Annotated in this window: 53 protein-coding genes (2 of these 53 running past the window's edge); 26 read left to right on the top strand and 27 right to left on the bottom strand. The window is 55.6% G+C overall.

What is annotated here, in order from left to right:
• From murC to mutT, 9 genes are all read left to right on the top strand, one after another.
• Window positions 1-691 carry the 3' portion of a UDP-N-acetylmuramate--L-alanine ligase gene (murC, locus tag SPG90_RS15990; RefSeq protein WP_126303571.1) on the top strand. It extends 785 nt beyond the left edge of the window, so the window shows 691 of its 1,476 coding nt (coding positions 786-1,476); its start codon lies beyond the left edge, outside the window; the stop codon is at window positions 689-691.
• Window positions 684-1,604, top strand: coding sequence for a D-alanine--D-alanine ligase (locus SPG90_RS15985; protein ID WP_047173319.1), 921 nt, complete (start codon window positions 684-686; stop codon window positions 1,602-1,604). Before murC ends, SPG90_RS15985 begins: the two co-directional genes overlap by 8 nt.
• 1 nt (window position 1,605) lies before the next feature.
• The gene (ftsQ, locus tag SPG90_RS15980) at window positions 1,606-2,448 is read left to right on the top strand and encodes a cell division protein FtsQ (protein ID WP_023310399.1); all 843 of its coding nucleotides are present in this window, start codon (window positions 1,606-1,608) and stop codon (window positions 2,446-2,448) included.
• Window positions 2,445-3,701, top strand: coding sequence for a cell division protein FtsA (ftsA, locus tag SPG90_RS15975; protein ID WP_023334508.1), 1,257 nt, complete (start codon window positions 2,445-2,447; stop codon window positions 3,699-3,701). Before ftsQ ends, ftsA begins: the two co-directional genes overlap by 4 nt.
• A 63-nt stretch (window positions 3,702-3,764) precedes the next feature.
• A complete protein-coding gene (gene ftsZ, locus SPG90_RS15970; RefSeq protein ID WP_008501978.1) occupies window positions 3,765-4,916 on the top strand; it encodes a cell division protein FtsZ in 1,152 nt (383 codons plus the stop codon).
• A 101-nt stretch (window positions 4,917-5,017) separates the two neighbouring features.
• Window positions 5,018-5,935: a UDP-3-O-acyl-N-acetylglucosamine deacetylase gene (lpxC, locus tag SPG90_RS15965; RefSeq protein ID WP_010426966.1), complete on the top strand. Its 918-nt coding sequence runs from the start codon at window positions 5,018-5,020 to the stop codon at window positions 5,933-5,935.
• 278 nt (window positions 5,936-6,213) lie between these two features.
• On the top strand, window positions 6,214-6,717 hold the full coding sequence (secM, locus tag SPG90_RS15960) for a secA translation cis-regulator SecM (protein WP_072254514.1): 504 nt from the start codon (window positions 6,214-6,216) through the stop codon (window positions 6,715-6,717).
• A 58-nt stretch (window positions 6,718-6,775) separates the two neighbouring features.
• Window positions 6,776-9,481 (top strand): preprotein translocase subunit SecA, encoded by a 2,706-nt coding sequence (gene secA, locus SPG90_RS15955; protein ID WP_045401028.1) that lies wholly within the window; start codon window positions 6,776-6,778, stop codon window positions 9,479-9,481.
• A 58-nt stretch (window positions 9,482-9,539) separates the two neighbouring features.
• Window positions 9,540-9,932: an 8-oxo-dGTP diphosphatase MutT gene (mutT, locus tag SPG90_RS15950; protein ID WP_023310403.1), complete on the top strand. Its 393-nt coding sequence runs from the start codon at window positions 9,540-9,542 to the stop codon at window positions 9,930-9,932.
• Window positions 9,933-9,966: 34 nt separating this feature from the next.
• Here mutT and yacG read toward each other — a convergent pair whose 3' ends face one another.
• From yacG to coaE, 3 genes are read right to left on the bottom strand one after another with little or no spacing between them, the layout of a single operon-like run.
• Window positions 9,967-10,161 carry a DNA gyrase inhibitor YacG gene (gene yacG, locus SPG90_RS15945; RefSeq protein WP_163354404.1) on the bottom strand — a complete coding sequence of 65 codons (195 nt, stop codon included), beginning with the start codon at window positions 10,159-10,161 and terminating at the stop codon, window positions 9,967-9,969.
• Window positions 10,162-10,170: 9 nt separating this feature from the next.
• On the bottom strand, window positions 10,171-10,914 hold the full coding sequence (gene zapD, locus SPG90_RS15940; RefSeq protein WP_045401037.1) for a cell division protein ZapD: 744 nt from the start codon (window positions 10,912-10,914) through the stop codon (window positions 10,171-10,173).
• Window positions 10,914-11,534 (bottom strand): dephospho-CoA kinase, encoded by a 621-nt coding sequence (gene coaE, locus SPG90_RS15935; RefSeq protein ID WP_163354408.1) that lies wholly within the window; start codon window positions 11,532-11,534, stop codon window positions 10,914-10,916. Before coaE ends, zapD begins: the two co-directional genes overlap by 1 nt.
• A gap of 228 nt (window positions 11,535-11,762) precedes the next feature.
• On the opposite strand from coaE, the gene SPG90_RS15930 reads away from it, so the two are divergent.
• A complete protein-coding gene (locus SPG90_RS15930; RefSeq protein ID WP_023310407.1) occupies window positions 11,763-12,806 on the top strand; it encodes a GMP reductase in 1,044 nt (347 codons plus the stop codon).
• A 43-nt stretch (window positions 12,807-12,849) separates the two neighbouring features.
• Here the strand turns inward: SPG90_RS15930 and hofC are convergent, their stop codons facing one another.
• The 4 genes from hofC to nadC form a co-directional block, all read right to left on the bottom strand.
• Window positions 12,850-14,034, bottom strand: a complete 1,185-nt coding sequence (gene hofC / locus SPG90_RS15925) for a protein transport protein HofC (RefSeq protein ID WP_163354410.1) — start codon at window positions 14,032-14,034, stop codon at window positions 12,850-12,852.
• The gene (gene gspE, locus SPG90_RS15920; protein WP_322408231.1) at window positions 14,024-15,406 is read right to left on the bottom strand and encodes a type II secretion system protein GspE; all 1,383 of its coding nucleotides are present in this window, start codon (window positions 15,404-15,406) and stop codon (window positions 14,024-14,026) included. The genes hofC and gspE overlap by 11 nt, the downstream gene beginning before the upstream one ends.
• Before the next feature lie 10 nt (window positions 15,407-15,416).
• Window positions 15,417-15,854, bottom strand: coding sequence for a prepilin peptidase-dependent pilin (gene ppdD, locus SPG90_RS15915; protein WP_023310410.1), 438 nt, complete (start codon window positions 15,852-15,854; stop codon window positions 15,417-15,419).
• Window positions 15,855-16,028: 174 nt separating this feature from the next.
• The gene (gene nadC, locus SPG90_RS15910) at window positions 16,029-16,922 is read right to left on the bottom strand and encodes a carboxylating nicotinate-nucleotide diphosphorylase (RefSeq protein WP_023310411.1); all 894 of its coding nucleotides are present in this window, start codon (window positions 16,920-16,922) and stop codon (window positions 16,029-16,031) included.
• A gap of 87 nt (window positions 16,923-17,009) precedes the next feature.
• Here nadC and ampD point away from each other — a divergent pair, with 87 nt between their 5' ends.
• A complete protein-coding gene (gene ampD, locus SPG90_RS15905; RefSeq protein WP_047063877.1) occupies window positions 17,010-17,561 on the top strand; it encodes a 1,6-anhydro-N-acetylmuramyl-L-alanine amidase AmpD in 552 nt (183 codons plus the stop codon).
• 9 nt (window positions 17,562-17,570) lie between these two features.
• Window positions 17,571-18,425 carry a beta-lactamase regulator AmpE gene (ampE, locus tag SPG90_RS15900; RefSeq protein WP_023310413.1) on the top strand — a complete coding sequence of 285 codons (855 nt, stop codon included), beginning with the start codon at window positions 17,571-17,573 and terminating at the stop codon, window positions 18,423-18,425.
• 18 nt (window positions 18,426-18,443) lie between these two features.
• Here ampE and SPG90_RS15895 read toward each other — a convergent pair whose 3' ends face one another.
• The 4 genes from SPG90_RS15895 to SPG90_RS15880 all read right to left on the bottom strand — a co-directional run bounded on the left by SPG90_RS15895 (window position 18,444) and on the right by SPG90_RS15880 (window position 22,611).
• A complete protein-coding gene (locus tag SPG90_RS15895) occupies window positions 18,444-19,394 on the bottom strand; it encodes a family 43 glycosylhydrolase (RefSeq protein ID WP_163354413.1) in 951 nt (316 codons plus the stop codon).
• A gap of 10 nt (window positions 19,395-19,404) precedes the next feature.
• On the bottom strand, window positions 19,405-20,802 hold the full coding sequence (locus tag SPG90_RS15890) for an MFS transporter (RefSeq protein WP_322408230.1): 1,398 nt from the start codon (window positions 20,800-20,802) through the stop codon (window positions 19,405-19,407).
• A 164-nt stretch (window positions 20,803-20,966) separates the two neighbouring features.
• Window positions 20,967-22,337 carry an aromatic amino acid transporter AroP gene (aroP, locus tag SPG90_RS15885; protein WP_045355157.1) on the bottom strand — a complete coding sequence of 457 codons (1,371 nt, stop codon included), beginning with the start codon at window positions 22,335-22,337 and terminating at the stop codon, window positions 20,967-20,969.
• Window positions 22,338-22,383: 46 nt separating this feature from the next.
• Window positions 22,384-22,611 carry a hypothetical protein gene (locus SPG90_RS15880; protein ID WP_080298637.1) on the bottom strand — a complete coding sequence of 76 codons (228 nt, stop codon included), beginning with the start codon at window positions 22,609-22,611 and terminating at the stop codon, window positions 22,384-22,386.
• A 263-nt stretch (window positions 22,612-22,874) separates the two neighbouring features.
• On the opposite strand from SPG90_RS15880, the gene pdhR reads away from it, so the two are divergent.
• The 4 genes from pdhR (at window position 22,875) to lpdA (ending at window position 29,936) form a co-directional block, all read left to right on the top strand.
• Window positions 22,875-23,639 carry a pyruvate dehydrogenase complex transcriptional repressor PdhR gene (pdhR, locus tag SPG90_RS15875; RefSeq protein ID WP_008501960.1) on the top strand — a complete coding sequence of 255 codons (765 nt, stop codon included), beginning with the start codon at window positions 22,875-22,877 and terminating at the stop codon, window positions 23,637-23,639.
• Between the two features lie 123 nt (window positions 23,640-23,762).
• Window positions 23,763-26,426 (top strand): pyruvate dehydrogenase (acetyl-transferring), homodimeric type, encoded by a 2,664-nt coding sequence (aceE, locus tag SPG90_RS15870; protein ID WP_322408229.1) that lies wholly within the window; start codon window positions 23,763-23,765, stop codon window positions 26,424-26,426.
• Between the two features lie 14 nt (window positions 26,427-26,440).
• A complete protein-coding gene (aceF, locus tag SPG90_RS15865) occupies window positions 26,441-28,336 on the top strand; it encodes a pyruvate dehydrogenase complex dihydrolipoyllysine-residue acetyltransferase (RefSeq protein ID WP_023310419.1) in 1,896 nt (631 codons plus the stop codon).
• Between the two features lie 175 nt (window positions 28,337-28,511).
• Window positions 28,512-29,936: a dihydrolipoyl dehydrogenase gene (lpdA, locus tag SPG90_RS15860; protein ID WP_003856313.1), complete on the top strand. Its 1,425-nt coding sequence runs from the start codon at window positions 28,512-28,514 to the stop codon at window positions 29,934-29,936.
• Window positions 29,937-29,988: 52 nt separating this feature from the next.
• Here lpdA and SPG90_RS15855 read toward each other — a convergent pair whose 3' ends face one another.
• Window positions 29,989-30,780 carry a DUF2950 family protein gene (locus tag SPG90_RS15855; RefSeq protein ID WP_252041089.1) on the bottom strand — a complete coding sequence of 264 codons (792 nt, stop codon included), beginning with the start codon at window positions 30,778-30,780 and terminating at the stop codon, window positions 29,989-29,991.
• A 10-nt stretch (window positions 30,781-30,790) separates the two neighbouring features.
• Window positions 30,791-32,344, bottom strand: coding sequence for a DUF3300 domain-containing protein (locus tag SPG90_RS15850; RefSeq protein WP_248201655.1), 1,554 nt, complete (start codon window positions 32,342-32,344; stop codon window positions 30,791-30,793).
• 399 nt (window positions 32,345-32,743) lie between these two features.
• Between SPG90_RS15850 and acnB the strand changes: the two genes are divergently transcribed.
• Entirely contained in the window at window positions 32,744-35,341 is a 2,598-nt protein-coding gene (gene acnB, locus SPG90_RS15845; RefSeq protein ID WP_045355163.1) for a bifunctional aconitate hydratase 2/2-methylisocitrate dehydratase, read from the top strand.
• 190 nt (window positions 35,342-35,531) lie between these two features.
• Window positions 35,532-35,894: a protein YacL gene (gene yacL / locus SPG90_RS15840; protein WP_023310423.1), complete on the top strand. Its 363-nt coding sequence runs from the start codon at window positions 35,532-35,534 to the stop codon at window positions 35,892-35,894.
• Between the two features lie 31 nt (window positions 35,895-35,925).
• On the opposite strand, the gene speD is transcribed toward yacL, so the two are convergent.
• The 3 genes from speD to SPG90_RS15825 all read right to left on the bottom strand — a co-directional run bounded on the left by speD (window position 35,926) and on the right by SPG90_RS15825 (window position 38,053).
• Complete coding sequence (gene speD, locus SPG90_RS15835) at window positions 35,926-36,720, bottom strand: adenosylmethionine decarboxylase (protein ID WP_008501953.1); 795 nt, start codon at window positions 36,718-36,720, stop codon at window positions 35,926-35,928.
• A complete protein-coding gene (speE, locus tag SPG90_RS15830; RefSeq protein WP_023310424.1) occupies window positions 36,721-37,590 on the bottom strand; it encodes a polyamine aminopropyltransferase in 870 nt (289 codons plus the stop codon).
• A gap of 115 nt (window positions 37,591-37,705) precedes the next feature.
• Window positions 37,706-38,053 carry a YacC family pilotin-like protein gene (locus tag SPG90_RS15825; protein WP_014882582.1) on the bottom strand — a complete coding sequence of 116 codons (348 nt, stop codon included), beginning with the start codon at window positions 38,051-38,053 and terminating at the stop codon, window positions 37,706-37,708.
• Between the two features lie 145 nt (window positions 38,054-38,198).
• Between SPG90_RS15825 and cueO the strand changes: the two genes are divergently transcribed.
• Window positions 38,199-39,767 carry a multicopper oxidase CueO gene (gene cueO / locus SPG90_RS15820; RefSeq protein ID WP_322408228.1) on the top strand — a complete coding sequence of 523 codons (1,569 nt, stop codon included), beginning with the start codon at window positions 38,199-38,201 and terminating at the stop codon, window positions 39,765-39,767.
• Window positions 39,768-39,899: 132 nt separating this feature from the next.
• Here the strand turns inward: cueO and SPG90_RS15815 are convergent, their stop codons facing one another.
• Window positions 39,900-42,290: a glucose/quinate/shikimate family membrane-bound PQQ-dependent dehydrogenase gene (locus SPG90_RS15815; RefSeq protein WP_023310427.1), complete on the bottom strand. Its 2,391-nt coding sequence runs from the start codon at window positions 42,288-42,290 to the stop codon at window positions 39,900-39,902.
• A 208-nt stretch (window positions 42,291-42,498) separates the two neighbouring features.
• Between SPG90_RS15815 and hpt the strand changes: the two genes are divergently transcribed.
• Window positions 42,499-43,035 carry a hypoxanthine phosphoribosyltransferase gene (gene hpt, locus SPG90_RS15810; protein WP_008501948.1) on the top strand — a complete coding sequence of 179 codons (537 nt, stop codon included), beginning with the start codon at window positions 42,499-42,501 and terminating at the stop codon, window positions 43,033-43,035.
• Between the two features lie 61 nt (window positions 43,036-43,096).
• Here hpt and can read toward each other — a convergent pair whose 3' ends face one another.
• Entirely contained in the window at window positions 43,097-43,759 is a 663-nt protein-coding gene (can, locus tag SPG90_RS15805; protein WP_008501947.1) for a carbonate dehydratase, read from the bottom strand.
• Between the two features lie 107 nt (window positions 43,760-43,866).
• Between can and SPG90_RS15800 the strand changes: the two genes are divergently transcribed.
• The 4 genes from SPG90_RS15800 (at window position 43,867) to SPG90_RS15785 (ending at window position 47,415) form a co-directional block, all read left to right on the top strand.
• Entirely contained in the window at window positions 43,867-44,793 is a 927-nt protein-coding gene (locus tag SPG90_RS15800; protein ID WP_003856300.1) for an ABC transporter ATP-binding protein, read from the top strand.
• Entirely contained in the window at window positions 44,790-45,560 is a 771-nt protein-coding gene (locus tag SPG90_RS15795; RefSeq protein ID WP_023310428.1) for an ABC transporter permease, read from the top strand. The genes SPG90_RS15800 and SPG90_RS15795 overlap by 4 nt, the downstream gene beginning before the upstream one ends.
• A 104-nt stretch (window positions 45,561-45,664) precedes the next feature.
• Window positions 45,665-46,105: a PTS sugar transporter subunit IIA gene (locus tag SPG90_RS15790; protein ID WP_033144654.1), complete on the top strand. Its 441-nt coding sequence runs from the start codon at window positions 45,665-45,667 to the stop codon at window positions 46,103-46,105.
• 62 nt (window positions 46,106-46,167) lie between these two features.
• Entirely contained in the window at window positions 46,168-47,415 is a 1,248-nt protein-coding gene (locus SPG90_RS15785) for a polysaccharide deacetylase family protein (protein WP_045355167.1), read from the top strand.
• Window positions 47,416-47,418: 3 nt separating this feature from the next.
• Here the strand turns inward: SPG90_RS15785 and panD are convergent, their stop codons facing one another.
• The 9 genes from panD to thpR all read right to left on the bottom strand — a co-directional run bounded on the left by panD (window position 47,419) and on the right by thpR (window position 54,357).
• A complete protein-coding gene (panD, locus tag SPG90_RS15780; RefSeq protein ID WP_006810068.1) occupies window positions 47,419-47,799 on the bottom strand; it encodes an aspartate 1-decarboxylase in 381 nt (126 codons plus the stop codon).
• Window positions 47,800-47,832: 33 nt separating this feature from the next.
• On the bottom strand, window positions 47,833-48,684 hold the full coding sequence (gene panC, locus SPG90_RS15775; protein ID WP_126303559.1) for a pantoate--beta-alanine ligase: 852 nt from the start codon (window positions 48,682-48,684) through the stop codon (window positions 47,833-47,835).
• Window positions 48,685-48,695: 11 nt separating this feature from the next.
• Window positions 48,696-49,487 (bottom strand): 3-methyl-2-oxobutanoate hydroxymethyltransferase, encoded by a 792-nt coding sequence (panB, locus tag SPG90_RS15770; RefSeq protein ID WP_023310432.1) that lies wholly within the window; start codon window positions 49,485-49,487, stop codon window positions 48,696-48,698.
• 123 nt (window positions 49,488-49,610) lie between these two features.
• Complete coding sequence (gene folK, locus SPG90_RS15765; RefSeq protein ID WP_126303557.1) at window positions 49,611-50,090, bottom strand: 2-amino-4-hydroxy-6-hydroxymethyldihydropteridine diphosphokinase; 480 nt, start codon at window positions 50,088-50,090, stop codon at window positions 49,611-49,613.
• Window positions 50,087-51,484 carry a polynucleotide adenylyltransferase PcnB gene (gene pcnB, locus SPG90_RS15760; RefSeq protein ID WP_206514973.1) on the bottom strand — a complete coding sequence of 466 codons (1,398 nt, stop codon included), beginning with the start codon at window positions 51,482-51,484 and terminating at the stop codon, window positions 50,087-50,089. Before pcnB ends, folK begins: the two co-directional genes overlap by 4 nt.
• A gap of 42 nt (window positions 51,485-51,526) precedes the next feature.
• Window positions 51,527-52,417 (bottom strand): tRNA glutamyl-Q(34) synthetase GluQRS, encoded by an 891-nt coding sequence (gene gluQRS / locus SPG90_RS15755; RefSeq protein WP_023310435.1) that lies wholly within the window; start codon window positions 52,415-52,417, stop codon window positions 51,527-51,529.
• 59 nt (window positions 52,418-52,476) lie between these two features.
• Entirely contained in the window at window positions 52,477-52,932 is a 456-nt protein-coding gene (gene dksA, locus SPG90_RS15750) for an RNA polymerase-binding protein DksA (RefSeq protein WP_001155232.1), read from the bottom strand.
• A 176-nt stretch (window positions 52,933-53,108) separates the two neighbouring features.
• Window positions 53,109-53,813: a DNA/RNA nuclease SfsA gene (gene sfsA / locus SPG90_RS15745; protein WP_045401080.1), complete on the bottom strand. Its 705-nt coding sequence runs from the start codon at window positions 53,811-53,813 to the stop codon at window positions 53,109-53,111.
• The gene (gene thpR, locus SPG90_RS15740) at window positions 53,803-54,357 is read right to left on the bottom strand and encodes an RNA 2',3'-cyclic phosphodiesterase (RefSeq protein ID WP_126303555.1); all 555 of its coding nucleotides are present in this window, start codon (window positions 54,355-54,357) and stop codon (window positions 53,803-53,805) included. Before thpR ends, sfsA begins: the two co-directional genes overlap by 11 nt.
• Window positions 54,358-54,430: 73 nt before the next feature.
• Here thpR and hrpB point away from each other — a divergent pair, with 73 nt between their 5' ends.
• Window positions 54,431-56,860, top strand: a complete 2,430-nt coding sequence (gene hrpB, locus SPG90_RS15735; protein ID WP_248162660.1) for an ATP-dependent helicase HrpB — start codon at window positions 54,431-54,433, stop codon at window positions 56,858-56,860.
• Window positions 56,861-57,004: 144 nt separating this feature from the next.
• Window positions 57,005-57,303 carry the 5' portion of a bifunctional glycosyl transferase/transpeptidase gene (mrcB, locus tag SPG90_RS15730; RefSeq protein ID WP_023310439.1) on the top strand. It continues 2,227 nt past the right edge of the window, so only the first 299 of its 2,526 coding nucleotides appear in the window; its start codon is at window positions 57,005-57,007; its stop codon lies beyond the right edge, outside the window.

Below are 57,303 nucleotides of genomic sequence, written 5' to 3'. Positions count from 1 at the left end.
GTACAAACAGATTGGTGCGCAGGGGCATTTCACTCTGGCGCGTCAGGACAAAGAGCTGCTGCACGTCACGCTGAATGCGCCAGGGCGCCATAATGCCCTCAATGCCGCAGCGGCAGTGGCCGTCGCGACGGAAGAAGGCATTGATGATGATGCGATTCTGCGCGCGCTGGAAAGCTTCCAGGGCACCGGCCGTCGTTTCGACTTTCTCGGTGAATTCCCGCTGAACGCCGTTAACGGTAAAGCCGGCACAGCGATGCTGGTGGACGACTACGGCCACCATCCGACCGAAGTGGACGCCACCATTAAAGCCGCGCGTGCAGGTTGGCCTGACAAAAATCTGGTGATGATCTTCCAGCCGCACCGCTTCACGCGTACGCGCGATCTGTACGACGATTTCGCCAGCGTCCTGTCACAGGTAGACACCCTGTTAATGCTGGACGTGTACGCCGCAGGCGAGACTCCGATTCCGGGTGCTGACAGCCGTTCCCTGTGTCGTACCATCCGTGGACGCGGTAAAGTTGACCCTATTCTGGTTTCTGACCCTGCACAGGTGGCGGAAATTCTGGCACCGGTCCTGACGGGTAACGATTTGATTCTGATTCAGGGCGCGGGAAATATCGGCAAAATCGCCCGTACCTTAGCTGAAATCAAACTGAAGCCGCAAACCCAGGAGGATGAGCATCATGGCTGATAAGATTGCTGTCCTGTCTGGCGGCATCTCCGCCGAGCGCGAGGTTTCCCTGAATTCCGGCGCGGCTGTGCTGGCGGGCCTGCGCGAAGGTGGCGTCAATGCGCACCTGGTTGACCCAAAAGAGGTCGACGTGACGCAATTAAAAGCCATGGGCTTCGATAAAGTCTTTATCGCTTTGCATGGTCGCGGCGGTGAAGACGGCACCCTGCAGGGACTTCTGGATCTGATCGGCCTGCCGTACACCGGCAGCGGCGTGATGGCTTCCGCTATCTCTATGGATAAACTGCGCAGCAAGCTGCTGTGGCAGGGGGCAGGGTTACCCGTTGCGCCATGGGTAGCGCTGACGCGTCGCGAATTTGAATTGGGCCTGTCGGATAGCGTTAATGCACGCATTGCTGAGCTAGGCTTACCGGTTATTGTAAAGCCCAGCCGGGAAGGCTCCAGCGTGGGAATGTCCAAAGTCGATAAAGCTGAAGATCTTTCGTCCGCTTTAGCGCTGGCATTTCAACATGATGAAGAAGTTCTGATTGAAAAATGGCTCAGCGGGCCGGAATTTACCGTCGCGATGCTTGGCGAAGAAATTTTACCGTCAATCCGTATCCAACCGGCCGGAACCTTCTATGATTATGAGGCGAAGTATCTCTCTGATGAGACGCAATATTTCTGCCCTTGTGGTCTTGAAGCTGAGCGTGAAGCCGATTTACAGTCCCTGGTGCTTAAAGCCTGGCATGTTCTGGGTTGCCGTGGCTGGGGACGCATCGACGTGATGCAGGACAGCGATGGACAATTTTATCTGCTGGAAGCGAATACCTCTCCGGGAATGACCAGCCACAGCCTTGTGCCGATGGCCGCGCGTCAGGCGGGGATGAGCTTCTCGCAGTTAGTCGTACGCATTCTGGACCAGGCGGGCTGATATGTCTCAGGCTGCATTGAACACGCGCAACCGCGATGACGAGGACGAATACGCCTCTTCACGCCGCAGTAATGGAACGCGTCTTGCAGGCATCATTTTCCTGCTCGGGGTGCTGTGCACCGTGTTTATCAGCGGCTGGATGGTCCTGGGCTGGATGGAAGATGCACAGCGGTTGCCGCTTTCTAAGCTGGTGGTCACCGGTGAGCGTCACTACACGCGTAACGACGATATTCGCCAGTCAATACTGGCACTGGGCTCACCTGGCACCTTTATGACGCAGGACGTCAATATTATCCAGAGCCAGATAGAACGTCTGCCATGGATAAAACAGGCGAGCGTAAGAAAGCAATGGCCTGATGAATTGAAGATTCATCTGGTTGAATATGTGCCCATTGCGCGTTGGAATGATCAGCACATGGTTGACGCAGACGGAAATTCCTTCAGCGTCCCGGCCGATCGTGTCAACAAGCAAAATTTACCGATGTTGTATGGCCCGGAAGGTAGCGAAAACGAAGTATTACAGGGTTTTCGCGAAATGGGTCAGGTGCTGGCGAAGGACAGGTTTACGTTAAAAGATGCAGCCATGACGGCGCGCCGTTCCTGGCAGCTGACGTTAACAAACGGCATTAAGCTCAACCTGGGACGCGGCGACACAATGAAGCGTCTGGCGCGTTTTGTCGAACTTTACCCGGTTTTACAGCAGCAGGCACAGACTGACGGCAAACGGATAAGCTACGTTGATTTGCGCTATGACTCAGGCGCAGCAGTCGGTTGGGTACCGGCTCCGGTCGAGGAACCTAATCAGCAACAGAATCAGGCACAGGTACAGGCAGAACAACAATGATCAAGGCGACGGACAGAAAACTGGTAGTTGGACTGGAGATTGGCACCGCGAAGGTTGCCGCTTTAGTAGGGGAAGTTCTGCCCGACGGTATGGTCAATATCATTGGCGTAGGCAGTTGCCCGTCCCGTGGTATGGATAAAGGTGGGGTAAACGATCTTGAATCGGTGGTGAAATGCGTTCAGCGCGCCATCGATCAGGCTGAACTGATGGCAGATTGCCAGATTTCTTCTGTCTATCTGGCCCTTTCTGGCAAGCACATTAGCTGCCAGAACGAAATCGGTATGGTGCCGATTTCCGAAGAAGAAGTGACGCAGGAAGACGTTGAAAACGTTGTGCACACGGCGAAATCCGTGCGTGTCCGCGACGAACATCGCGTGCTGCATGTCATTCCGCAGGAATATGCGATTGACTACCAGGAAGGGATCAAGAACCCGGTCGGTCTTTCTGGCGTACGTATGCAGGCAAAAGTGCACCTGATCACATGTCACAACGATATGGCGAAGAACATTGTAAAAGCCGTTGAACGTTGTGGCCTGAAAGTTGACCAACTTATTTTCGCCGGTCTGGCGGCCAGTTATTCCGTGCTGACCGAAGATGAACGTGAACTGGGTGTCTGTGTGGTCGATATTGGTGGTGGTACAATGGATATCGCCGTGTATACCGGCGGTGCGTTGCGCCACACGAAAGTGATCCCTTATGCCGGGAACGTTGTAACCAGCGATATTGCTTACGCTTTTGGTACGCCGCCGAGCGATGCAGAAGCGATTAAAGTGCGCCACGGCTGTGCGCTGGGGTCTATCGTTGGCAAAGATGAGAGCGTTGAAGTGCCGAGCGTCGGTGGTCGTCCACCGCGTAGCCTGCAGCGCCAGACGTTGGCAGAGGTCATTGAGCCGCGCTATACCGAGCTGCTCAACCTGGTCAACGAAGAGATTTTACAGTTACAGGAACAGCTTCGTCAGCAGGGCGTTAAACATCATCTTGCGGCGGGGATTGTATTAACCGGCGGTGCAGCGCAAATTGAAGGTCTTGCGGCCTGTGCTCAGCGGGTGTTCCATACGCAGGTTCGTATTGGTGCGCCGCTGAATATCACTGGTTTAACGGATTATGCTCAGGAGCCGTATTATTCAACGGCTGTGGGCCTGCTCCACTACGGGAAGGAATCTCATCTCAGTGGTGAAGCAGAAGTGGAAAAACGCGTCTCAGTGGGGTCGTGGGTCAAACGACTGAACAACTGGTTGCGAAAAGAATTTTAATTTTTTTAAGAGACCGGAGAGAATTAGCGGTCTCGGGCGACAGGCACAACGGAGAGAGAAATTATGTTTGAACCTATGGAACTGACCAACGACGCGGTGATTAAAGTCATCGGCGTCGGTGGCGGCGGCGGTAACGCCGTAGAGCATATGGTGCGTGAACGCATTGAAGGTGTTGAATTCTTCGCAGTTAACACCGATGCGCAGGCACTGCGTAAGACGGCTGTAGGCCAGACTATCCAGATCGGCGGTGGTATCACCAAAGGGCTGGGAGCAGGGGCTAACCCGGAAGTCGGTCGCAATGCGGCTGAAGAAGATCGTGAAGCGCTGCGCGCTGCACTGGAAGGTGCGGACATGGTCTTCATCGCAGCAGGCATGGGTGGCGGTACCGGTACCGGCGCAGCACCTGTTGTGGCTGAAGTGGCAAAAGATTTAGGTATCCTGACCGTTGCTGTCGTGACCAAGCCTTTCAACTTTGAAGGCAAGAAGCGTATGGCCTTCGCGGAGCAGGGTATCACCGAGCTGTCCAAGCATGTGGACTCGCTGATCACCATCCCTAACGACAAACTGTTGAAAGTTCTGGGTCGCGGTATCTCCCTGCTGGACGCATTCGGTGCAGCAAACGACGTGCTGAAAGGCGCGGTTCAGGGTATCGCTGAACTGATTACCCGTCCTGGCCTGATGAACGTTGACTTTGCAGACGTTCGCACCGTGATGTCCGAAATGGGCTACGCGATGATGGGCTCTGGCGTGGCCAGCGGTGAAGACCGTGCAGAAGAAGCGGCTGAAATGGCTATCTCTTCTCCACTGCTGGAAGATATCGATCTGTCTGGTGCGCGCGGCGTGCTGGTCAACATTACCGCTGGCTTTGACCTGCGCCTGGATGAGTTCGAAACCGTGGGTAACACCATCCGTGCGTTCGCCTCTGACAACGCTACCGTGGTAATCGGTACTTCCCTTGACCCTGAAATGAACGACGAGCTGCGTGTTACCGTTGTTGCGACCGGTATCGGTATGGACAAACGTCCTGAGATCACCCTGGTGACCAACAAGCAGACTCAGCAACCGGTAATGGATCGTTACCAGCAGCACGGTATGTCTCCTCTGACTCAGGAGCAGAAACCGGCCGCAAAAGTGGTGAACGACCCAACGCCGCAAACGGCGAAAGAGCCAGATTATCTGGATATCCCGGCGTTCCTGCGTAAGCAAGCTGACTAAGAATTGGCTGGAATTAGGGGATTTGCGCTCTTTGTGCTAAACTGGCCCACCGTTAGTGATATACACTCTCGGTTGGATAGTTAATTTGGCGAGATTATACGATGATCAAACAAAGGACACTTAAACGTATCGTTCAGGCGACGGGTGTCGGTTTACATACCGGCAAGAAAGTCACGCTGACGTTACGCCCTGCGCCGGCCAATACCGGGGTCATCTATCGTCGCACCGACTTGAATCCACCGGTAGATTTTCCGGCCGATGCCAAATCTGTGCGTGATACTATGCTCTGTACTTGTCTGGTGAACGAGCATGACGTGCGGATTTCTACCGTAGAGCACCTGAACGCCGCCCTGGCGGGTCTGGGTATCGACAACATTATTGTTGAAGTCGATGCGCCAGAAATCCCGATTATGGATGGCAGTGCTGCACCGTTCGTCTATCTGTTGCTGGATGCCGGCATCGAAGAACTGAACTGCGCGAAGAAATTTGTACGCATCAAAGAGACCGTTCGCGTCGAAGATGGCGACAAGTGGGCTGAATTCAAACCGTACAATGGTTTCTCGTTGGACTTTACCATCGACTTTAACCATCCGGCGATTGATTCCAGCACTCAACGCTATGCGATGAACTTCTCTGCTGATGCGTTTATGCGCCAGATCAGCCGAGCCCGTACATTTGGCTTCATGCGTGATATCGAATATCTGCAGTCCCGCGGCCTGTGCCTGGGCGGCAGCTTCGATTGTGCCATCGTTGTTGACGATTATCGCGTACTGAACGAAGACGGCCTGCGTTTCGAAGATGAATTCGTTCGTCACAAAATGCTGGATGCTATCGGCGACCTGTTCATGTGTGGTCACAACATCATTGGTGCATTTACCGCGTTCAAATCCGGTCATGCGCTGAACAACAAACTGTTGCAGGCCGTCCTGGCAAAACAGGAAGCCTGGGAATATGTGACCTTCGAAGACGAAGCAGAACTGCCGCTGGCTTTCAAAGCGCCAAACATGGTTCTGGCGTAACGGTTCACGCCGTTTCGTAAAAAATCGACTGGTTAACCTGGTACTCTCTCCGACCAGGGAGACCAGTCGTTTTTATTTTTACCCTTCTTAGTTTGCCCCAGCGTTATCTCTCGTTTGTCTTACGCAGAAAATGTGTGTGTTAGCTGCATTCTTGACCGTTTTTCCCCGCGGCGGCACCTCATTCCTGCTGATGTATATTGGCTTTAGTGGTACTATCTGGGCGCTAAAAAGAATAACTGAACTCAGCCTCTGCAAGGCTGGCTTATTGGGTGGAGCAGGTGAGCGGAATACTGACGCGCTGGCGACAATTTGGCAGACGTTACTTCTGGCCGCATCTCTTATTAGGGATGGTCGCGGCGAGTTTCGGCTTGCCTGCGCTCAGCAACAGTGCTGAAGCGGCGACGCCCGCAAAAACCTCCACCACCAAACACGATCTCAACTCGCGGGTTAACTTCACTAACCTCGCGTGGCTTGAAGCCAACCGCCGCCCAAACTTCTCCGTCGATTACTGGCACCAGCACGCTATCCGCACGGTTATCCGCCATCTGTCCTTCGCGATGGCACCGCAGGCCATGCCTGTTGCGGAAGAGGCGCTGCCGGTGCAGGCTCAGCATCTTGCCCTGCTGGACACGCTCAACGCGCTGCTTACGCAGGACAGCCAGCCGCCGGTCATGGTTCGTCAGACAACGCAGCGTGCGTTTGTTTCACCTGTTTCATTCTCTGTTTCAACCTGGATTAGCCAGGTCCACGGCATTCGCGCCGGGCCGCAGCGCCTCAGCTAAATTAACTTTTTCAATACCTTAATTTATCTGCCCATACTGGGGCGTTTGAGAATTTATTATGCTAATCAAATTGTTAACTAAAGTTTTTGGTAGTCGTAACGATCGTACCCTGCGCCGTATGCGCAAAGCTGTTGCCGTCATCAACGGTATGGAACCGGCGATGGAGAAGCTCTCTGATGACGAGCTGAAAGCGAAAACGGCGGAATTCCGTGCGCGTCTGGAAAAAGGCGAAACCTTAGAAAGCCTGATCCCGGAAGCGTTTGCTGTCGTGCGCGAAGCGAGTAAGCGCGTATTCGGCATGCGTCACTTCGACGTTCAGCTGCTGGGTGGTATGGTGCTCAACGAGCGCTGCATCGCGGAAATGCGTACCGGTGAAGGTAAAACCCTGACCGCAACGCTGCCGGCTTACCTGAACGCGCTGACCGGTAAAGGCGTTCACGTCGTTACCGTCAACGACTATCTGGCGCAGCGTGACGCCGAAAACAACCGCCCACTGTTCGAATTCCTCGGTATGACCGTCGGTATCAACATGTCCGGCCTGCCTGCGCCAGCCAAGCGCGAAGCGTATAACGCGGACATCACTTACGGCACCAACAACGAATACGGCTTCGACTACCTGCGTGACAACATGGCGTTCAGCCCGGAAGAGCGCGTACAGCGTAAGCTGCACTATGCGCTGGTGGATGAGGTTGACTCCATCCTGATCGATGAAGCGCGTACTCCGCTGATCATCTCCGGCCCGGCTGAAGACAGCTCCGAGATGTACCGTAAAGTCGACAAAATCATTCCACACCTGCTGCGTCAGGAGAAAGAGGACTCGGATACCTTCCAGGGTGAAGGCCACTTCTCCGTAGATGAAAAAGCGCGCCAGGTGAACCTGACCGAGCGTGGTCTGGTGCAAATTGAAGAGCTGCTGGTCGCTGAAGGCATCATGGAAGAGGGCGAGTCCCTGTACTCTCCGAGCAATATCATGCTGATGCACCACGTGACCGCTGCACTGCGCGCCCACGCGCTGTTCACCCGCGACGTCGATTACATCGTTAAAGACGGCGAAGTGATCATCGTCGATGAACACACCGGCCGTACCATGCAGGGACGTCGCTGGTCTGACGGTCTGCACCAGGCTGTGGAAGCCAAAGAAGGTGTGGATATTCAGAATGAAAACCAGACGCTGGCGTCTATCACCTTCCAGAACTACTTCCGTCTGTATGAGAAGCTGGCGGGGATGACCGGTACTGCTGATACCGAAGCGTTTGAATTCAGCTCCATCTACAAGCTGGATACCGTGGTCGTTCCAACCAACCGTCCAATGATCCGTAAGGATATGCCGGACCTGGTGTACATGACCGAAGCGGAAAAAATTCAGGCGATCATCGAAGATATTCGCGACCGTACTGCGAATGGTCAGCCGGTTCTGGTGGGGACCATCTCCATCGAGAAATCCGAAGTGGTTTCTCACGAGCTGACTAAAGCGGGTATCAAACACAACGTTCTGAACGCCAAATTCCACGCCAAAGAAGCGGACATTGTTGCGCAGGCGGGTTATCCGGCTGCCGTAACCATCGCCACCAACATGGCGGGTCGTGGTACCGATATTATGCTGGGTGGTAGCTGGCAGGCTGAAGTGGCGGAGCTGGAAAACCCAACGCCAGAACAGATTGCGCAGATCAAAGCCGACTGGCAGGTTCGTCATGACGCCGTTCTGGCTTCCGGCGGTCTGCACATCATCGGTACAGAGCGTCACGAGTCTCGTCGTATCGATAACCAGCTGCGTGGCCGTGCGGGTCGTCAGGGTGATGCCGGTTCATCCCGCTTCTACCTGTCTATGGAAGATGCGCTGATGCGTATTTTCGCCTCTGACCGCGTGTCCGGCATGATGCGTAAGCTGGGGATGAAACCAGGCGAAGCCATTGAGCACCCGTGGGTGACCAAAGCGATCGCTAACGCACAGCGTAAAGTGGAAAGCCGCAACTTTGATATTCGTAAGCAGCTGCTGGAATATGATGATGTGGCTAACGATCAGCGTCGTGCGATCTACACCCAGCGTAACGAACTGTTGGACGTGTCCGACGTGAGCGAAACCATCAACAGCATTCGTGAAGATGTGTTTAAAGCCACCATCGACGCGCATATTCCACCGCAGTCTCTGGAAGAGATGTGGGATATCGAAGGCCTGCAGGAACGTCTGAAAAATGACTTTGACCTCGATCTGCCAATCAAAGAGTGGCTGGATAAAGAGCCTGAGCTGCACGAAGAGACCCTTCGTGAACGTATCTTTGAAACCGCGCTGGACGTCTACAAGCGTAAGGAAGAGGTTGTTGGCGCTGAAATGATGCGTCACTTCGAAAAAGGCGTGATGCTGCAGACCCTGGACTCCCTGTGGAAAGAGCACCTGGCGGCGATGGACTATCTGCGTCAGGGTATTCACCTGCGTGGCTATGCGCAGAAAGATCCGAAGCAGGAATACAAGCGTGAATCCTTCTCCATGTTCGCGTCTATGCTGGAATCACTGAAGTACGAAGTGATCAGCACCCTGAGCAAGGTTCAGGTGCGCATGCCGGAAGAGGTGGAAGCGATGGAGCAGCAGCGTCGTGAAGAAGCCGAGCGTCTGGCACAAATGCAGCAGCTGAGTCATCAGACCGACGACAGCGAAGCCGCAGCGGCGATCGCCGCGCAGACCGGCGATCGTAAAGTGGGTCGTAACGATCCGTGCCCGTGTGGTTCCGGTAAAAAGTACAAGGCGTGCCACGGCCGTCTGAGCTAAATTCATAAAAAAAACAAAAAGGCGCAGATATCTGCGCCTTTTTTATGGAAGTGACAATATGAAAATACTGCAAATTGCCGTCGGGATTATTCGCAACCCGCAAAACCAAATCTTTATCACCCAGCGCGCTGCCGACGCCCATATGGCGAACAAGTGGGAGTTTCCGGGCGGTAAAATCGAGTCAGGTGAAACGCCGGAAGAGGCGCTGGTTCGGGAGCTTCAGGAAGAGGTGGGGATCACGCCGCTTGGCGCAACGCTGTTTGATAAGCTTGAGTACCAGTTTCCTGACAGGCACATCACGCTGTGGTTCTGGCTAGTGGAAAACTGGGAAGGTGAACCCTGGGGAAAAGAGGGACAGCCGGGTAACTGGGTGGAACTTCAGGCAAGTGATGCAGAAAAATTCCCGCCAGCTAATGAGCCCGTGATCCTGCGGTTAGTCGCACAACCGTAGGCCTGCCAGGCGAAGCGCCAGCAGGCTTTACAGATTACTGCTGGGTTTCGCTCCAGTCATCGCTGTCCGAGAGATCGCCTTTGCTTGGAATGCGTTTCTCTTCCGCCGCCCATTCGCCCAGATCAATGAGCTGGCAGCGCTTGCTGCAGAATGGGCGGAACGGACTCACTTCGCCCCATACAACGGTCTTGCCGCAGGTCGGGCAGCTTACGGTGGTGACATCAGACATTGGCACTCCTTAACAACAGGCCAGTTCAAAATCGAGACGTTCCGGCACGGTGCCATTTTCACTGTCCAGCGGCATAAAGCGAATCGCAAAACGGCTCTTATGCCCGGAAATCTGCGGGTAAAGCTGTTCGCCAAGCGATAAATTCAGGCGCAGAAGATCGGCATCATCACCGTTATCCTGGTAGAAACCATTCAGGCTGGTTTGCTTGCGGAACGGCGCAGAGTTACGTATCAGGTCGAGGATCAGCGACAGCGTCTGGTGCATAGGCTCCAGGCTTGCCAGCCAGCTGTTCACCTGCGCGTCACGCTGAGCCTGTGGCATATGTAGCCACATATGCAGCGTCGGCAGGTCGAAGCTACAGCAGCCGCCAGGGATGCTCAGGCGCTGGCGCACCAGACCAATCAGGCGGTCTTCGCGCAAAAACTGTCCGACGCGCGGCGCGGCCATCAGGATGGCGCTACTGCTTTTCAACTGCTGGCGGAGCGCGTCGATACGGCTCTTATCTACGCCGGGGACTTCTGTCCATGCCTGCAATTTACGCTGCTGGCGCTCCAGCTCTTTGAGTAATTCTGTGCGGACATCACCGCGTTCAATCACATCCAGCAGATCGCCTACGTTGCGGAAGAAGTGCAATGCGGTGGCATGATCGTTAACCGGCAGATGTTGTGAAAGTTGTTGAATAAGAAATTCAATACGCAGCCAGGTGCGCATTTTTTCGTTGAGCGGATGCTCAAAAAGAATGTGTGTCGACATTATGGTTTTTCCTGTGCAACGGCCTGCGCGGCGAACGTCAGATACTGCGCGTGCAGACGGGCAACATCCGATGCAATGGCATCTGGTGCGCCGTTATTATCAATAACATCATCCGCCACGGCAAGACGCTGAGCGCGCGTAGCCTGAGCGGCAAGAATTTGTTCAGCATGCTCCCGCGAGACGCGATCGCGCGCCATGGTTCTCTGGATTTGCGTTTCGGGTGCGACATCAATCACCAGCACACGATCGGCTTTCTTATGCAGCTGATTTTCAACCAGTAGCGGAACCACCCACAGGACATAGGGCGAGCGGGCTGCGGCTATCTGACGCTGAGTTTCCTGGTGGATGATGGGGTGGAGCAGGGCATTAAGCCAGGCTTTTTCCGCAGAATCAGAAAAAATGCATTCGCGAAGCTGACGGCGATTCAGTGTGCCATCGGCATTGATGACTGTCTGACCAAAATGTTCTGCGATGAACTTTAGCGCGGGTGTATTGGGTTCTACCACCTGGCGGGCAATGATATCGGCATCAATAATCGTGATACCCAAACGAGAGAACGCGTCCGCAACGGTACTTTTGCCACTACCGATGCCGCCGGTTAATGCGACGATATACCCCATTAATTCAAATCCTGGGAATTATTCATTATTAAAATCAGTTGATTAAAACTCTTAGGTGCGCCAGAAACTGTTTGGTCCTGTTTACCGGCTTTTTACCAGGTAAATTTATAGGATTGTAGCGTAAAAAAAGAGAATTTCGCAGTCTTGCGGAGCAGGTATTAGTGCGTATGATAACGTCACTGGAGTTGTGCTTTTAACATATTTGCCTCTAACCCCAGGAATCCGCACATGCGTATCGAAGAAGATCTGAAGTTAGGTTTCAAAGACGTTCTTATCCGCCCTAAACGCTCTACACTGAAAAGTCGCTCAGACGTTGAACTCGAACGTCAGTTCACCTTTAAGCATTCCGGTCAGACCTGGTCTGGCGTGCCGATCATCGCCGCCAACATGGATACTGTGGGAACCTTTGAGATGGCAACCGCCCTGGCACAGTTCGACATTCTTACCGCCGTGCACAAACATTACAGCCCTGAAGAGTGGAATGCGTTTGTTGCGTCCGCGTCTGCTGACGTGGTGAAGCATGTGATGGTTTCTACCGGCACTTCCGATGCCGATTTCGAGAAGACCAAACAGATCCTGAACGCTAACCCGGCGCTCAACTTCGTTTGTATTGACGTGGCGAACGGTTACTCCGAACACTTCGTGCAGTTCGTCAGCAAGGCGCGTGAAGCCTGGCCGACGAAAACCATCATCGCAGGCAACGTGGTGACCGGTGAAATGTGTGAAGAGCTGATCCTTTCCGGTGCAGATATCGTGAAAGTGGGTATTGGCCCGGGCTCCGTGTGCACGACCCGCGTCAAAACCGGCGTCGGTTATCCGCAGCTTTCCGCCGTCATTGAATGCGCCGATGCGGCGCACGGTCTGGGCGGTCAGATCATCAGCGATGGCGGCTGTACCATGCCGGGCGACGTTGCGAAAGCCTTCGGCGGCGGCGCCGACTTCGTGATGCTCGGCGGTATGCTGGCAGGCCACGAAGAGAGCGGTGGTACCGTTGTTGAAGAGAACGGCGAGAAATTTATGCTGTTCTACGGCATGAGCTCTGAATCCGCGATGACCCGTCACGTCGGTGGCGTGGCAAAATACCGTGCGGCGGAAGGTAAAACCGTGAAGCTGCCTCTGCGTGGCCCGGTTGAATACACCGCGCGCGATATCCTCGGCGGCCTGCGCTCGGCCTGCACCTACGTTGGGGCATCCCGCCTGAAAGAGCTGACTAAACGTACGACGTTTATTCGCGTTCAGGAACAGGAAAACCGCGTATTCAACAGCCTGTAATGGCTTCTGCTGGCGCATGCCCGTGCGCCAGCGCTGTTCAGCACTACCCCGCGCTCATCGCATCCCCCAGATGGAAAATCGGCAGATACATTGCCACTACCAGCGTGCCGATGATGACCCCTGTCACAATCAGAAGCACTGGCTCGAGAAGTGCCGCCAGATTATCTGCCCGTTGAAAGGTCTGTTCCGTGTGGTGCCGGGCGAGATTTGCCAGCATGATGTCCAGCGCACCTGACATTTCACCGGTTCGTAAAAGCTGAATACACAGCGGGGTAAAGATGGCCGCTTTCTGAAAGGATGACCAGACGGGGAGACCTTTTTCAATGTCCTCCCGAACGCTGTGGAGTATTCCCTGCCAGTAACAACTTTCAACGGTCTCCTCTGCGCTCTCCAGACCCTGTAAAAAGGGGATCCCTGCCTGCTGCGTGAGTGACAGCACGGTAAAGATGTGTCCCAGTTTTTGGCCTTTTGCCAGCGCGCCCATCACGGGTATGTGCATCAGCATGCGCTGCCAGCGAGGGTTGTGTCGCAGTGCCCAGGCGGCGGCTAAGGGCGTTAATAACGCGGCGAACAACGCGAGGGCATAGGACTGGATAAATGCGGCCATCCCCATGACCATTTGCGTCAGCATCGGGAGCGGCGTGTTAAACGTTTTGTAGATCGCGGCAAACTCGGGCAAGACCAGAATGACCATCGCCAGCACCACGAGTACGGCCAGCGTAAGGACGATCGCCGGGTAGCGTAGGGCCTTTTTCACCTTCTCTCTGAGCTGCTGCTGCGCTTTTTGCTGCTGCGCGAGCTGACGGCAGCACTCCTCCAGTTTTCCTGTGAGCTCACCGGTTTTCACCATAGAGACATGCAGTGGGCTAAACACCGCTGGCCACTTTTTTAGCGACTCAGAAAAGGGGGATCCCTCACTGAGCTCATCGGCAATGCTTTGCAGCAGCGCCTGCCACGGTTTTAACGGATGTTGCTCTACCAGCATCTGCAGGCTATGGGATAACGTCAGCCCCGCCTGCAGAAGCGTTGCGAGCTGGCGAAACATCTCGCAGCAGTGATGCTGCTGCCAGCGGTGTCGCTGAGCGCATCGGGTCAGCGCCAGAGGATGGAGATCGCTACGCATCAGCCTGGTGAAGGCGGCAGTGCGGTCTGTGGCCCAGAGTGTTCCGCTTCGGGGTTCTCCTTCTTTGGTGAGCGCTCGCCAGCGCCAGAGCTGATTAGCAGCCATCCGGCATTCCCAGCACGCGCACCAGCTCTTCGATCGTGGTCAGCCCTTGTTCTACGGCCATGCAGCCGTGCTCAAAAAGAGAAATCATTCCCGCCTGCCGGGCACTCGCCTCTATCACTTCGATTCCCGCCCCGCTGGCAATGGCCTGACGCAGGGCATTGTCGATCGCCAGCACTTCAAAAATGGCCACGCGGCCATAAAAACCGTGATAACAGCGATCGCAGCCTGTGGGCTGCCAGCGTGGAAGCGGTCTGGACCATACGGCGCGCGGTAATTCAGCATGCTCGCTGGCTTCCCGGCGACAGTGCGGACACAAACGCCGGACCAGTCTCTGGGCAATCACCATCGACAGCGCGGAAGATATCATCCAGCGCGCAACGCCCATCTGCTCCAGGCGAATCAGGGTTTCCGTCGTTGAGTTGGTGTGCAGCGTTGACAGCACCAGATGACCGGTCTGAGCGGCATTAATGGCAATTTCTGCCGTTTCGCCGTCACGGATTTCGCCGACCATAATGATGTCGGGATCCTGACGTAGCAGCGCCCTTAACACGCTCTGGAATGTTAAACCCGCCCGGGGATTAATCTGCGTCTGGTTTAATCCCGCAAGGGGGATCTCAATGGGATCCTCTACGCTACAGATGTTGACGTCGGGGGTGTTACGCGCCTGCAGCGCGCTGTACAGCGTCACGGTTTTGCCGCTGCCGGTAGGGCCGGTGACCAGAAACAGCCCCTGCGGCTGGTGGAGGACCTCATTAAAACAGGCCAGTTGTTCTGCGCTCATACCAAGCGCTTTCGGCTCAAGAGCCTGCTGAACCTGATGCAGCAGACGCAGCACAATTTTCTCACCACCGTTGCAGGGAAGCGTTGCGATCCGAAACGAGACCGGCGCGTTTGCCAGCTCAATCGTAAACTGACCGTCCTGAGGTAAACGACGTTCAGCAATATCCAGATTACCCAGCACCTTTAAACGAGCGCTGAACAGGCTTGCCTGCGAGGCGGAAAGCGGAGGCTGGGGACAAAGAACCCCGTCGATGCGTAAACGGATCTGGCATGCGTGCTCCATTGGTTCGATATGAATGTCGGAGGCGCGCTGGCTGATTGCCTGCTGCAGCGTGTGGTTGAGGATATCCACCGTCGAGTGTGTTTGCGAAACGACGGGCAGATGCGATTGTGACGTTAGCTGCCGGTGTTTTTCCATACGCTCAGCGCTCCAGCACTCAATATCAATCCGTTTCTGGGTCGCGAAGCGCAGCGCCTCCATGAGTTCAGCCGCGGGGCTGCCCACGACGGCGATGCTGACCATGTCACTGTCGCTGGTGAGCAGCAGAGCGTGATGGCGCTGACAAAGCGCCACGAGTTGATCGGTATTCATTATCCGCTCCTCAGTTATTGTCGAAGCGGAAAACGTCTTCGCAGGCCTGTTTCAGGGCGCTGTCAGCACTGATGTTGCAGTCGCGCGTCCAGCCCGTCATACCGTTACCGTCGTTCCACTGCGGCGTCATGACCACTTCCAGCCCGTTAAGACTCTCCTGTCCTGTTAAGGTCACGGTCCCTTTCGCCACGCTCATTCCTGAAACGTAGCGTGTCGTGGTGGGAGAGGGGATACCGTTACTGCCCGCATCGCAGCTCTCCACGCCACCGTGATCCAGCGCGCAAAGCTCAATGGCCGTGCGGTAAGGAACGAAGGTTTGCAGCATATCGGTCAGCGCCGCCTTGCGCAGGTAGTTCTGATAGGCGGGAACGCCGATGGCGCTCAGAATCGCAATGATGCCAATGACCACCATCAGCTCAATGAGTGTGAATCCTTGTTGTCTGTCCATATCTGCTCCTTATGCAAAGTGGCGCTACTTTGTCAGTGGGAAAGAGCAGAAACGAGAGGCAAAAAAGGGAACGGGAAGGAGGCTTCAGAGAATTTTTTCAGTGTTGCAGGGCAGAACAGTGGATCTGCGAGCGGGGCTGAAATTCCCCTCTCCGGGTGGAGAGGGGAGAATGCGTTATTTGAAGCGCATTGAGAGGTCGAGGGCGCGAACGTGTTTGGTCAGCGCGCCGACGGAAATGTAATCCACGCCGGTTTCGGCGAATTCACGGATCGTTTCGAAAGTGACGTTCCCGGACACTTCAAGCTGGGCCCGGCCGTTAGTCAGTTTTACCGCCTCGCGCATCTGCTCTGTTTCGAAGTTATCGAGCATGATGATATCGGCCCCGGCCTTAATCGCCTGCTCCAGCTCTTCCAGGCTTTCGACTTCTACCTCGACAGGCACATCCGGGTGCAGCCAGAAGGCTTTCTCCACCGCCTGACGCACGGAGCCAGAGGCAATAATGTGGTTCTCTTTAATGAGGAAGGCGTCGGATAAGCCCAGGCGATGGTTAGCGCCGCCGCCGCAGAGCACCGCATACTTCAGCGCGGTACGCAGGCCCGGCAGCGTTTTGCGGGTATCCAGCAGCTGGGTGCGGGTACCGGCCAGCAGGTCAACGTAGCGATGCACTTCACTGGCCACGCCAGAGAGCGTTTGTACAAAATTGAGCGCAGTACGTTCGCCGGTCAGCAAGACGCGGGAAGGACCGTCCAGTTCAAACAGCGCCTGGTTTGCCGTAATTGCATCGCCGTCTTCAACGTGCCAGATAATCTGCACATCATCACCCGCCAGCTGGGTAAAGACCTCTTCAACCCAACGCTTGCCGCAAAAAACGCCGTCTTCACGGGTGATAATGACCGCGTGCGAGCGCGTCTCTTTTGGCAACAATTGTGCGGTAATATCCTTATCAGCGTTAACGTCACCGCCCAGATCTTCTTTTAAAGCATGGGAGACGCTTGCCGGAATATCCATATTAATACGTTCCAGAAGCGCTTCACGTCGGTGGTCGGGGTTGTAGCGGCGAGGCGGCATGATAAAACTCCAAATTGGTAACGAATCATAATATTGAAACATGCTACTCTGAACCGAGTCATTGCACCATACAGAAGGAGTTCCAGCATGTTGTTAGAAAACGGATGGCTGGTGGATGCGCGGCACGTGCCCTCGCCGCACCACGATTGCCGCCCGGAGGATGAAAAGCCCACACTGCTGGTGGTTCATAATATTAGTCTCCCGCCGGGGGAATTTGGCGGCCCGTGGATCGATGCGTTATTCACGGGAACTATTGATCCCGATGCTCATCCCTTCTTTGCTGAAATTGCACATCTGCGCGTATCGGCTCACTGCCTGATTCGTCGCGATGGTGAAGTGGTTCAGTATGTTCCCTTTGATAAGCGCGCCTGGCATGCCGGCGTGTCGATGTATCACGGGCGCGAACGGTGCAACGATTTTTCTATCGGGATCGAAATGGAAGGCACGGATACTACGCCCTACACCGATTCACAGTATCAACGGCTAGCGGCAGTGACCCGCACGCTTATCGGACTCTACCCGGCTATCGCCGACAATATTACCGGGCACTGCGATATTGCCCCGGAGAGAAAAACCGATCCCGGCCCGGCCTTTGACTGGCCCCGGTTTCGCGCCATGCTCACCGCGTCGTCAGAATAAGGAGATACCATGACGTTGTTTACGATGCTGCTGGTTATCATCGCTGAACGCCTGTTCAAGCTCGGCGAGCACTGGCATCTGGATCACCGGCTGGAGGTGCTTTTCCGCCGGATTAAGCATTTTTCCATGCTGCGCACGCTGCTGATGATGGCAGGGGTGATGGTCATTACGTTCCTGCTCCTGCGCTCGCTGTACGGACTCTTTTTCAACGTGCCGCTGCTGGTGGTGTGGATCCTGCTTGGGGTGCTGTGCATTGGCGCAGGCAAGGTGCGTTTACACTATCACGCATACCTGAAAGCCGCCTCCCGTGACGATGCCCATGCGCGCGGTGCCATGGCGAGCGAGCTGACGATGATCCACGGCGTGCCGCCGGACTGCGACGAGCGCGAATTCCTGCGCGAGCTGCAAAACGCGCTGCTGTGGATTAACTTCCGTTACTATCTTGCGCCGCTGTTCTGGTTTGTAGTGGGTGGCCCGCTGGGGCCGGTGCTGCTGATGGGATATGCGTTCCTGCGCGCCTGGCAGACCTGGCTTGCCCGTTATCTGACGCCGCATGAACGCCTGCAGTCCGGCATTGACGCCATCCTGCACGTGCTCGACTGGCTCCCGGTGCGTCTGGTCGGCGTGGTGTACGCGTTAATTGGTCACGGTGAAAAAGCGCTGCCCGCATGGTTCGCTTCTCTTGCCGATCGCCATACGTCGCAGTACCAGGTGCTAACGCGTCTGGCGCAGTTCTCGCTGGCGCGTGAGCCGCATACCGACAAGATTGAAACGCCGAAGGCCGCTGTCTCCATGGCGAAGAAAACGTCGTTTGTGGTGGTGGTTATCGTGGCGCTGCTGACGATTTACGGCACGCTGGTGTAGGCCAGCGCGCCGCAAAGGCTAAAGCGTATCCGCGGGCGGGATGCCGAAATCAGGCATCCCGTTTTCATTCCAGCGGACGAGCTTCAGTCGAGTATGGCGATTCGGATCGTACAGCGGGTCGCCCTCAATTTCGGTGTAATTCCGCGCGTGATACACCAGCACATCTTCTCCTTCCGGCGTTTGCGTAAAGCTGTTGTGCCCCGGGCCGAACTGGCGATTTTCATAGCTGGTAACGAACACCGGACGCGGGGATTTGTGCCAGTTTGCCGGATTTTGCGGATCGGCATTCAGGTCTATCCACAGTAGACCCATGCAGTAGTTCTCGTCGGTCGCGCTGGCGGAGTAGCTGATAAACAGCTTATCGCCGTGAACCAGCACCGCCGGGCCTTCGTTGACCCAAAAACCGCGACGCTCCCAGTCATACTCCGGCTTGCTGAGCATCACAGGCTCGCCTTTCAGCGTCCAGGGGGTCTCCATTTCACAGAGATAAAGATTGGAGTTTCCGGTGATGTCCGGCGCTTTTTGCGCCCACAGATACCAGCGTTTCCCCTGATGAACAAAGGTGGTGGCGTCCAGAGCGAAGGTATCGAAAGGCGTTTTGATTTGCCCTTTCTCCACCCACGTGCCGGTTAGCGGATCGCCGTCGGCACATTCAATGGCGAACATACGGTGCTGGAACATTCCGAGCGCGTCGAGCGCCTGGGTGTGCGTCGCAGCAAAATAGATGTACCACTTCCCGTCAATGTGATGCAGTTCCGGCGCCCAGATCAGCTGGCTCATCGGGCCGGTGTCGGGCTTGCGCCAGACCACCACTTCTTCGGCATTACGTAAGCCTTCAAGAGACTCTGCGCGGCGGATTGCCAGCCTGTCGTACTCCGGCACGGAGGCGATAAAATAGTACTGCCCCTCGTGGCGTAAAATGTACGGATCGGCGCGTTGTTCAATAAACGGGTTTGGCCAGGTTTGCATTCGGCTTTCCTTATTTTGTCTCAGCGACTTTGAGTTCCTGATAATCGTTCAGCTCGCGGTAGTTATTGCGACGCTTTTCCAGATCGGACTGGATCTGCTTCATGGTTTCGCGGTCCACTTTCAGCAGGCGCACCACGCCCGCGGTAATCAAGTATCCAATGCCGGGAATGACGGTAAAGAGCAGCACGATCCCATTAATGGCGTTCGCGCTCTGCGCTTTTGCGCCCGCGTCATAACCGTACCAGGAGAGCAGGAAGCCGACCATCGCCCCGGCAATCGCCAGCCCCAGCTTCAGGAAGAAGATGTTGCCGGAGAAGCTGATCCCGGTGATGCGCTTACCGGTCTTCCACTCGCCGTAGTCGTCCACGTCGGCCATCAGCGACCAGTGCAGCGGAGACGGGATCTGGTGCAGGATGTTCAGCAGGAAGTAGAGCACCACGATGGTGACGGTGGCTTTCGGGTCGAAGAAATAAAAGGCGGTTGAGAAAATCGCCAGAACGATATTGGTCCAGAAGAAGACCTTGAGCTTACACCAGCGGTCGGTCAGCACTTTTGCCAGCACGCTGCCGAGCATCATGCCGACCACGCCCAGGCTGATAAACAGCGTGGCGAAATGGGTGTTTTGGCCCATCACCCAGGTGACGTAATACATGGTGGCCGCCATGCGGATAAAGCCCGGGCAGACGTTGCACAGGGTCAGGAGCAGAATGCGTACCCACTGGTCGTTTTTCCACACGTCTTTCAGATCGTTTTTCAGCTCGTCGTTGGTCTGTACCGCCGGACGCACGCGCTCGCGCACGGTGGCGAAGCAGAACAGGAACATGCAGGTCCCAATCAGCGCCAGAACGGTCATCGCCATCTGGTAGCCTTTGGCTTTGTTATCCCCGCCAAACCAGTCGGCCATCGGCAGCAGCGTTAATGAGAGCAGCAGCGTGGCGATGCCGACCAGCACGAAGCGATACGACTGGCAGGCCACGCGCTCTTTTGGATCGTTGGTGATCACCCCGCCCAGCGAGCAGTAGGGAATGTTGATGGCCGTATAGGTCAAAGAGAGCAGGAAGTAGGTGACAAACGCATAGATAACTTTGCTGTTATAGCTCCACTCCGGCGTGGTGAACATGAGAATGCTGAACAGCGCGTAGGGGAAGGCGATCCACAGCAGCCATGGACGAAACCGGCCATATTTGCTGCGGGTACGGTCAGCAATCGCGCCCATGATCGGGTCCGTTACGGCGTCAATCACGCGCACGGAAAGCAGCAGCACGCCGACCAGCGCAGGGGCGAGGCCAAAAATATCCGTATAAAAATAGTTAACAAACAGCATGATGGCGCCGAAGATGATGTTGCATCCCGCGTCGCCCATCCCATAGCCGATCTTTTCTTTTACTGACAGTGTGTTGTTATCCATCGACAGCTCTCCGGTTTACGGTATGGAGAGAATTATTTGCTGGCAAAGGAATATATGCGTTGCAGTATCAGGGCGGTGATATGGATAAATGCGCTGTGGGCATGAAAGTGTGAGGGAGGTAACAACGCGCGGCACCCGCAAAAGCAGGCGCCGCGAAGAGAGGCTTAGTGTGCCTTCATGGCATTACGGCTTTTCTGACTGAACAGATAGCCCACGCCCAGGATCGCAATCCAGACCGGGATCAGGTAGACGGAAATCGCCATACCCGGGGTGATCAGCATAATCACCAGCACGGCTGCCATAAACAGCAGGCAGATCCAGTTACCCAGCGGATAGAGCAGGGCAGGGAAGCGCGTGGTGACGCCCTGCTGCTGCTTGGCGCGGCGGAACTTCATGTGCGCCAGGCTGATCATGGCCCAGTTGATGACCAGGGCAGAGACCACCAGCGCCATCAGCAGGCCAAACGCCGATTCCGGAGCCATGTAGTTAATGAGCACGCACAGCGCGGTCACAACCGCCGAAACCAGAATTGTGTTTACCGGCACGCCGCGTTTATCGACGTTGAGCAGCGCTTTTGGCGCGTTGCCCTGCTGGGCCAGGCCGAACAGCATGCGGCTGTTGCAGTACACGCAGCTATTGTAAACGGAGAGCGCTGCGGTCAGCACCACGATGTTCAGGGCGTTGGCGACAAAGGTGTCGCCCAGCTCGTGGAAGATCAGCACAAACGGGCTGGTGTCGGCGGTCACGCGCGTCCACGGCAGCAGGGAGAGCAGCACGGCCAGCGAGCCCACGTAGAAGATCAGAATGCGGTAGATAACCTGGTTAGTGGCTTTCGGAATGCTTTGCTCCGGGTTGTCGGCTTCAGCAGCGGTGATGCCCACCAGCTCCAGGCCGCCGAAGGAGAACATAATGATGGCCATCATCATTACCAGACCGGTCATACCGTGAGGCAGGAATCCGCCCTGTTCCCAGAGGTTGCGCACGGTGGCCTGCGGGCCGCCGTTGCCGCTGAACAGCAGCCAGCCGCCGAAGATAATCATCGCCACTACGGCAATGACCTTGATGATGGCAAACCAGAACTCCATTTCACCGAACACTTTAACGTTGGTCAGGTTAATGGCGTTGATAATGACGAAGAAAGCGGCTGCGGAAGCCCAGGTTGGGATCTCGGGATACCAGAACTGAATGTATTTCCCGACGGCGGTAAGCTCAGCCATGGCAACCAGAACGTACAGGACCCAGTAGTTCCAGCCCGAGGCGAAACCGGCAAAGCTGCCCCAGTATTTATAGGCAAAGTGGCTGAAGGAGCCTGCGACCGGCTCTTCAACGACCATTTCACCCAGCTGGCGCATGATCAGAAAAGCAATGAAACCCGCAATCGCGTAACCCAAAATAATGCCCGGACCGGCAGACTGGATAACGGATGCGCTGCCCAGAAACAGGCCGGTACCAATCGCACCGCCCAGTGCGATGAGCTGTATATGGCGGTTTTTAAGCCCGCGCTTTAGCTGATCGCCGTGCTGTTGAGCTTCCATTTGAAACCTCGTGTGTGGTTGTTATGTTCACGCTGTGCGTGTGTAATTATGAAAATCCATATTCTGTATTTATTTCTTTACGGTTAACGAGACCGAAAAAAGCGGACATGACTTCCGTAAGCGCAAGAATAGTGGTAAGCGCCTGCGAATGCACCTGCTTTATGAAGGGATGATGACGACTTGAATAAAAAGAAAGCATTTGTAAATCGGCCCGCTTATTCTTCCTGACCCAACCTATAGAATAGAAATGCGCCTTAAGTGGGCGAATTTTCATTATTTGCCTTGTTGAATCGCTTCAGATTGCAAAAACCCTCGTTTCATTATGGTTAAAACTCCCTCTTTGGGAGTAATCAACTCATTTGTGCAAAGTTACATTTCTGAAACGTTATTTCTGTAAGGTTGTTAAAATGTGCAGGGTTTACTGATTTCAATCAAAACCAATATGGACAGAAGGTGAATACTTTGTTACTTTAGCGATACGAAATAGAAATTGGTAAGACCAATTGACTCCGGGCAAAAAGGCGTAAGACAGGGAATATGGCCTACAGCAAAATTCGCCAACCAAAACTATCTGATGTGATTGAGCAGCAGCTGGAGTTTTTAATCCTCGAAGGGACTCTGCGCCCGGGTGAGAAACTTCCGCCAGAACGCGAGCTGGCAAAACAGTTCGACGTTTCACGTCCCTCTCTGCGTGAGGCGATTCAACGTCTCGAAGCAAAGGGCTTGCTGCTTCGTCGCCAGGGCGGCGGAACCTTTGTGCAAAACAGCCTGTGGCAGAGCTTCAGCGATCCGCTGGTAGAACTTCTCTCTGACCACCCAGAATCCCAGTTTGACCTGCTTGAGACCCGTCACGCGCTTGAAGGTATTGCGGCCTATTACGCCGCCCTTCGCAGCACTGATGAAGATCGCGTGCGTATCCGCGAACTGCATCAGGCCATTGAACGGGCACAGCAGTCCGGCGACTTAGACGCCGAGTCCAGCGCCGTCGTCCAGTATCAAATTGCCGTCACCGAAGCGGCCCACAACGTGGTGCTCCTCCATCTGCTACGCTGCATGGAGCCCATGCTGGCCCAGAACGTTCGTCAGAATTTTGAATTGTTGTATGCCCGTCGGGACATGCTCCCACTGGTAAGCAACCATCGCACCCGAGTATTCGAGGCGATAATGGCCGGGGAACCGGAGCAGGCGCGCGAAGCGTCGCACCGACATCTGGCTTTCATTGAGGAAATCTTGCTGGACCGCAGCCGTGAACAATCGCGTCGCGAACGTTCATTACGCCGCATACAGCAACGAAAGGATTAAGCGCCAGGTACTTTTAGAGCGCGGCAACTAAACGCAGAACCTGTCTTATTGTGTTTTCTGGCGAAAATACAATGGGACAGGTTCCAGACAAATCAACGTATTAGATAGATAAGGAATACCCCCATGTCAGAACGTCTCCAAAATGACGTGGATCCGATCGAAACTCGCGACTGGCTACAGGCGATCGAATCGGTCATCCGTGAAGAAGGTGTTGAGCGCGCTCAGTATCTGATTGATCAGCTGCTTTCTGAAGCCCGCAAAGGTGGTGTGAAGGTTGCTTCAGGTGCAGGGGCTAGCAACTACGTAAACACGATTGCCGTTGAAGACGAACCGGAATACCCGGGCAATCTGGATCTGGAACGTCGTATCCGTTCTGCAATCCGCTGGAACGCCATCATGACCGTTCTGCGCGCATCCAAGAAAGACCTGGAACTGGGTGGCCACATGGCGTCCTTCCAGTCTTCTGCGACCGTTTACGAAGTGTGCTTCAACCACTTCTTCCGTGCAGCGAACGAGAAAGACGGCGGCGATCTGGTGTACTTCCAGGGCCACATCTCTCCGGGCATCTATGCACGTGCATTCCTGGAAGGTCGTCTGACTGAAGAGCAGATGAACAACTTCCGTCAGGAAGTTCACGGTAAAGGTCTGTCTTCTTACCCGCACCCTAAACTGATGCCTGAATTCTGGCAGTTCCCGACCGTATCTATGGGTCTGGGCCCAATCGGTGCGATCTACCAGGCTAAATTCCTGAAGTATCTGGAACACCGTGGTCTGAAGGACACCTCTGAGCAGACCGTATACGCCTTCCTGGGCGACGGCGAAATGGATGAGCCAGAATCCAAAGGTGCGATCACCATCGCAACCCGTGAGAAGCTGGACAACCTGTGCTTCATCATCAACTGTAACCTGCAGCGTCTGGATGGTCCGGTAACCGGTAACGGCAAGATCATCAACGAACTGGAAGGCATCTTCGCAGGTGCTGGCTGGAACGTGATCAAAGTGATGTGGGGTTCCCGTTGGGACGAACTGCTGCGTAAAGACACCAGCGGTAAACTGATCCAGCTGATGAACGAAACCGTTGACGGTGACTACCAGACCTTCAAATCCAAAGACGGTGCCTACGTTCGTGAGCACTTCTTCGGCAAATATCCAGAAACCGCAGCCCTGGTTGCAGACTGGACTGATGAGCAGATCTGGGCCCTGAACCGCGGTGGTCACGATCCGAAGAAAATCTACGCTGCACTGAAAAAAGCGCGCGAAACCAAAGGTAAAGCGACTGTAATCCTGGCCCACACCATCAAAGGTTACGGCATGGGTGATACCGCAGAAGGTAAAAACATCGCTCACCAGGTTAAGAAAATGAACATGGACGGCGTGCGTTATATCCGCGACCGTTTCAACGTTCCAGTCACCGATGAGCAGGTAGAAAACCTGTCTTACATCACCTTCCCGGAAGGTTCTGAAGAGCACAAGTACCTGCACGAACGTCGTCAGGCGCTGAAAGGCTACCTGCCAGCTCGTCAGCCAAACTTCACCGAGAAGCTGGAACTGCCAGCGCTGGAAGACTTCTCTCAGCTGCTGGAAGAGCAGAACAAAGAGATCTCTACCACTATCGCTTTCGTTCGTGCCCTGAACGTGATTCTGAAGAACAAGTCGATCAAAGATCGCCTGGTGCCAATCATCGCCGACGAAGCGCGTACTTTCGGTATGGAAGGTCTGTTCCGTCAGATCGGTATCTACAGCCCGAACGGCCAGCAGTACACCCCGCAGGACCGTGAGCAGGTTGCATACTACAAAGAAGACGAGAAAGGTCAGATCCTGCAGGAAGGTATCAACGAGCTGGGCGCAGGCGCATCCTGGCTGGCTGCTGCGACCTCTTACAGCACCAACAACCTGCCGATGATCCCGTTCTACATTTACTACTCCATGTTCGGGTTCCAGCGTATCGGTGACCTGTGCTGGCAGGCAGGCGACCAGCAGGCTCGCGGCTTCCTGGTAGGCGGTACCTCCGGTCGTACGACTCTGAACGGTGAAGGTCTGCAGCACGAAGATGGCCACAGCCACATTCAGTCTCTGACTATCCCTAACTGTATCTCTTACGATCCGTCTTACGCGTACGAAGTGGCAGTCATCATGCATGACGGTCTGCAGCGCATGTACGGTGAAGCGCAAGAGAACATTTACTACTACATCACCACCCTGAACGAAAACTACCACATGCCGGCAATGCCAGCAGGTGCCGAGGAAGGTATCCGTAAAGGTATCTACAAACTCGAAACCATCGAAGGTAGCAAAGGTAAAGTTCAGCTGCTGGGCTCCGGTTCTATCCTGCGTCACGTACGTGAAGCAGCGCAGATCCTGGCGAAAGACTACGGCGTGGGTTCCGACGTGTACTCTGTGACCTCCTTCACTGAACTGGCGCGTGATGGCCAGGATTGTGAGCGCTGGAACATGCTGCACCCACTGGAAACTCCACGCGTTCCGTACATCGCTCAGGTGATGAACGACGCGCCAGCGGTGGCGTCTACTGACTATATGAAACTGTTCGCCGAGCAGGTTCGTACTTACGTTCCAGCTGATGATTATCGCGTACTGGGTACTGACGGCTTCGGTCGTTCTGACAGCCGCGAAAACCTGCGTCACCACTTCGAAGTTGATGCTTCTTACGTGGTTGTAGCAGCACTGGGCGAACTGGCTAAACGTGGCGAAATCGATAAGAAAGTGGTTGCGGACGCAATCACCAAATTCAACATCGATGCAGAAAAAGTTAACCCGCGTCTGGCGTAAGAGGTAAAAGAATAATGGCTATCGAAATCAATGTACCGGACATCGGGGCTGATGAAGTTGAAATCACCGAGATCCTGGTCAAAGTAGGCGACAAGGTTGAAGCTGAACAGTCGCTGATCACCGTAGAAGGCGACAAAGCCTCTATGGAAGTCCCGTCTCCTCAGGCTGGCATCGTTAAAGAGATCAAAGTCTCTGTTGGCGATAAAACCGAGACTGGCAAACTGATCATGATTTTCGATTCCGCCGACGGTGCAGCAGCTGCTGCACCTGCGCAGGAAGAGAAGAAAGCCGCTCCGGCCGCCGCTGCTCCAGCAGCTGCCGCAGCAGCAAAAGAAGTGAACGTGCCTGACATCGGCGGTGACGAAGTTGAAGTCACTGAAATTCTGGTGAAAGTGGGCGACACCGTTGCGGCTGAGCAGTCACTGATCACCGTAGAAGGCGACAAAGCCTCTATGGAAGTGCCGGCTCCGTTCGCGGGTACCGTTAAAGAGATCAAGATCAACACCGGCGACAAAGTGTCTACCGGGTCGCTTATCATGATCTTCGAAGTGGCGGGTGCAGAAGGCGCTGCCGCGCCTGCGCAGGCCGCTGCTCCGGCTCCGGCTGCTGCACCAGCAGCTGCTGGCGGCGCGAAAGACGTTAACGTACCGGACATCGGCGGTGACGAAGTTGAAGTGACCGAAGTGATGGTTAAAGTGGGCGACAAAGTTGCCGCTGAACAGTCACTGATCACCGTCGAAGGCGACAAAGCTTCTATGGAAGTGCCGGCGCCGTTCGCGGGTACCGTCAAAGAGATCAAGATCAGCACCGGCGACAAAGTGTCTACCGGCTCTCTGATCATGGTCTTCGAAGTGGAAGGCGCTGCGCCTGCCGCAGCTCCGGCTGCCGCGGCTGCTCCAGCCCCTGCTGCTGCACCGGCTCAGGCTGCTAAACCAGCCGCTGCCCCTGCTGCTAAAGCAGAAAAATCTGAGTTCGCTGAAAACGACGCTTACGTCCACGCTACCCCGCTGATTCGTCGCCTGGCGCGCGAGTTCGGTGTGAACCTGGCGAAAGTGAAAGGAACCGGCCGTAAGGGTCGTATCCTGCGCGAAGACGTTCAGACATACGTGAAAGACGCGGTGAAACGCGCCGAAGCTGCACCTGCTGCAGCCGCCGGTGGCGGTATCCCGGGCATGCTGCCATGGCCGAAAGTGGACTTCAGCAAGTTCGGCGAAATCGAAGAAGTGGAGCTGGGCCGCATCCAGAAAATCTCTGGTGCTAACCTGAGCCGTAACTGGGTGATGATCCCGCACGTTACGCACTTCGACAAAACCGATATCACCGATCTGGAAGCGTTCCGTAAACAGCAGAACGCTGAAGCTGAGAAGCGCAAACTGGACGTGAAATTCACCCCAGTAGTCTTCATCATGAAAGCCGTTGCTGCTGCCCTTGAGCAGATGCCGCGCTTCAACAGCTCCCTGTCCGAAGACGGCCAGAAGCTGACGCTGAAGAAATACATCAACATCGGTGTTGCGGTTGATACGCCAAATGGTCTGGTTGTTCCGGTCTTCAAAGACGTGAACAAGAAGAGCATCACTGAGCTGTCCCGTGAACTGACCGTGATCTCCAAGAAAGCGCGTGATGGTAAGCTGACTGCCGGCGAAATGCAGGGCGGCTGCTTCACTATCTCCAGCATCGGCGGCCTGGGTACCACCCACTTCGCACCGATTGTTAACGCGCCGGAAGTGGCTATCCTCGGTGTGTCCAAGTCCGCGATGGAGCCGGTGTGGAACGGCAAAGAGTTCGTGCCGCGTCTGATGATGCCAATCTCTCTGTCCTTCGACCACCGCGTGATCGACGGTGCTGATGGTGCGCGCTTCATCACCATCATCAACAACATGCTGAGCGACATTCGCCGCCTGGTGATGTAATCGAAAAGCCGGCCAGTCGGCCGGCTTTTTTCTGATAATCTCATGGTGTTTGTGAGGTTATTGGCGAAAGCGACAATTCGTGAGCCGTTTGTTGTTTCAAAATTGTTAACAATTTTGTAAACTGCGGGCGGATAGAACGACCCGGTGGACGACGGGTATAAATTAAGAGGTCATGATGAGCACAGAAATCAAAACTCAGGTCGTAGTACTTGGGGCAGGCCCGGCAGGTTACTCCGCAGCATTCCGTGCAGCGGATTTAGGTCTGGAAACCGTCATCGTAGAACGTTACAGCACCCTCGGCGGTGTTTGTCTGAACGTCGGCTGTATCCCTTCTAAAGCGCTGCTGCACGTAGCGAAAGTTATTGAAGAAGCCAAAGCGCTGGCTGAACACGGTATCGTCTTCGGCGAGCCGAAAACCGATATCGACAAAATTCGTACCTGGAAAGAGAAAGTTATCACTCAGCTGACCGGCGGTCTGGCGGGTATGGCCAAAGGCCGTAAAGTGAAAGTGGTAAACGGTCTGGGTAAATTCACCGGTGCGAACACCCTGGAAGTGGAAGGCGAAAACGGCAAAACCGTGATCAACTTCGACAACGCGATCATCGCGGCAGGCTCTCGCCCAATCGAACTGCCATTCATTCCGCATGAAGATCCACGCGTGTGGGATTCCACCGATGCGCTGGAGCTGAAAACCGTTCCTAAGCGTCTGCTGGTCATGGGCGGCGGTATCATCGGTCTGGAAATGGGTACCGTGTACCATGCGCTGGGTTCAGAGATCGACGTGGTTGAAATGTTCGACCAGGTTATCCCGGCTGCCGACAAAGACATCGTTAAAGTCTTCACCAAACGCATCAGCAAGAAATTCAATCTGATGCTGGAAACCAAAGTGACTGCCGTTGAAGCGAAAGAAGACGGTATTTACGTTTCCATGGAAGGCAAAAAAGCCCCATCCGAACCGCAGCGTTACGACGCCGTGCTGGTGGCTATCGGCCGTGTGCCGAACGGTAAAAACCTCGACGCGGGCAAAGCTGGCGTGGAAGTGGACGACCGTGGCTTTATCCGCGTTGACAAGCAGCTGCGCACTAACGTGCCGCACATCTTTGCTATCGGCGATATCGTCGGTCAGCCAATGCTGGCACACAAAGGTGTTCACGAAGGTCACGTTGCCGCTGAAGTTATCGCCGGCATGAAGCACTACTTCGATCCGAAAGTCATTCCATCTATCGCGTACACCGAGCCAGAAGTTGCATGGGTCGGTCTGACTGAGAAAGAAGCGAAAGAGAAAGGCATCAGCTACGAAACCGCCACCTTCCCGTGGGCTGCTTCTGGCCGTGCTATCGCTTCCGACTGCGCTGATGGTATGACCAAACTGATCTTCGACAAAGAGACTCACCGCGTCATCGGTGGTGCGATTGTCGGTACCAACGGCGGCGAGCTGCTGGGTGAAATCGGTCTGGCTATCGAAATGGGCTGTGACGCTGAAGACATCGCGCTGACCATCCACGCTCACCCGACTCTGCACGAGTCCGTGGGCCTGGCGGCAGAAGTGTTTGAAGGCAGCATCACCGACCTGCCAAACGCGAAAGCGAAGAAGAAATAAGTTTCTTCAGATGAAAAAAGCGGCCAATGGCCGCTTTTTTTATGCGCTGCGTTCAGGGGGCCACAGGCTGCCAGGTTTTATCAGGGCTATAGGCGGCTAGCGCCCGGGCTTTCTGCTCTGAATCGCTGCCGAGATCGGACTGATACACCTTGTCGTCCTGGTTTATCACAAAGCTCATCACGCCCGTCTGACCGTAGCTGACCGGCCACGCCACCATCGCGAAACCGTTACTCTCCGGCAGGATGCGGAAGCGATAGCCGTGATAGCCGGTACCTGGCTCTTTCGGGCTAAATGCCGGGCCGAGCGGGCTGGGCGCTTCGCCGGGCGAGGCTGGCCAGTACAAACCGTCTTTTTTGCCTTTCGAGCTGACAATCTTCTGCGCGTATTTCTGGTTCATCGCAAAAAAGCTTTGCTGCGCATCAACATAGGCATGCAAGGCTTCAATGGCGGCGAGCTCGTTACGCCCGATTTCACGGGTCAGGATCTCTTCAGCCCCTTCTTTGATGTCGAACTGCCAGCCAGCAGAGGTTTTGATCACCGGGATGGGAAGCTGCCAGCCGTTGTCTCCGACAACCAGATGCGCCTTATCTCCTCCGACAACCGTGGTATGACGGACGTTCCAGTCGCGCAGGAAGCGATCGACAGCATCCGGATCAACGCCCTCAGGGGGCAGAAAATCGCGCCAGTTCTCTCCAAGCAGGTCGGTCATCGCGCTCTCGTTTTGCTCACTGATGGCTTTGGTCAGCGCATCGGTTGCCTGAGCGGGTGTGCTAAAAGACTGCTGCGCCATCACCGGGGCCGAAAGCATAAATAACACCATTCCGCTGAGTAGTTTACGTTTCATGTCGGTTCCCTTAGCGATGTCGAATTTCACGGCGTTCAGCACGTCCACCAGACGCCTGACGTGGCTGCTGCTGGCGCGCAGCGAGCTGTCTGCTTTGCGCACCGCGCTGCTGCTGCGCCTGCCAGTTTGCGGAGCGGCTGTCGTTACCGCTCAGCGCATTGGCCCGGGGCTGGCTGCTTCGCTGCTGGAGAGAGCGTTGCTGCGCGGGCTGCGAAGCCCGCTTCTCTTGTCTCTGGGCGGTGGTCTGGCGGTTTTCTCGCTGCTGCGCGGTGCTACGCTTCGCCGTCTGCGGTTTGGTGTCGTAGCCGCGGTAGTTATTGCGCTGCGAAATCTGCTTCAGCTGTTCGCCTGAGGCCTGACGCTGCACGTCTTTCGTTCCGGTGCGCGCCGTTTGGGGGAAGGTTTTGCCCGTGGATTTCTCCATCTGGCTCAGCGCGGCCTGACGCTGGCTATCGCGATTAACCGGTTTTTGCTGCGTTGAGCTGAGCCCTGTCGCCGCGTTGGTGGCGTGGAAGCGAGTGTTGAGCTGGTTAGTCGGATAGGGCACGCCTTCCCGATAGGCCGGGTTGTGCTGCCAGGTGCGGTTGGCGTCCGTCAGGCGCTGTCCGCTGATTTTATTGAAGTTCTCAACGTTGATATTGATATTGTTATCACCGTTGCGGTTATAGCCGCCGTGATTATCCCAGTCGTCATGGTGATGATCCCAGTCATCGTCATCATCCCAGTCGATGCTGCTGAAGATGGCATAGGTTGTGGCGACGCCCAGGCTGAAGCCTAAACCGTTTACGAAGCTGTTGCCAAACTGCTCCCCGGGCGTGGGCGGGAGATAGGTGGGCGGATAGGCGGCGTTTGGCCAGGTCCCGTAAACCGTATTGGGGTTATAGGTCGGGACGTAAACAACCTGCGGGTCGGCAGATTCAATTTTGATTACCGTAGGCGCGGACGTCGTCGTGGTCGTGGTTTCGGCGGTGCTGGTTTTCGCTGGCGCTGGTTTTGTTACGGTGGTGACCGTCTGCTGAGGCGTGGATTGTAACGCGCCGGCCTTCTGTGCCAGCGCGCGCAGGCGCTGAACGGAATCCATCACGTCCTTCGGCTGCGCGAGAAATGCATCACCCAGATTTTGTACCCACGGCGGGTTTTCACCCATCAGGGACATAAGCTGAGGAAACGCGACCAGCGATTTTACGCTGGGATCCCAGGGCTGGCTGGCAACGGCCTGAATCGCCGCGTCCCCTTCCATTTTAGGATTGTCTTTCGACCACTGCGCCGCCTGGATCACGTTGGCCGGATAGGTCGAGGCCATCAGGATTTGTGAGAGCAGGGCATCGGGGTAGAGCGCAACAGGGGCGACCCACTGATCGATTTGCGCGGCAGTGTAGGCTGGCGCGACAGCAGGGGCGGACTGGGCTGCGGCAGGCGCTGCCGGTGGAGCCGGTTGTTGTGTGACGGCGGCTGGCGCAGCGGGCTCCGTGGCGCGGCCTTTGACAAACATGACGCCCGAGGCGGCAAACAGCCCGGCACTGCACACAAGGACGAGCAGATGTGGCTTAAAGGGCAACTTCATAAAATGACTCCAACGAGACAAGCGTTGTGCCGTGAGGCGTTACGGTTGGCGTGAGTATTATTCACCCGTCTTTTACTGTTTTGACTTTTATTGGGAAGCGTCCGGGACGTCCGGATAAAGAGTGTGAGTATTTATTACACAATTATATCTGATGAAGAAAAAACTGAAGCGTCACGGTGCAGAAGATACCGCAAAAAGATGCCCTGAATCCCCGCTACACCATGCTTAACGATTCAGCAAATTTTTTAATGTTGCTTTTTTGTAAACGGATTAACACTGTGCAGAAATCCTGCTATGCTGCCCGACGCGGTATCGGGCATTTACCCTACAAACTGCTGTCTCACAGGAGCGTGAAGAGAACGCCCGCCGCATATGACAATGAGAGCGAGGAGAACCGTCGTGCTAGAAGAATACCGTAAGCACGTAGCAGAACGTGCCGCCGAGGGAATTGTACCCAAACCTTTAGATGCAACCCAAATGGCCGCGCTCGTCGAGCTGCTGAAGAACCCGCCTAAGGGCGAAGAAGAATTCCTGTTAGATCTGCTGATCAACCGCGTACCGCCTGGCGTAGATGAAGCTGCCTACGTAAAAGCCGGATTCCTTGCTGCTATCGCCAAAGGCGAAGCCACCTCCCCACTGGTTACTCCTGAAAAAGCCATTGAACTGCTCGGCACCATGCAGGGTGGTTACAACATTCATCCGCTGATTGACGCGCTGGATAACGACAAGCTGGCACCGATTGCCGCTAAAGCGCTCTCTTCCACGCTGCTGATGTTCGATAACTTCTACGACGTAGAAGAAAAAGCCAAAGCGGGCAACGTCTATGCGAAGCAGGTGATGCAGTCCTGGGCTGATGCCGAATGGTTCCTGAACCGCCCAGCGCTGGCTGAAAAAATCACCGTTACCGTCTTTAAAGTGACCGGTGAAACCAACACCGATGACCTCTCTCCGGCACCGGACGCGTGGTCTCGCCCGGATATCCCTCTGCACGCCCTGGCGATGCTGAAAAACGCCCGTGAAGGTATTGAGCCGGATCAGCCGGGCAGCGTTGGCCCGATCAAACAGATCGAAGCCCTGCAGAAAAAAGGATTCCCGCTGGCCTATGTGGGTGACGTTGTGGGTACCGGTTCTTCCCGTAAGTCCGCAACCAACTCCGTGCTGTGGTTCATGGGCGACGACATTCCGCATGTGCCAAACAAGCGCGGCGGCGGCCTGTGCCTCGGCGGCAAAATTGCGCCAATCTTCTTCAACACCATGGAAGATGCGGGCGCACTGCCGATCGAAGTGGATGTTTCTAACCTGAACATGGGCGACGTGATTGACGTTTACCCGTACAAAGGCGAAGTGCGCAACCACGAGACCAACGAGCTGCTGGCAAGCTTTGAGCTGAAAACCGACGTGCTGATCGACGAAGTGCGCGCCGGTGGCCGTATCCCGCTGATCATTGGTCGTGGCCTGACTACCAAAGCGCGCGAAGCGCTGGGTCTGCCGCACTCTGACGTTTTCCGTCAGGCGAAAGACGTTGCTGAAAGCAACCGCGGTTATTCTCTGGCACAGAAAATGGTGGGCCGCGCGTGCGGCGTTGCTGGTATTCGTCCGGGCGCGTACTGCGAGCCTAAGATGACCTCCGTGGGCTCTCAGGATACCACTGGCCCAATGACCCGCGATGAACTGAAAGACCTGGCGTGCCTGGGCTTCTCTTCTGACCTGGTGATGCAGTCCTTCTGCCACACGGCGGCCTATCCGAAGCCGGTTGACGTGACCACGCACCACACGCTGCCAGACTTCATCATGAACCGCGGCGGCGTTTCCCTGCGTCCGGGTGACGGCGTCATCCACTCCTGGCTGAACCGCATGCTGCTGCCGGATACCGTCGGTACCGGCGGTGACTCCCATACCCGTTTCCCAATCGGTATCTCCTTCCCGGCGGGCTCCGGTCTGGTGGCGTTTGCTGCTGCGACGGGCGTGATGCCGCTGGATATGCCGGAATCGGTGCTGGTGCGCTTCAAAGGTAAAATGCAGCCGGGTATCACCCTGCGCGACCTGGTTCACGCGATCCCGCTGTATGCGATTAAACAGGGCCTGCTGACCGTTGAGAAGAAAGGGAAGAAAAACATCTTCTCTGGCCGCATTCTGGAAATTGAAGGTCTGCCGGATCTGAAAGTGGAGCAGGCGTTCGAGCTGACCGATGCTTCCGCCGAGCGTTCTGCGGCGGGCTGTACCATCAAGCTGAACAAAGAGCCGATTATTGAGTATCTGAACTCTAACATCGTGCTGCTGAAGTGGATGATTGCAGAAGGCTACGGCGACCGTCGTACGCTGGAGCGTCGTATCCAGGGCATGGAGAAATGGCTGGCCGATCCGCAGCTGCTGGAAGCCGATGCTGACGCAGAGTACGCGGCGGTGATCGACATCGATCTGGCGGATATCAAAGAGCCAATCCTGTGTGCACCGAACGATCCTGACGACGCGCGTCCGCTGTCTGAGGTTCAGGGCGAGAAGATCGACGAAGTGTTCATCGGATCCTGTATGACCAACATCGGTCACTTCCGTGCTGCCGGTAAGCTGCTGGATACCCACAAAGGCCAGCTGCCAACCCGTCTGTGGGTGGCGCCGCCAACGCGTATGGACGCGGCTCAGCTGACCGAAGAGGGCTACTACAGCGTGTTTGGTAAGAGCGGTGCGCGTATCGAAATCCCTGGCTGTTCCCTGTGTATGGGCAACCAGGCGCGCGTAGCCGACGGTGCGACGGTGGTTTCCACCTCTACCCGTAACTTCCCGAACCGTTTAGGTACCGGTGCGAACGTCTTCCTGGCCTCTGCGGAGCTGGCGGCGGTTGCGGCGCTGATTGGCAAACTGCCAACGCCGGAAGAGTACCAGACCTTTGTGGCTCAGGTGGATAAGACGGCGGTAGATACCTATCGCTATCTGAACTTCGACCAGCTTTCTCAGTACACCGAGAAGGCCGACGGGGTTATCTTCCAGACGGCGGTATAAACAGCAAAACCGTCTCTACGAGACGGTTTTGAGTATTTGCACCCTCTCCCGTGGGAGAGGGACGGGGTGAGGGCATCAGGCCGCAGGGTCTTGCTCTCACCTTTTTATTTTCATTCCTCCCACCTCTCCCGCTTTTTTTCTTCCTCGCTGCTGCGATAATTACCGTAATGGCTTTGCAGAGGAAAACACTATGGATTACGAATTTCTGCGCGACATCACCGGAGTGGTGAAAGTGCGTATGTCGATGGGCCACGAAGCCGTTGGACACTGGTTTAACGAAGAGGTGAAAGAAAATCTCGCACTTCTTGATGAAGTTGAACAGGCGGCAAATACGGTGAAAGGCAGTGAACGATCCTGGCAGCGCGCCGGGCATGAATATACGCTGTGGATGGACGGTGAAGAGGTCATGGTGCGTGCCAACCAGCTCGAGTTTTCAGGTGATGAGATGGAAGAGGGGATGAGCTACTACGACGAAGAGAGCCTGTCGATGTGCGGCGTAGAGGATTTCCTTCAGGTGGTAAATGCCTACCGCGACTTTATGAAACAGAAATAAAAGACCGGAGCATCCCTGCTCCGGCTTGCTCTTACACGGCCGGAATATTGCGGCCGTAGTAAATCTCGCGCATCTCTTTCCAGAGCAGGTCAGTAATCGCCTTACGCTCTTCTTCGCTCAAATCTTCCGGCTTCGTGTGGAACATGTAGTGCTTAAGGTCAAATTCCTTAAGTAACATCTTGGTATGGAAGATGTTTTCCTGATACACGTTCACGTCCATCATGTCATACAGCGATTTCATGTCCTCGGACATAAAGTTCTGGATGGAGTTGATCTCGTGGTCGATGAAATGCTTCATGCCGTTGACGTCACGGGTAAAACCGCGCACGCGGTAATCAATGGTGACGATGTCCGATTCCAGCTGGTGGATTAAATAGTTCAGCGCGTTCAGCGGGGAAATCACGCCGCAGGTCGAGACTTCAATATCGGCGCGGAACGTACACAGCCCGCCTTCCGGGTGACTCTCCGGGTAGGTGTGCACGCAGATATGGCTTTTATCCAGGTGGGCTACGACCACTTCCGGCAGCGGGCCCGGATGTTCAGTTTTGTCGATAAGCTTCGGGTCGACCGGCTCTTCGCTGACCAGAATGGTCACGCTGGCGCCCTGAGGTTCATAATCCTGTCGGGCGATGTTCAGGATGTTTGCGCCGATAATGGAACAGGTTTCTGACAGGATCTCGGTCAGACGGTTGGCGTTGTAGAGTTCGTCGATATAGGCGATGTAACCATCGCGTTCTTCCGCTGTTTTGGCATAGCAGATATCGTAAATACAAAAACTCAGGCTTTTCGTCAGGTTGTTAAAGCCATGCAGTTTAAGCTTTTTCAATTAGCTCACCCCCTTAGTGGATAATGCGTCTTGCAGGTACTGCGGCAGAGCAAACGCTGCGGTATGAATTGCCGGATTGTAGTATCGGCACTGAAGACCGGCCTGATGGAAGCGGGCCTGAATAATTTCGGTGGAGAGATGGCGTAATACGTCGTTATCCGTCGCCCAGGCAAAGGTCATGATCCCGCCGTAGTACGTCGGAATGGCCGCCTGATAGAAGCTGACGTCATCGAAATAGGTGCTTAGCTTACGATGGCTGTCGAGCGCTTCATCCTGCTGCAGGAAGCAGACGCCATTTTGTGCGACGAAGATCCCGCCCGGGTTCAGGCAGCGCTTGCAGCCTTCGTAGAAGGAGGAGGTAAACAGCGACGCGCCGGGGCCGATAGGGTCGGTGCAGTCGGAGATAATAACGTCAAAGGTCTGCGAGGTCTGGTTAACAAAGTTAACGCCGTCGTCAATCACCAGGCTAAAGCGCGGATCGTCATAGCTACCGGCATTGTGGTTGGGCAGGTACTGGCGGCAGAAAGAGACGACGCCCGCATCGATTTCCACCATGGTGATGGTTTCAATGGAACGATGGCGGGACACTTCACGCAGCATTGCGCCGTCGCCGCCGCCGATAATCAGGACATGCTTCGCATGTCCGTGCGCCAGCAGCGGAACGTGGGTCATCATTTCGTGATAGATAAACTCGTCGCGCTCGGTGGTTTGCACCACGCCGTCCAGCGCCATCACGCGGCCAAAGGCGGCGTTTTCGAAGATAATGAGATCCTGGTGATCGGTTTTCTCATGATAGAGCACGTTATCAACGGCAAAGTACTGACCAAACTGGTCATGCAGTGTTTCATGCCACAACGTGTGGTCGGCCATACGCGGACTCCTCCTTTGTTAACATCCGTTACGCTCATAAAAAATGAGCGAAACATGATAGCTAACTATAACCGTGGTTGCACGGCTATAGGTTCAACAGGGGGCGTCGGGAAGGTTATTTGACGTAGGCGAGCAGGCTGAGTGAGTCGCGAGCCAGCGCTTTGCATTTTTTGGCAGTGGGAATACCAATACCGCTTAGGTCACGGTAGCTGTCTTCGCCGAGCGCCTTCATGTCGAAGCTGTCGTAGTTGCTGAGATCCCACTGGTTCTGCTGGGCAAAAAAGACCAGCGCGCGGCGAATTTGCCCGTTGGGTAAATTCTGGTAGCCACAATCATTTTTCAGGAATACAAAAACCGCCGTTAAATCGGCCATATCTTCCGCTTCATTTTCACTTAGCGCATAGCTGTTCGCACACATTGCCATCAGGCTACCGAACAAAATTGTCCTGAAAAACGTCTTCATTGCTTCTACCACTTCTTCACGGAAAATTAACGTTAGCATACTTGATGCCAGTGCGACGATCTTTATTATTGCCGCTTTACTTGACCTTCCGGTAAGGGGAGGGTTTATGCTCAAAAGATCGCCTGCTGGAAATAAGGAAATGAACATGCAACGTCGTGATTTTTTAAAATATTCCGTGGCGCTGGGTGCTGCCAGCGCATTGCCTCTCTGGAGCCGCGCGGTTTTTGCAGCTGACAGGCCTGCCTTACCCATTCCTGACTTACTGACCGCTGACGCCCGCAGCCGTATCCAGCTTGTGGTTCAGGCCGGTAAAACGACGTTCGGCGAGCACCACGCCACGACGTGGGGCTATAACGGCAATTTGCTCGGTCCGGCGCTTCAGCTACGTAAAGGGAAAACGGTGACGGTGGATATCCACAACACGCTCGCCGAAGAGACGACGCTGCACTGGCACGGGCTGGAAGTGCCGGGCGAGGTGGACGGCGGGCCGCAGGGCATCATCAAAGCGGGTGGTACGCGCAGCGTCACCTTTACGCCCGATCAGCGCGCGGCGACCTGCTGGTTCCATCCGCATCAGCATGGCAAAACGGGCCATCAGGTGGCGATGGGGTTGGCGGGACTGGTGCTGATTGAAGACGACGAAAGCCGCCTGCTGCGCCTGCCGAAACAGTGGGGCATCGACGACGTACCGGTGATTGTGCAGGACAAGAAATTCAACGCTGACGGGCAAATTGACTATCAGCTGGACGTGATGAGCGCGGCGGTAGGCTGGTTTGGCGACACGCTGCTGACCAACGGCGCCATTTACCCTCAGCACGCCGCGCCGAAAGGCTGGCTGCGCCTGCGCCTGCTCAACGGCTGTAACGCGCGCTCGCTGAATTTCGCCGCCAGCGATAAACGCCCGCTGTATGTAGTAGCCAGCGACGGCGGCCTGCTGCCGGAGCCGGTGAAGGTGAGCGAGCTGCCGATGCTCATGGGCGAACGCTTTGAGGTGCTGGTGGATATCAGCGACGGCAAGCAGTTTGACCTCGTGACGCTGCCGGTGAGCCAGATGGGGATGGCGGTCGCACCGTTTGATAAGCCGCATCCGGTGCTGCGTATTCAGCCGCTGCTGGTGGCCGCTTCCGGCACGCTGCCTGATACGTTAACCACCCTGCCAGCCCTCCCGTCGCTGGAGGGGCTTACGCAGCGTAAGCTGCAGCTCTCCATGAACCCGATGCTTGATATGATGGGCATGCAGGCGCTGATGGCGAAATATGGTGATAAGGCGATGGCGGGGATGCACCACGGCCAGATGATGGGCCATATGAATATGGAGCACGGCAAAATGGGCGGCATGGGGAATATGAATCACGGCGACCATGGCTTTGATTTCCACAACGCCAACATGATCAACGGTAAAGCGTTCGACATGAATACGCCGATGTTTGCTGCGACAAAAGGTCAGCTTGAGCGCTGGGTGATTTCAGGCGAAGGAGACATGATGCTGCATCCGTTCCATATCCACGGCACACAGTTCCGCATTCTCACAGAGAACGGTAAAACGCCGGATGCGCATCGCGCGGGCTGGAAAGATACGGTGAGAGTGGAAGGCGGCGTCAGCGAGGTGCTGGTGAAGTTTGACCACGAGGCGCCGAAGGAGTTTGCCTATATGGCGCACTGCCACCTGCTGGAGCATGAAGATACGGGGATGATGCTCGGCTTTACCGTATAAAAAAAGCCGGGTGGCGGCTTCGCCTTACCCTGCCTGGATTTCGCAGGTGCGGCCTGATGCCCTCACCCTGACCCTCTCCCACAGGGAGAGGGAACAAACACAAAAACGGCAACCGAAGTTGCCGTTTTGCTTTTATTTGCCTTCGTCAGGCAACGCATACGCGACGATATAGTCGCCCATCTTGGTGCCAAACGAACCGTGACCGCCGGCAGAGATGACAACGTACTGCTTGCCATTCACTTCATAGGTCATCGGCGTGGCCTGTCCACCCGCTGGCAGACGGCCCTGCCACAGTTTTTCACCGTTGGTCATATTGTACGCGCGAAGGTAGTTATCTGCGGTTGCCGCGATGAACAGCACGTTACCGGCGGTGGAAATTGGGCCACCCAGCATTGGCATACCCATATTGAACGGCACCGGAACAGGCATCGGGAACGGCATGCTGTCCTGAGGCGTACCAATACGTTTTTTCCACACGATCTGGTTGGTTTTCAGATCCAGGCCGGAGATATAACCCCAGGCAGGCTGTTTACACGGCAGACCAAACGGAGACAGGAACGGGTTCAGCGTTACGCCAAACGGCACGCCGTACTGCGGCTGAATGCCGGCTTCGGTACCGCTGCCTTTCGCGTCTTTCGGCTGCTCCATTGGGTTGCCCGGACCACGTGGGATCAGACGGGAAACGAACGGTAGCGCCATTGGGTTAGCAATAGCGACCTGACGGTTAGGGTCAACGGAGATCCCGCCCCACTCGAACATCCCCAGGTTACCCGGGAAGACCAGCGTGCCCTGCTCAGAAGGCGGCGTGAAGATGCCTTCATAGCGCAGCTGATGGAACATCACGCGGCACACCAGCTGGTCAAACATCGTGGCGCCCCACATGTCTGCCCCGCTGAGGTCTTTCTTCGGACGGAAGCTCAGATCGGAGAACGGCTGGGTTTTGCTGACGTAATCACCTTTCGCCGCACCCTGCGGAACCGGTTTTTCCGGTGCCGGCACAACCAGCTTGCCGTTGCTGCGATCCAGTACGAAGATGTTGCCGGTTTTCGCCGGAGCGTAAATCACCGGTACGGTTTTGCCGTTAACGGTAATGTCCGCCAGCGTCGGCTGGGACGGCATATCCATATCCCACAGATCGTGGTGAACGGTCTGATAGCTCCAGGCCAGCTTACCGGTGGTCGCGTTCAATGCCACGATAGCGCTGGCATAACGTTCCTGCTCCGGCGTGCGGTTACCGCCCCAGATATCTGGCGTAGTAACACCCATCGGCAGGTAGACCAGGTCCAGCTTCGCGTCATACGCCGCTGGTGCCCAGGAGTTTGGCGAGTTAAAGGTAAAGGTGTGCTCGTCCGACGGGATCGCGTTGGGATCTTTCGCGCCCGGGTCGAAGGCCCACAGCAGTTTACCGGTGTTCACGTCGAAACCACGGATAACACCGGAGGTTTCACGCGTGGAGAAGTTATCCGTTACCGAACCGGCAATCACGATGGTTTTATCGGTGATGATTGGCGGCGAGGTGGGCTCATACAGACCCGGCGTGGTGTCCGGCATGTTGGTCTGCAGGTTCAGGATACCTTTGTTGGCAAAGGTTTCGCACAGCTTGCCCGTTTCGGCATTGATGGCGAACAGACGGCCATCGTTCACCGGCAGCATAATGCGGCGAGGACAGTCAGCAATGACTTCCGGGCTCGCATTATCGGCACGCGCTTCGTGGTAAGAGACGCCACGGCAGGTGACGTGCTGGAAGGACGGGTTGGAGTTCAGCTGCGGATCGAAGTGCCATTTCTCTTTACCGGTGGCCGCGTCGAGCGCGAACAGACGCTGGTGCGCCGTACACAGGTAGAGCATGTTGCCGACTTTAATCGGCGTCACTTCGTTGGTCAGCTCGCCCGGATCGTTCGGCATCTTCACATCGCCGGTACGGAATACCCAGGCTTCTTTCAGGTTTTTAACGTTGTCCGCGTTGATCTGCTTCAGCGGAGAGTAGCGTTGACCTTCCTGATTACGACCATACGCAGGCCAGTCGCCGTCAGCGACCTGGGAGATAGCTGCCGCAGGCGTGGATTCCGCGTTCAGCGTACCGTTGATCTCCTGCGGGTCATTAAAGCCTGCCCAGGTCAGAATGCCGCCGGTAATAAGCAGGGCAACAACCAGGCCCGCTACCGCACCGCTGGAAGGCACAATCAGGCGACGCCAGACGAACGGCAGGATCAGCCAGATACCGAAGAAGACCAGGATGTCGCTGCGCGGCGTCAGTGCCCAGAAGTCAAAACCGACTTCCCAGACGCCCCAGATCATGGTGGCAAGAAGGAGGGCGGCATACAGCCACAGTGCAGATTGTTTTCTACGCAACAGCAGGACGGTTACGGCAACCATAACCAGACCCGCAATCGGGTAGTACCAGGAGCCGCCTAAGGCGACCAGCCAGACGCCACCGATTAACAGATACAGCGCGCAGAAGGCTGCGAATGCGGCTGTTAATGTCACCAGTAGACGCGGCTGTTTAGAGTTTGTTTCAGCCATAGAAAGTGTACTCGTCAGTTTTTGTTAATAATTTGCTAGCAACTAATTATAGGTATTAACAAGTGTGATCGGAATCACAATATTTGCTTTTTATAACTCATACGCCAGGCTTATCCATTTGCTGATATAATGGCTGGCTTGCGTATCAGTGCTGGATATTAACTCATCCGTATTGAGAGATTTTAAATAAAATCATTTGGTTAGTAATATGAAACATACTGTTGAAGTGATGATCCCGGAAGCCGAGATCAAAGCGCGTATCGCCGAACTGGGTCGTCAAATCACCGAACATTACAAGGACAGCGGTAGCGAAATGGTGCTGGTCGGTCTGTTGCGCGGCTCTTTCATGTTCATGGCAGACCTGTGCCGTGAGGTGCATGTGCCCCATGAGGTCGATTTTATGACCGCCTCCAGCTACGGCAGCGGCATGTCCACTACCCGTGATGTGAAAATCCTGAAAGATCTGGATGAAGATATTCGTGGTAAAGATGTGTTGATCGTTGAGGACATCATCGACTCCGGCAACACGCTGTCAAAAGTGCGCGAGATCCTGAGCCTGCGTGAACCAAAATCTCTGGCGATTTGTACGCTGCTGGATAAACCTGACCGTCGTGAAGTGCAGGTGCCGGTAGAGTTCGTGGGCTTCTCGATTCCGGACGAATTCGTCGTCGGTTACGGCATTGACTACGCGCAGCGCTATCGTCATCTGCCGTATGTGGGGAAAGTGGTACTGCTGGACGAGTAGTTGCAGGCTGATGCCCTCACCCCGGCCCTCTCCCACAGGGAGAGGGAGAACATTCCCGGCTTTATTTATGGTTCACATGCTTAAGCTGAAGGTTGGCAATCCCCGAACGGTAACGCTGCTCCAGCGTTTCGCGGTTGGTGGCGGTCACTTCCAGATTGCGCAGCAGGCCATCGTGAATGCCGTACGCCCAGCCGTGGATAGAAACCTTCTGCCCGCGTTTCCACGCTGATTGCATGATCGTTGAGTGGCCCAGGTTATATACCTGCTCCATCACGTTGAGTTCGCAAAGGGTATCCATGCGACGTTCCTGCGGCATTTCGCCCAGCAGTGAGCTATGTTTGAACCAGATATCGCGGATGTGCAGTAGCCAGTTATCAATGAGCCCCAGTTCCGTGTTTTCAACCGCCGCCTGCACGCCGCCGCAGCCATAATGGCCGCAGATGATGATGTGCTCGACTTGCAGAACGTCCACGGCATACTGAACAACAGAAAGACAGTTGAGATCGGTGTGAATCACGAGATTGGCGACATTGCGGTGAACAAACAGTTCGCCGGGTTCAAGGCCGGTCAGGCGCTCCGCCGGTACGCGGCTGTCGGAACATCCAATCCAGAGAAAGCGTGGGTTCTGAGCCTGCGCGAGTTTTCCAAAAAATCCGGGGTCTTCCTCCACCAGCATTTTTGACCATAGTGCATTGTTGCTGATGAGTGTATCTATGTTGTTCATGGAGGTTAGCGACCTGTAACCGAGTTATTGCGTTGCGCTACTATAGGGTAACCCGACTTTTAATGAAACCACACAACGTGTGTAAGAACTGAAGGTAAGTTAATTTCATGGCAATTGCACTGGAGCTTGAGCAGCTTAAAAAAACCTATCCGGGTGGCGTTCAGGCGCTACGCGGAATAGATCTGAAAGTAGAAGCTGGTGATTTTTACGCGCTTCTGGGGCCGAACGGGGCGGGGAAATCGACCACCATTGGGATTATCAGCTCGCTGGTCAATAAAACGTCCGGCCGGGTGAGCGTCTTTGGGTACGACCTGCAAAAAGATGTGGTGAACGCCAAGCGCCAGCTGGGGCTGGTTCCGCAGGAGTTCAACTTCAACCCGTTCGAGACGGTGCAGCAAATTGTCGTTAACCAGGCGGGCTATTACGGCGTTGAGCGTAAAGAGGCCCTCGAGCGTAGCGAAAAATACCTTAAGCAGCTCGATCTGTGGGAAAAGCGTAACGAACGCGCGCGCATGTTGTCCGGCGGGATGAAGCGCCGCCTGATGATCGCCCGTGCGCTGATGCATGAGCCAAAACTGCTGATCCTCGATGAGCCGACTGCGGGTGTCGATATCGAACTTCGTCGTTCCATGTGGGGCTTCCTGAAAGATCTCAACGACAAAGGCACCACCATTATTCTGACCACCCACTATCTGGAAGAGGCTGAAATGCTGTGCCGCAACATCGGCATCATTCAGCACGGCGAGCTGGTGGAGAACACCTCGATGAAGAATCTGCTCTCCAAGCTGAAATCCGAAACCTTCATTCTCGATCTGGCGGCGAAAAGCGCGCTGCCAAAACTTGAAGGCTACAACTATCGTCTGGTGGATACCTCGACGCTGGAAGTGGAAGTGCTGCGCGAGCAGGGGATTAACAGCGTGTTCTCACAGCTGAGCGCGCAGGGGATTCAGGTGTTAAGTATGCGTAACAAAGCGAACCGACTGGAAGAGCTGTTTGTCTCTCTGGTACATGACAAACAAGGAGACAAGGCATGACGCATCTTTACTGGGTCGCGCTGAAAAGTATCTGGGCGAAAGAGATCAACCGCTTTATGCGTATCTGGGTGCAAACCCTGGTGCCGCCGGTCATCACGATGACGCTCTATTTCATCATCTTCGGTAACCTGATTGGTTCCCGGATTGGTGAAATGCACGGCTTTACCTATATGCAGTTTATCGTGCCGGGCCTGATCATGATGGCGGTGATCACCAACGCCTATGCCAACGTGGCGTCGTCATTCTTCAGCGCCAAGTTCCAGCGCAATATTGAAGAGCTGCTGGTCGCGCCGGTGCCGACGCACGTCATTATCGCGGGCTATGTTGGCGGCGGCGTAGCGCGCGGGCTGTGCGTGGGGATCCTGGTCACGGCGATTTCTCTGTTCTTTGTCCCGTTCCAGGTACACTCGTGGCTGTTTGTCGCGCTCACGCTGCTCCTGACGGCGATCCTGTTCTCGCTGGCCGGTCTGCTGAACGCCGTGTTCGCCAAAACGTTTGACGACATCAGCCTGATCCCGACCTTCGTGCTGACGCCGCTGACCTATCTCGGCGGGGTGTTCTACTCCCTGACGCTGCTGCCACCGTTCTGGCAGGCGCTGTCGCACCTGAACCCGATTGTCTACATGATCAGCGGGTTCCGCTTTGGCTTCCTCGGTATCACCGATGTGCCGCTGTTTACCACGGTGGCGGTGCTGGTGGTGTTTATCATCGCCTTCTACCTGCTCTGCTGGTCGCTGATCCAGCGCGGACGCGGGCTGCGCAGCTAATCTTTTGCCCGGCGACGTTCTGTTTGCCGGGCACTTTCTTTGACAGTTATCACCGTAAGCTAACCTTCACTCCGCTAAACTACTTGCCTGCTAAGGAGGGAGTTATGCTGGGATGGGTTATCACCTGCCACGATGAACAGGCGCAGGAAATGCTGGATAAGCTTGAAGCCAGATTTGGCCCGCTGGTGCAGTGCCGGGCGGTAAACTACTGGCGCGGGTTGAGCACCAACATGCTGAGCCGCATGATGTGCGATGCCCTGCATGAAACGGACACCGGCGATGGCGTGATTTTTCTTACCGATAAATCGGGCGCGGCGCCTTACCGCGCAGCCGCGTTGCTGAGCCATAAGCACGCGTGCTGTGAAGTGATCTCGGGTATTAACTTCTCCCTGCTGGCGTTAATGTATCCGCAGCGTGGATCCTTAAGCAGCGCAGAGTTTCGCCAGGCCATCGTGGCGCAGGGCGTTCCGGGCGTCAGCAGCTTGTGGCATCAGCAGCAAAAAAATCCTCCCTTCGTCCTGCTCCACGATTTGTATAAGAATTAAACGTTGGTATTGATGTCTCATTTGTTACAATAGCGGCAGTTTTCCGCACCGATTAAGACACCATGCTACCGCGCATTCTTTTCTTGCTATTGATGCTCATTTCCGGCGTCAGCTCAGCCAGTTTACTCAGTCAGCACACGCTGCCTGCCCAGTACATGCAAACCACCGAAGACGCGGCGATCTGGGCGCAGGTGGGGAACAGCGTGATCAACGTCGGTAACGTCCGCGCCGGGCAGATCCTGGCCGTTGTGCCCGCGGCGGCGGACTACTACGAATTTCGCTTTGGTTTTGGCACGGGGTTTATCGACAAGGGACACCTGGAGCCGGTTCAGGGGAAACAGCGCGTCGAGGACAGCCTCGGGGATCTCAATAAACCCCTCAGCAATCAGAACCTGATTACCTGGAAAGACACGCCGGTGTATAACGCGCCGTCGAGCGGCAGCGCGCCTTTCGGCACGTTAAGCGCCAATCTGCGCTATCCGATACTGAATAAACTGAAGGACCGTCTGAATCAGACCTGGTTCCAGATCCGCATTGGCAATCGTCTGGCGTGGATCAGCAGCCTGGACGCGCAGGAAGATAACGGACTTCCGGTTCTGACCTACCATCATATTCTGCGTGATGAAGAGAACACCCGTTTTCGACATACGTCCACGACCACCAGCGTACGCGCGTTCAACAACCAGATGGCCTGGCTACGCGATCAGGGTTATACCACCCTGACGATGTACCAGCTTGAAGGGTACGTGCGTAACAAAATGAACCTGCCTGCAAAATCGGTGGTGATTACCTTTGACGATGGCCTGAAATCCGTCAGCCGCTATGCCTATCCAGTGTTGAAAGAGTACGGCTTCAAGGCTACCGCGTTTATTATCTCTTCCCGCATAAAAGGCCATCCGCAGAAGTGGGATCCAAAATCGCTGCAGTTTATGAGCGTGCAGGAGATTAAGGGGATTCAGGATGTGTTCGATATTCAGTCTCACACCCACTTCCTGCACCGCGTGGATGGGTATAAACACCCGATTTTACTGAGCCGCAGCTATCACGTGATTTTGTTTGATTTTGAACGCTCGCGTCGCGCGCTGGCGCAGTTTAATCCACGCGTGCTCTATCTTTCCTATCCGTTTGGCGGCTACGACAATAAAGCGATAAAGGCGGCGAATGATGCCGGTTTTCATCTGGCGGTGACGACGGTGAAAGGGAAGGTGAAGCCGGGGGATAATCCGTTCTTACTGAAACGCCTGTACATCTTAAGAACGGATTCGCTGGAGACAATGTCGCGGCTGATCAGCAATCAGCCGCAGGGATAGTGCTTAAGCAACCTGAACCGGAATCGCCTTCGCGGTACGTTTCATGTCGTTGTCGCCTTCAAAGTAGGCAACTTTCGGCTGCCAGCGGCGTGCTTCTTCATCAGACATCATCACGAAGCTGGCGATAATCACAATATCGCCCACGTCCGCGCAGTGCGCTGCCGCGCCGTTAACGGAGATGATTTTAGACCCGCGCTCGGCGGCGATGGCGTAGGTTGAGAAACGTTTGCCGTTGTTAACGTTCCAGATATCAATCGCTTCGTTTTCAAGGATGCCCGCAGCATCAAGGAAATCCTGGTCGATGGCGCAGGAGCCTTCATAGTGCAGGTCGGCCTGGGTGACTTTCACACGGTGAAGCTTACCTTGCAGCATTTTGCGAATCATTACGTTTACCTTTCATCTTCCGGGTAGAGAAACCTACGCCAGTTCAACCACTTTGTTGTCGATTAGGCGGGCCTGACCAAGCCATGCCGCCACCAGAATGACCGCACGTTTGCTGGTCTGTGTAAGCTCCAGAAGCGTGTCGGCATCGCGAATTTGAATATCATCAGCGCGGAAGCCTTTATCGTTCAGCGCCTGTTCAGCCAGAGCAATAATCTCTTCGGCCGTTAACTCTTTCGCCAGAAGCTGTTCTGCCATGGTGTTCATGGCCTTGCTTAAGCCCGGCGCGATTTTACGCTGGTCGGCGGTCAGGTAGCCATTTCGCGAGCTGAGCGCCAGACCGTCTTTGGCGCGTACAATCGGTACGCCGACAATCTCGATATCGTAACCCATATCCGCAACCATCTTGCGGATCAGCGCCAGCTGTTGGAAATCTTTCTCACCGAAGCAGGCAACGTCCGGCTGCACAAGGTTGAACAGCTTGCTGACGATAGTGGAAACGCCGCGGAAATGACCCGGGCGGCTCGCGCCTTCGAGCATTGTGGAAATGCCCGGGACGTCAACGTAGGTTGCCTCTTCAGTACCCTGCGGGTAAACATCCGCCGGTGCAGGTGAGAAGACGATATCCGCATGGCGTTTTTTGAGCTTCTCGCAATCTTCCTGCAGGGTACGCGGATAGCGTGCCAGATCGTCGGCGCGGTCAAACTGCATTGGGTTAACGAAGATACTGACCACCACGATATCTGCACGGGCTCTTGCTTCGTCAACCAGCTTCATATGGCCGTCATGCAGGTTGCCCATGGTCGGGACCAGTGCGATACGTTTACCTTCCTGACGCGCGCGGCGGATATGCTGGCGAAGCAGCGGCAGGGTTTCAATGATTAGCACAACGAGACTCCTTAATGGAAACTGTGTTCTTCACCCGGGTAAACACCGGATTCAACGTCGGCAATATACTGCCTGACCGCAGCGCGCATGTCGCCCGCTTCGGTGAGGAAATTTTTGGCAAATTTTGGAATATGTCCGCCAGTGATGCCAAAGGCGTCGTGCATCACCAGAATCTGACCGTCGGTCACGTTGCCCGCACCAATACCAATCACCGGAATCGACAGAGCTTCAGTAATGCGCTTCGCCAGCTCAACCGGCACGCACTCCAGCACCAGCAGTTGGGCACCTGCGGCTTCCAGCGCCAGGGCATCATCCAGCAGCGTCTGGGCGGCGTCACCGCGGCCCTGCACTTTATATCCACCAAAGATGTTGACGGACTGCGGCGTCAAGCCCAAATGGCCGCACACCGGCACGGCGCGCTCGGTGAGCATCTTCACCGTATCCACCAGCCAGGCGCCGCCTTCAATTTTGACCATGTTAGCGCCAGCACGCATGACCGCTGCCGCGTTTTCGAATGCCTGCTCCGGCGTGGCATAGGCCATAAACGGCAGATCGGAGAGCAGCAGGCAGGCTGGAGCCCCGCGGCGCACCGCACGGGTGTGGTAAGCGATATCCTCAACCGTGACCGGCAGGGTGGAATCATGTCCTTGTACCGTCATCCCTAACGAATCTCCGACCAGCATGACGTTGATACCCTCTTCGGCAAAGAGTTTGGCGAAGCTGTAGTCATACGCGGTGATGGTGGCGAAGCGTTTTTTTTCCTGTTTGCATTTCTGCAGTAAGGAGATGGTGGTTGGTTTCATACTGTTTCCTGATAGCCCAAAAGCGAATCTTTGCGCATTCTAACAGTAACATTCGGGGGAACAATGATTTTAGGTAACCGATTAGCCACAATTATTTTGAGGTTAATCGGCAGGGGAACCGGATCACCAGCGGGCGGGTCTTTCCGCGTTGAGGTTGTCCATAATGGTCCTGAGTGGGATGCCATCCGGGAAGATGAGATCGGGGGCGACTTCAAACAGCGGCCAGAGCATAAACCCGCGATTTTTCATGTCGTAATGCGGAACGGTGAGACGTTCAGTGCTAATGGTCTCGTGACCAAACAGCATAATGTCGAGGTCCAGCGTGCGCGGTCCCCAGCGCTCGGCTTTGCGTACGCGGCCCTGCTGCAGTTCGATACGCTGGGTGTTATCCAGCAGCGTTTCGGCATTCAGAGCGGTTTCCAGCACCACGGCGGCATTGAGATAATCAGGCTGATCCTGCGGACCCAGCGGCGGGGTACGGTAGAAAGAGGAGACCGCCACGATCTTGCTTTGCGGGATCTCCCCCAGCGCCTGTACGGCAGCGTTCACCTGCTCCAGCGGAGAGGCTAAATTGCTGCCGATGGCGATATACGCGAGGGTCATGCTGTCCCTTCACGACGCGGCGCGCGTTTGCGCGGACGACGATGGCGGCGACGCGGTTCCGGCTCTTCATCCAGCCCGGTTAGCATATCTTTTTGCTCCGGCGGTGCGGAAACCTGGAATTCAGCCCACCACTGCGCCAGGCGCTGCAGCTCCTGGTTGCGTTCAATTTCAGCACGCAGCGACAGCAGATCGAAGGCGGCGCGGAATTTTGGATGCTCCATCAGCTTCCAGGCGCGTTTGCCCTGACGACGGGACATGCGCAGCTGAAGCTGCCAGATATCGCGCACCAGCGTGGTAATGCGTTTTGGAATAGCGAGCGTACGGCACCCTTCGTCCAGCACGTCGTTTGCGGCCAGCGCGAAGGCATCATAGTAGGCAAGCCCGCTCTCCTGGGTAATTCGCTGGGCCGTTTCGAGCAGCGGATACCAGAACATCGCCGCAAACAGGAACGCCGGATTGACGCGCATGTCGTTGCGAATACGGGTATCGGTATTTTTCAGCACCTGCGCAATCATCCGCTCCATTGGGCTGTCACCGCTTTCGGTGAAGTAGCGGGTAATGGTCGGGAACAGCGGCTGGAAAAGGTTGTATTCGCGCAGCAGATTGTAGGTTTCAAAGCCGTGGCCGGCCTGCAGCAGCTTCAGCGCCTCTTCAAACAGGCGAGCAGGCGGCACGTCGTTAATCAGCGTCGCCAGGCGCGGAATCGGCTCTGCCGTTTTCGGGCTGATGCGCATATTGAGCTTGGCGGCGAAACGCACGGCGCGCAGCATACGCACGGGATCTTCGCGATAGCGCGTTTCCGGCGTGCCAATCAAACGGATCAGACCTTCTTTCAGGTCCTGCATGCCGCCGACGTAATCACGCACGGTGAAATCCGCCACGCTGTAATAAAGGCTGTTGATGGTGAAGTCGCGACGCTGGGCATCTTCTTCGATAGAGCCGAAGATATTGTCACGCAGCAGCATGCCGTTCTGGCCGCGCTGTGACGTGGTGCGATCGGATGCGCCGGCTTCGTGGTGGCCGCGGAAGGTCGCCACTTCGATAATTTCCGGCCCAAACATCACGTGAGCCAGACGGAAACGGCGGCCAACGAGACGGCAGTTGCGGAATAATTTGCGCACCTGCTCAGGCGTGGCGCTGGTCGTCACGTCGAAATCTTTTGGTTTTTTGCCCAGCAGTAAATCACGTACTCCACCGCCCACGAGATAGGCCTCGTAGCCCGCTTTATTCAGACGATAGAGCACCTTGAGGGCATTTTCACTGATATCTTTGCGGGAAATAGTGTGCTGCTCACGCGGAATAACCGACATGTGTGGCTGTGCAATAGCATCGTTCGCCATGCTCTCTTCGCGGCTTAGCACTTTACGGCAAAAATTAGCGACTCGGGTAAAAATGGTACACCTCGTAGTGTGTTTTGTTATGAAAAAAGCGGCTAATCATAGCTCAGCGCAACGCATTTGAGAATGCTGGATTTTTGGCACTGCCGCGAGCGTCCAGTTGGCAACGGCCATTTTCAGCAGTTCGTCAATACGCAGATCCTGCCATTCGTTGGTTACATTCTGGTTGAGAAATCGCAGCGCGTCGATCAAAACAGGACGCGGATCGCCGTCTGGCAGGGCCGGGGCGTGGTTCTGCTTTGACAATTTAAAGCCCTGCGCATTGACCGCCAGCGGCAGATGAATGTAGTCCGGTGCCGTCCAGCCAAACTGGTGATACAGCGATATTTGTCGCACCGTCGGTTCGACCAGATCCGCCCCGCGCACAATTTCCGTCACGCCCTGAAAACGATCGTCGACGACCACCGCCAGGTTATAGGCAAACAGGCCGTCACGGCGGTGAATAATAAAATCCTCACGCGCCAGGCGTTCATCGGCATGAACCTCACCGGAGAGGAGATCGGTAAAGCGCGTCACCGGGGAGCGCTGCTTTATACGTACGGCGGCATTTTCCGGGGGAAGATTAAGCGTGCGGCAGTGGCCGTCATAGACGCCACCCACGCTCTGGATACGCGCGCGGGTGCAGGTGCAGTTATAGGAAAGTCCCCTATCGCGAAGCCAGGCCAGACGTTCCCGATAGGCATCGTGACGTTTTGACTGCCAGAGCACCTCGTCATCCCAGTGAAGACCGTAATGTTCCAGCTGACGCAGAATCGTCTCTGCAGCACCGGGAACTTCACGCGGGGGGTCAATATCTTCAATGCGGACAAGCCATTTTCCCAGGCGGGCGCGAGCCTGCAGGTAGCTGCCGAGCGCGGCAATTAATGAGCCGAAGTGTAATTCACCGGAAGGAGATGGCGCGAAGCGCCCAATATAGTGTGATTCAGACATATCAACAGTAACAAGGCGGGAGAGACTCCCGCCTTTAGAGTGTGTAAACAGCGCTGGTATTAACCGGCCATCTGTTTTTCGCGGATTTCGGCCAGCGTTTTACAGTCGATGCACAGATCGGCGGTTGGACGCGCTTCCAGGCGACGAATACCGATTTCAACACCGCAGGATTCACAGTAGCCAAAATCTTCGTCTTCGACTTTTTTCAGCGTTTTCTCGATCTTTTTGATCAGTTTGCGTTCGCGGTCACGGTTACGCAGTTCGAGGCTGAACTCTTCTTCCTGAGCGGCACGGTCTACCGGATCCGGGAAGTTAGCAGCTTCATCCTGCATATGAGTAACGGTGCGATCGACTTCATCCCTGAGTTGATTACGCCATGCTTCAAGAATACGCTTGAAGTGCGACAGCTGGGCTTCGTTCATATACTCTTCGCCCGGCTTCTCTTGATACGGCTCCACCCCAGCGATGGCGAGAATACTCAGGGACGATGTTTTACGGTTTTGCCCTTCTTGCATGTTGCTTCTCCTTAACACGCACTATCGATCCCCGTGTTGGGGGAAAAATCAGGTCGCTATAAATAGCAGATGCTTTTCCGTATGGCAATTATCTAAACGTAACACTTGACAAGCCTGTGAGGAAAAGCGTATTTGCGCACGCGGCCAGAACACTTATTCGACAATCGTCTAATCCCTTATAAGACAATGGGAAGAGAGGATCTCAGAGTCATATTATCGGCAGAAAGTTCCGCTTTATAAGCGAAAACCTCTACCCCCTGCTTTTGTGCCTCATTCAACAATTGCGCGTATTTAGGATCAATATGGCGGGCAGGGGAGAAACGTTCAATGGCTGAATGCAACACCGCAAACAGCAATACGGCGCGTTTGCCCGCCGCCGCAACACTCATTAGCTCTCGCAGATGCTTCTGCCCACGTAGCGTTACCGCATCCGGGAAGTAGCCATTTTCCTGTTCCGCTAACGTCACTGATTTTACTTCAATATAGCACTCGGGCCTGTCTTCCGCCTGTAACATGAAGTCAATTCTGCTGCCTTCATCGCCATATTTCACTTCACTTTTATGCGTGCCATATCCCACCAGTTCGGGAATGGTGCCAAGGGTCAGCGCTTCCTTAACCAGCTGATTTGCGCGCTGGGTATTGACGCAAATAAATGCCCCGTTTTGCGTTTCGGTCACTTCCCAGGTATGGGCATATTTGCGTTTACTATTTTCTGATGTGGAATACCAGACTCTGTCACCCGGCGTCGCGCACCCCGTCATGGCGCCGGTATTGGGGCAGTGCAGGGTGAGCTGAACCCCTTCGGGGGTAATCACGTCGGCGAGGAAGCGTTTGTAGCGTTGGATAAGCGTGGCGTGCTGCAGGGGAGGACTAAACTTCATCGGAATTCCTTTCGGTGTTGCCCAGCGTCCAGCGCTGTAGCGGCGTATAGCGGGTGCGTCCCTGTGCAAAGACGGATTCGTAAAGCGCGAATGCGTTGACCGGAAAGGCCCAGTGAAAACCCGGCGGCGGGATGGCAACGGCCTGACCGGCATCGCGCAGCAGCGTGATATGTGGATGAAACGGCTGTGGGCTCTGATAACAGCCGCTGCGCGCCGCCTGGGCGCGCAGCATACTCGCCAGCTGCAATAATCCGCGCGGCGGCTGGCGCGTTCCCAGCCACACCACGCGCGAACGCGGCCACTGGCCCGCGTCGTCGAGGTGCAGCGTAAATTCCGGCTGGGCAATACGCCCGGCCATTGCGGCTAACGCCCGCTGTTTTTCGGCACTGACGTCGCCCAAAAAGGCCAGCGTCAGGTGCAGGTTGGCCGCAGCGACAGGGCGGCCTGCTTCCGGCGGAAAGCAATCGGCACGCCAGCGAACAATTTGACGCTGTATGGTGGTGGGCAATTCAATGGCAAAAAACAGCCGTTTCGACTCAGGCATACGGAGGACTCGGTAATGATATGCGCCGATGCTACAATGTACGCCGACTAATGTTAACCCTCTGGAGCTGTTAGTGTCCTCATTGCCGGTCGCCGTCATTCTTCCTGAGCTTCTCGCTGCCTTACACCATGCCCCGCAGGTTTTGCTGAATGCTCCTACGGGCGCGGGCAAGTCCACCTGGCTGCCGCTGCAGATTCTGAAAGACGGAAACATCAGCGGGAAAATTATCCTGCTGGAGCCGCGCAGGCTGGCCGCGCGCAACGTGGCGCAGCGTCTGGCGGAACTGCTGAATGAAAAACCGGGCGAAACGGTAGGTTACAGGATGCGTGCCGAGACCTGCGTTGGCCCGACCACGCGTCTTGAAGTGGTCACCGAGGGTATTCTCACCCGCATGCTGCAAAACGATCCTGAGCTGACCGGCGTCGGGCTGGTGATCCTCGATGAATTCCACGAGCGCAGCCTGCAGGCGGATCTGGCCCTCGCGCTGTTGCTGGACGTGCAGCAGGGGCTGCGCGACGATCTCCGGCTGCTTATTATGTCGGCCACGCTGGATAACGAGCGGCTACGACAGGCATTACCCGATGCGCCGGTCATCAGCTCGGAAGGGCGGGCGTTTCCGGTTGAACGCCGCTATCAGCCGCTTCCCTCCCATCAGCGTTTAGACGAGGCCGTCGCCATTGCCACCGCTGAGCTGCTGCGCCAGGAAGCGGGTTCCCTGCTGCTGTTTTTGCCCGGCGTGGGCGAAATCCAGCGCGTGCAGGAGCAGCTTTCTACCCGCGTAGGCGGCGACGTGCTGCTTTGCCCGCTCTACGGCGCGTTGTCGCTACAGGATCAGCGTAAAGCCATCCTTCCGGCCCCGGCGGGGCAGCGCAAGGTGGTGCTGGCAACCAACATTGCTGAGACCAGTTTGACCATTGAAGGGATTCGCCTGGTGGTGGATAGCGCGCAGGAGAGGGTGGCAAGCTTTGATCCGCGTACCGGGCTGACTAAACTCCTGACGCAGCGCATCAGCCAGGCGTCGATGGTGCAGCGCGCGGGCCGCGCGGGGCGTCTTGAGCCGGGCATATGCCTGCATTTGACCAGCGCGGAACAGGCTGAACGCGCCGCACAGCAAAGCACGCCGGAAATTTTACAAAGCGATTTGTCTGGTCTGGTGATGGATCTGCTCCAGTGGGGCTGCCCGAACCCTGAGCAGCTCACCTGGCTTAATCCTCCTCCTGTCGTAAACCTCACCGCTGCGCGCATCCTGCTGACTCAGCTCGGCGCGCTGGAAGGCGAGCGTCTGACGGCGCGCGGCCAGAAAATGGCGGCGCTGGGCAACGATCCGCGTCTGGCCGCGATGCTGGTGGCCGCGCAAGGGGATGATGAAATTGCCACGGCGGCAAAACTGGCGGCTATTCTTGAGGAGCCGCCTCGCGGTGGCAGCAGCGATCTGGGGCAGGCGTTTTCGCGCAGCCAGGGGAACTGGCAGCAGCGTGCGCAGCAGTTGTGCAAACGCCTGAATAGCCGGGGAGGAGTGCCTGATAGCGATAAGATTGCCTTCCTGCTGGCCCAGGCCTTCCCGGACAGGATCGCGCGTCGGCGCGGGCTGGACGGTCGCTACCAGCTGGCAAACGGCATGGGGGCGATGCTGGACAGCGATGATGCGCTGACGCGTCACGAATGGCTGATCGCCCCGCTGCTGCTGCAGGGCAGCTATTCTCCGGATGCGCGTATCCTGCAGGCGATTGCCGTAGAGATTGACGCCCTGACGCGTGCCTGTCCGCAGCTGCTTCAGCAATCTGATACCGTGGAATGGGATGACGCCCAGGGCACGCTGAAGGCCTTTCGTCGCAGCCAGATTGGCAAGCTGACGTTAGGAACGAAGCCGCTGGCGAAGCCGTCGGAAGACGAGCTTCACCAGGCGATGCTGAACGGAATTCGGGAAAAAGGGCTGAGCGCCCTGAACTGGACGCCGGAAGCGGAGCAGTACCGCATTCGTCTGCACTGTGCCGCGAAGTGGCTACCGGAATACGGTTGGCCTGCGGTGGATGACGAGACGCTGCTCGCTACGCTTGAGCGCTGGCTACTGCCGCAAATGAGCGGCGTACACTCTCTGCGAGCCCTTAAGGCGCTTGATGTTAAGACCGCGTTACAGAATTTACTGGACTGGTCATTACGTCAACGTCTGGATAGTGAACTGCCAGGGCATTACACTGTGCCGACCGGAAGCAGGATTGCCATCCGTTATCATGAGGATAATCCGCCGGCGCTGGCGGTTCGGATGCAGGAGATGTTTGGTGAAGCCACCACGCCGTCCATTGCGGAAGGGCGTGTGCCGTTAGTGCTTGAGCTACTGTCGCCTGCGCATCGTCCATTACAAATCACCCGAGATCTGGGGGCGTTCTGGGCGGGAAGCTACCGTGAAGTGCAGAAAGAGATGAAGGGGCGATATCCCAAACATGTCTGGCCGGACGATCCGGCGAATACGGCGCCGACGCGGCGAACGAAGAAATATTCGTAAAAGGGGAGTGCGGCCTGATGCCCTCACCCCGGCCCTCTCCCACGGGGAGAGGGAGAAAACAAATTTTGAGAGATTTCTTCTTTCACAGGCCTGTGAAAGAAAAGAAAATCTGGCCTTTGCGCCTGAAAGTTGCGGAGAAAAAGCATGGCGGGGAATGACCGCGAGCCAATAGGACGTAAGGGAAAACCAACGCGTCCGGCGAAAGAAAAGGTAAGCCGTCGTCGCCTCAGAGATGAGGACTATGACGATGACTATGAAGACGATTATGAGGATGAAGAACCGATGCCGCGTAATGGAAAAGGCAAAGGGCGTAAGCCTCGGGGCAAACGCGGCTGGTTCTGGCTGCTGCTGAAGCTATTTATTGTTTTTGTCGTGCTGATGGCGATTTACGGCGTGTATCTGGATCAGAAGATCCGCAGCCGTATCGACGGTAAAGTCTGGCA

The organism is Enterobacter sp. D2, assembly GCF_034427575.1.
Classification (GTDB): Bacteria; Pseudomonadota; Gammaproteobacteria; order Enterobacterales; family Enterobacteriaceae; genus Enterobacter; species Enterobacter cloacae_M.
Note: the sequence above shows the minus strand (reverse complement) of the source record. Positions and strands in the feature narration are given on the sequence as shown.

What these genes read in the sequence shown, in the direction of transcription:
- SPG90_RS15985 (WP_047173319.1), top strand. Translation starts at nt 684, where the DNA reads ATGGCTGATAAGATTGCTGTCCTGTCTGGCGGCATCTCCGCCGAGCGC.
- ftsQ (WP_023310399.1), top strand. Translation starts at nt 1,606, where the DNA reads ATGTCTCAGGCTGCATTGAACACGCGCAACCGCGATGACGAGGACGAA.
- ftsA (WP_023334508.1), top strand. Translation starts at nt 2,445, where the DNA reads ATGATCAAGGCGACGGACAGAAAACTGGTAGTTGGACTGGAGATTGGC.
- ftsZ (WP_008501978.1), top strand. Translation starts at nt 3,765, where the DNA reads ATGTTTGAACCTATGGAACTGACCAACGACGCGGTGATTAAAGTCATC.
- lpxC (WP_010426966.1), top strand. Translation starts at nt 5,018, where the DNA reads ATGATCAAACAAAGGACACTTAAACGTATCGTTCAGGCGACGGGTGTC.
- secA (WP_045401028.1), top strand. Translation starts at nt 6,776, where the DNA reads ATGCTAATCAAATTGTTAACTAAAGTTTTTGGTAGTCGTAACGATCGT.
- mutT (WP_023310403.1), top strand. Translation starts at nt 9,540, where the DNA reads ATGAAAATACTGCAAATTGCCGTCGGGATTATTCGCAACCCGCAAAAC.
- yacG (WP_163354404.1), bottom strand. Translation starts at nt 10,161, where the DNA reads ATGTCTGATGTCACCACCGTAAGCTGCCCGACCTGCGGCAAGACCGTT.
- zapD (WP_045401037.1), bottom strand. Translation starts at nt 10,914, where the DNA reads ATGTCGACACACATTCTTTTTGAGCATCCGCTCAACGAAAAAATGCGC.
- coaE (WP_163354408.1), bottom strand. Translation starts at nt 11,534, where the DNA reads ATGGGGTATATCGTCGCATTAACCGGCGGCATCGGTAGTGGCAAAAGT.
- SPG90_RS15930 (WP_023310407.1), top strand. Translation starts at nt 11,763, where the DNA reads ATGCGTATCGAAGAAGATCTGAAGTTAGGTTTCAAAGACGTTCTTATC.
- hofC (WP_163354410.1), bottom strand. Translation starts at nt 14,034, where the DNA reads ATGGCTGCTAATCAGCTCTGGCGCTGGCGAGCGCTCACCAAAGAAGGA.
- gspE (WP_322408231.1), bottom strand. Translation starts at nt 15,406, where the DNA reads ATGAATACCGATCAACTCGTGGCGCTTTGTCAGCGCCATCACGCTCTG.
- ppdD (WP_023310410.1), bottom strand. Translation starts at nt 15,854, where the DNA reads ATGGACAGACAACAAGGATTCACACTCATTGAGCTGATGGTGGTCATT.
- nadC (WP_023310411.1), bottom strand. Translation starts at nt 16,922, where the DNA reads ATGCCGCCTCGCCGCTACAACCCCGACCACCGACGTGAAGCGCTTCTG.
- ampD (WP_047063877.1), top strand. Translation starts at nt 17,010, where the DNA reads ATGTTGTTAGAAAACGGATGGCTGGTGGATGCGCGGCACGTGCCCTCG.
- ampE (WP_023310413.1), top strand. Translation starts at nt 17,571, where the DNA reads ATGACGTTGTTTACGATGCTGCTGGTTATCATCGCTGAACGCCTGTTC.
- SPG90_RS15895 (WP_163354413.1), bottom strand. Translation starts at nt 19,394, where the DNA reads ATGCAAACCTGGCCAAACCCGTTTATTGAACAACGCGCCGATCCGTAC.
- SPG90_RS15890 (WP_322408230.1), bottom strand. Translation starts at nt 20,802, where the DNA reads ATGGATAACAACACACTGTCAGTAAAAGAAAAGATCGGCTATGGGATG.
- aroP (WP_045355157.1), bottom strand. Translation starts at nt 22,337, where the DNA reads ATGGAAGCTCAACAGCACGGCGATCAGCTAAAGCGCGGGCTTAAAAAC.
- SPG90_RS15880 (WP_080298637.1), bottom strand. Translation starts at nt 22,611, where the DNA reads ATGAAAATTCGCCCACTTAAGGCGCATTTCTATTCTATAGGTTGGGTC.
- pdhR (WP_008501960.1), top strand. Translation starts at nt 22,875, where the DNA reads ATGGCCTACAGCAAAATTCGCCAACCAAAACTATCTGATGTGATTGAG.
- aceE (WP_322408229.1), top strand. Translation starts at nt 23,763, where the DNA reads ATGTCAGAACGTCTCCAAAATGACGTGGATCCGATCGAAACTCGCGAC.
- aceF (WP_023310419.1), top strand. Translation starts at nt 26,441, where the DNA reads ATGGCTATCGAAATCAATGTACCGGACATCGGGGCTGATGAAGTTGAA.
- lpdA (WP_003856313.1), top strand. Translation starts at nt 28,512, where the DNA reads ATGAGCACAGAAATCAAAACTCAGGTCGTAGTACTTGGGGCAGGCCCG.
- SPG90_RS15855 (WP_252041089.1), bottom strand. Translation starts at nt 30,780, where the DNA reads ATGAAACGTAAACTACTCAGCGGAATGGTGTTATTTATGCTTTCGGCC.
- SPG90_RS15850 (WP_248201655.1), bottom strand. Translation starts at nt 32,344, where the DNA reads ATGAAGTTGCCCTTTAAGCCACATCTGCTCGTCCTTGTGTGCAGTGCC.
- yacL (WP_023310423.1), top strand. Translation starts at nt 35,532, where the DNA reads ATGGATTACGAATTTCTGCGCGACATCACCGGAGTGGTGAAAGTGCGT.
- speE (WP_023310424.1), bottom strand. Translation starts at nt 37,590, where the DNA reads ATGGCCGACCACACGTTGTGGCATGAAACACTGCATGACCAGTTTGGT.
- SPG90_RS15825 (WP_014882582.1), bottom strand. Translation starts at nt 38,053, where the DNA reads ATGAAGACGTTTTTCAGGACAATTTTGTTCGGTAGCCTGATGGCAATG.
- cueO (WP_322408228.1), top strand. Translation starts at nt 38,199, where the DNA reads ATGCAACGTCGTGATTTTTTAAAATATTCCGTGGCGCTGGGTGCTGCC.
- SPG90_RS15815 (WP_023310427.1), bottom strand. Translation starts at nt 42,290, where the DNA reads ATGGCTGAAACAAACTCTAAACAGCCGCGTCTACTGGTGACATTAACA.
- hpt (WP_008501948.1), top strand. Translation starts at nt 42,499, where the DNA reads ATGAAACATACTGTTGAAGTGATGATCCCGGAAGCCGAGATCAAAGCG.
- can (WP_008501947.1), bottom strand. Translation starts at nt 43,759, where the DNA reads ATGAACAACATAGATACACTCATCAGCAACAATGCACTATGGTCAAAA.
- SPG90_RS15800 (WP_003856300.1), top strand. Translation starts at nt 43,867, where the DNA reads ATGGCAATTGCACTGGAGCTTGAGCAGCTTAAAAAAACCTATCCGGGT.
- SPG90_RS15795 (WP_023310428.1), top strand. Translation starts at nt 44,790, where the DNA reads ATGACGCATCTTTACTGGGTCGCGCTGAAAAGTATCTGGGCGAAAGAG.
- SPG90_RS15790 (WP_033144654.1), top strand. Translation starts at nt 45,665, where the DNA reads ATGCTGGGATGGGTTATCACCTGCCACGATGAACAGGCGCAGGAAATG.
- SPG90_RS15785 (WP_045355167.1), top strand. Translation starts at nt 46,168, where the DNA reads ATGCTACCGCGCATTCTTTTCTTGCTATTGATGCTCATTTCCGGCGTC.
- panD (WP_006810068.1), bottom strand. Translation starts at nt 47,799, where the DNA reads ATGATTCGCAAAATGCTGCAAGGTAAGCTTCACCGTGTGAAAGTCACC.
- panB (WP_023310432.1), bottom strand. Translation starts at nt 49,487, where the DNA reads ATGAAACCAACCACCATCTCCTTACTGCAGAAATGCAAACAGGAAAAA.
- folK (WP_126303557.1), bottom strand. Translation starts at nt 50,090, where the DNA reads ATGACCCTCGCGTATATCGCCATCGGCAGCAATTTAGCCTCTCCGCTG.
- gluQRS (WP_023310435.1), bottom strand. Translation starts at nt 52,417, where the DNA reads ATGTCTGAATCACACTATATTGGGCGCTTCGCGCCATCTCCTTCCGGT.
- dksA (WP_001155232.1), bottom strand. Translation starts at nt 52,932, where the DNA reads ATGCAAGAAGGGCAAAACCGTAAAACATCGTCCCTGAGTATTCTCGCC.
- sfsA (WP_045401080.1), bottom strand. Translation starts at nt 53,813, where the DNA reads ATGAAGTTTAGTCCTCCCCTGCAGCACGCCACGCTTATCCAACGCTAC.
- thpR (WP_126303555.1), bottom strand. Translation starts at nt 54,357, where the DNA reads ATGCCTGAGTCGAAACGGCTGTTTTTTGCCATTGAATTGCCCACCACC.